Source organism: Streptomyces sp. NPDC050674 (assembly GCF_040654575.1).
Taxonomy (GTDB): Bacteria; Actinomycetota; Actinomycetes; order Streptomycetales; family Streptomycetaceae; genus Streptomyces.
On sequence record NZ_JBFAIG010000021.1, the window covers coordinates 56,634 to 113,643 of the forward strand.

General features: G+C 71.9%; 49 protein-coding genes and 2 pseudogenes (2 of these 51 only partly in view). 30 read left to right on the plus strand and 21 right to left on the minus strand.

Annotated elements, in window-relative coordinates; translation table 11 throughout:
• The 4 genes and pseudogenes from AB0I06_RS29185 to AB0I06_RS29200 all read left to right on the plus strand — a co-directional run.
• Positions 1-3,355: the 3' portion of an ABC transporter ATP-binding protein gene (locus tag AB0I06_RS29185; protein ID WP_363121820.1), read on the plus strand. The gene continues 365 nt to the left of window position 1, outside the view; the window shows 3,355 of its 3,720 coding nt (coding positions 366-3,720); its start codon lies beyond the left edge, outside the window; the stop codon is at positions 3,353-3,355.
• Positions 3,356-3,466: 111 nt separating this feature from the next.
• On the plus strand, positions 3,467-3,859 hold the full coding sequence (locus AB0I06_RS29190) for a hypothetical protein (protein ID WP_363121821.1): 393 nt from the start codon (positions 3,467-3,469) through the stop codon (positions 3,857-3,859).
• A gap of 55 nt (positions 3,860-3,914) precedes the next feature.
• Positions 3,915-4,231, plus strand: a pseudogene (locus tag AB0I06_RS29195) (Rid family hydrolase).
• Between the two features lie 94 nt (positions 4,232-4,325).
• Positions 4,326-5,753 (plus strand): S28 family serine protease, encoded by a 1,428-nt coding sequence (locus AB0I06_RS29200; RefSeq protein ID WP_363121822.1) that lies wholly within the window; start codon positions 4,326-4,328, stop codon positions 5,751-5,753.
• Positions 5,754-5,781: 28 nt separating this feature from the next.
• On the opposite strand, the gene AB0I06_RS29205 is transcribed toward AB0I06_RS29200, so the two are convergent.
• The 3 genes from AB0I06_RS29205 to AB0I06_RS29215 form a co-directional block, all read right to left on the minus strand.
• Entirely contained in the window at positions 5,782-6,417 is a 636-nt protein-coding gene (locus AB0I06_RS29205; RefSeq protein ID WP_363121823.1) for a hypothetical protein, read from the minus strand.
• Between the two features lie 113 nt (positions 6,418-6,530).
• Complete coding sequence (locus tag AB0I06_RS29210) at positions 6,531-8,363, minus strand: glycoside hydrolase family 3 N-terminal domain-containing protein (protein ID WP_363121824.1); 1,833 nt, start codon at positions 8,361-8,363, stop codon at positions 6,531-6,533.
• Between the two features lie 366 nt (positions 8,364-8,729).
• Positions 8,730-9,647 carry a LysR family transcriptional regulator gene (locus AB0I06_RS29215; protein WP_363121825.1) on the minus strand — a complete coding sequence of 306 codons (918 nt, stop codon included), beginning with the start codon at positions 9,645-9,647 and terminating at the stop codon, positions 8,730-8,732.
• Positions 9,648-9,797: 150 nt separating this feature from the next.
• On the opposite strand from AB0I06_RS29215, the gene AB0I06_RS29220 reads away from it, so the two are divergent.
• Positions 9,798-10,760: an EamA family transporter gene (locus tag AB0I06_RS29220; protein ID WP_363121826.1), complete on the plus strand. Its 963-nt coding sequence runs from the start codon at positions 9,798-9,800 to the stop codon at positions 10,758-10,760.
• Positions 10,761-10,935: 175 nt separating this feature from the next.
• Here the strand turns inward: AB0I06_RS29220 and AB0I06_RS29225 are convergent, their stop codons facing one another.
• Genes AB0I06_RS29225 through AB0I06_RS29235 form a run of 3 tightly spaced genes read right to left on the minus strand, consistent with a single transcriptional unit; the run spans position 10,936 to position 14,065 of the window.
• Entirely contained in the window at positions 10,936-11,733 is a 798-nt protein-coding gene (locus AB0I06_RS29225; RefSeq protein WP_363121881.1) for a sugar phosphate isomerase/epimerase family protein, read from the minus strand.
• Between the two features lie 32 nt (positions 11,734-11,765).
• A complete protein-coding gene (locus tag AB0I06_RS29230; protein ID WP_363121827.1) occupies positions 11,766-12,917 on the minus strand; it encodes a dihydrodipicolinate synthase family protein in 1,152 nt (383 codons plus the stop codon).
• Positions 12,914-14,065 (minus strand): Gfo/Idh/MocA family oxidoreductase, encoded by a 1,152-nt coding sequence (locus AB0I06_RS29235; RefSeq protein ID WP_363121828.1) that lies wholly within the window; start codon positions 14,063-14,065, stop codon positions 12,914-12,916. Before AB0I06_RS29235 ends, AB0I06_RS29230 begins: the two co-directional genes overlap by 4 nt.
• Before the next feature lie 322 nt (positions 14,066-14,387).
• On the opposite strand from AB0I06_RS29235, the gene AB0I06_RS29240 reads away from it, so the two are divergent.
• Positions 14,388-15,437 (plus strand): LacI family DNA-binding transcriptional regulator, encoded by a 1,050-nt coding sequence (locus AB0I06_RS29240; RefSeq protein ID WP_363121829.1) that lies wholly within the window; start codon positions 14,388-14,390, stop codon positions 15,435-15,437.
• A gap of 305 nt (positions 15,438-15,742) precedes the next feature.
• Here the strand turns inward: AB0I06_RS29240 and AB0I06_RS29245 are convergent, their stop codons facing one another.
• Positions 15,743-16,315 carry a dihydrofolate reductase family protein gene (locus AB0I06_RS29245; protein ID WP_363121830.1) on the minus strand — a complete coding sequence of 191 codons (573 nt, stop codon included), beginning with the start codon at positions 16,313-16,315 and terminating at the stop codon, positions 15,743-15,745.
• Between the two features lie 448 nt (positions 16,316-16,763).
• Between AB0I06_RS29245 and AB0I06_RS29250 the strand changes: the two genes are divergently transcribed.
• Positions 16,764-17,567, plus strand: a complete 804-nt coding sequence (locus AB0I06_RS29250; protein ID WP_363121831.1) for a sugar phosphate isomerase/epimerase family protein — start codon at positions 16,764-16,766, stop codon at positions 17,565-17,567.
• A gap of 4 nt (positions 17,568-17,571) precedes the next feature.
• Here AB0I06_RS29250 and AB0I06_RS29255 read toward each other — a convergent pair whose 3' ends face one another.
• The 3 genes from AB0I06_RS29255 to AB0I06_RS29265 form a co-directional block, all read right to left on the minus strand.
• Complete coding sequence (locus AB0I06_RS29255) at positions 17,572-18,759, minus strand: MFS transporter (protein ID WP_363121832.1); 1,188 nt, start codon at positions 18,757-18,759, stop codon at positions 17,572-17,574.
• A gap of 217 nt (positions 18,760-18,976) precedes the next feature.
• Positions 18,977-19,183: a DUF397 domain-containing protein gene (locus tag AB0I06_RS29260; protein ID WP_363121833.1), complete on the minus strand. Its 207-nt coding sequence runs from the start codon at positions 19,181-19,183 to the stop codon at positions 18,977-18,979.
• A complete protein-coding gene (locus AB0I06_RS29265; protein WP_363121882.1) occupies positions 19,173-19,994 on the minus strand; it encodes a helix-turn-helix transcriptional regulator in 822 nt (273 codons plus the stop codon). The genes AB0I06_RS29260 and AB0I06_RS29265 overlap by 11 nt, the downstream gene beginning before the upstream one ends.
• A 344-nt stretch (positions 19,995-20,338) precedes the next feature.
• Between AB0I06_RS29265 and AB0I06_RS29270 the strand changes: the two genes are divergently transcribed.
• A complete protein-coding gene (locus AB0I06_RS29270) occupies positions 20,339-20,647 on the plus strand; it encodes a hypothetical protein (RefSeq protein ID WP_363121834.1) in 309 nt (102 codons plus the stop codon).
• A gap of 11 nt (positions 20,648-20,658) precedes the next feature.
• Here AB0I06_RS29270 and AB0I06_RS29275 read toward each other — a convergent pair whose 3' ends face one another.
• Positions 20,659-21,255 (minus strand): CGNR zinc finger domain-containing protein, encoded by a 597-nt coding sequence (locus tag AB0I06_RS29275; protein ID WP_363121835.1) that lies wholly within the window; start codon positions 21,253-21,255, stop codon positions 20,659-20,661.
• An 86-nt stretch (positions 21,256-21,341) separates the two neighbouring features.
• Here AB0I06_RS29275 and AB0I06_RS29280 point away from each other — a divergent pair, with 86 nt between their 5' ends.
• Positions 21,342-22,142, plus strand: a complete 801-nt coding sequence (locus AB0I06_RS29280; protein ID WP_363121836.1) for an MBL fold metallo-hydrolase — start codon at positions 21,342-21,344, stop codon at positions 22,140-22,142.
• Positions 22,143-22,170: 28 nt separating this feature from the next.
• Here the strand turns inward: AB0I06_RS29280 and AB0I06_RS29285 are convergent, their stop codons facing one another.
• Both AB0I06_RS29285 and AB0I06_RS29290 read right to left on the minus strand, forming a co-directional pair.
• Positions 22,171-22,821 carry a dihydrofolate reductase family protein gene (locus AB0I06_RS29285; protein ID WP_363121837.1) on the minus strand — a complete coding sequence of 217 codons (651 nt, stop codon included), beginning with the start codon at positions 22,819-22,821 and terminating at the stop codon, positions 22,171-22,173.
• A gap of 86 nt (positions 22,822-22,907) precedes the next feature.
• Complete coding sequence (locus AB0I06_RS29290) at positions 22,908-23,273, minus strand: hypothetical protein (protein WP_363121838.1); 366 nt, start codon at positions 23,271-23,273, stop codon at positions 22,908-22,910.
• 207 nt (positions 23,274-23,480) lie between these two features.
• On the opposite strand from AB0I06_RS29290, the gene AB0I06_RS29295 reads away from it, so the two are divergent.
• The 5 genes from AB0I06_RS29295 (at position 23,481) to rbsD (ending at position 29,332) form a co-directional block, all read left to right on the plus strand.
• Positions 23,481-24,500 (plus strand): LacI family DNA-binding transcriptional regulator, encoded by a 1,020-nt coding sequence (locus tag AB0I06_RS29295; RefSeq protein ID WP_363121839.1) that lies wholly within the window; start codon positions 23,481-23,483, stop codon positions 24,498-24,500.
• Positions 24,497-26,029: a sugar ABC transporter ATP-binding protein gene (locus AB0I06_RS29300; RefSeq protein ID WP_363121840.1), complete on the plus strand. Its 1,533-nt coding sequence runs from the start codon at positions 24,497-24,499 to the stop codon at positions 26,027-26,029. The genes AB0I06_RS29295 and AB0I06_RS29300 overlap by 4 nt, the downstream gene beginning before the upstream one ends.
• A complete protein-coding gene (locus AB0I06_RS29305) occupies positions 26,019-27,968 on the plus strand; it encodes a substrate-binding domain-containing protein (RefSeq protein ID WP_363121841.1) in 1,950 nt (649 codons plus the stop codon). Before AB0I06_RS29300 ends, AB0I06_RS29305 begins: the two co-directional genes overlap by 11 nt.
• 75 nt (positions 27,969-28,043) lie before the next feature.
• Positions 28,044-28,946 (plus strand): ribokinase, encoded by a 903-nt coding sequence (locus tag AB0I06_RS29310; RefSeq protein WP_363121842.1) that lies wholly within the window; start codon positions 28,044-28,046, stop codon positions 28,944-28,946.
• The gene (rbsD, locus tag AB0I06_RS29315) at positions 28,943-29,332 is read left to right on the plus strand and encodes a D-ribose pyranase (RefSeq protein ID WP_363121843.1); all 390 of its coding nucleotides are present in this window, start codon (positions 28,943-28,945) and stop codon (positions 29,330-29,332) included. Before AB0I06_RS29310 ends, rbsD begins: the two co-directional genes overlap by 4 nt.
• Positions 29,333-29,573: 241 nt before the next feature.
• Here the strand turns inward: rbsD and AB0I06_RS29320 are convergent, their stop codons facing one another.
• The 4 genes from AB0I06_RS29320 to AB0I06_RS29335 all read right to left on the minus strand — a co-directional run bounded on the left by AB0I06_RS29320 (position 29,574) and on the right by AB0I06_RS29335 (position 31,439).
• Positions 29,574-30,119, minus strand: a complete 546-nt coding sequence (locus AB0I06_RS29320) for a GNAT family N-acetyltransferase (protein ID WP_363121844.1) — start codon at positions 30,117-30,119, stop codon at positions 29,574-29,576.
• Between the two features lie 15 nt (positions 30,120-30,134).
• Positions 30,135-30,821 carry an NAD(P)H-dependent oxidoreductase gene (locus tag AB0I06_RS29325; RefSeq protein ID WP_363121845.1) on the minus strand — a complete coding sequence of 229 codons (687 nt, stop codon included), beginning with the start codon at positions 30,819-30,821 and terminating at the stop codon, positions 30,135-30,137.
• 37 nt (positions 30,822-30,858) lie between these two features.
• Complete coding sequence (locus tag AB0I06_RS29330) at positions 30,859-31,191, minus strand: metalloregulator ArsR/SmtB family transcription factor (protein WP_363121846.1); 333 nt, start codon at positions 31,189-31,191, stop codon at positions 30,859-30,861.
• 77 nt (positions 31,192-31,268) lie between these two features.
• A complete protein-coding gene (locus AB0I06_RS29335) occupies positions 31,269-31,439 on the minus strand; it encodes a hypothetical protein (RefSeq protein ID WP_363121847.1) in 171 nt (56 codons plus the stop codon).
• A gap of 247 nt (positions 31,440-31,686) precedes the next feature.
• Between AB0I06_RS29335 and AB0I06_RS29340 the strand changes: the two genes are divergently transcribed.
• Together AB0I06_RS29340 and AB0I06_RS29345 are read left to right on the plus strand one after the other, a co-directional pair.
• Entirely contained in the window at positions 31,687-33,963 is a 2,277-nt protein-coding gene (locus AB0I06_RS29340) for an ATP-dependent RecD-like DNA helicase (RefSeq protein ID WP_363121848.1), read from the plus strand.
• 179 nt (positions 33,964-34,142) lie between these two features.
• Positions 34,143-35,432 (plus strand): citrate synthase, encoded by a 1,290-nt coding sequence (locus AB0I06_RS29345; RefSeq protein ID WP_363121849.1) that lies wholly within the window; start codon positions 34,143-34,145, stop codon positions 35,430-35,432.
• Between the two features lie 713 nt (positions 35,433-36,145).
• On the opposite strand, the gene AB0I06_RS29350 is transcribed toward AB0I06_RS29345, so the two are convergent.
• Positions 36,146-38,392 (minus strand): heavy metal translocating P-type ATPase, encoded by a 2,247-nt coding sequence (locus tag AB0I06_RS29350; protein WP_363121850.1) that lies wholly within the window; start codon positions 38,390-38,392, stop codon positions 36,146-36,148.
• Positions 38,393-38,532: 140 nt separating this feature from the next.
• Positions 38,533-38,772 (minus strand): heavy-metal-associated domain-containing protein, encoded by a 240-nt coding sequence (locus AB0I06_RS29355; RefSeq protein WP_363121851.1) that lies wholly within the window; start codon positions 38,770-38,772, stop codon positions 38,533-38,535.
• A gap of 258 nt (positions 38,773-39,030) precedes the next feature.
• Here AB0I06_RS29355 and AB0I06_RS29360 point away from each other — a divergent pair, with 258 nt between their 5' ends.
• Complete coding sequence (locus tag AB0I06_RS29360) at positions 39,031-40,074, plus strand: zinc-dependent alcohol dehydrogenase family protein (protein WP_363121852.1); 1,044 nt, start codon at positions 39,031-39,033, stop codon at positions 40,072-40,074.
• A 58-nt stretch (positions 40,075-40,132) separates the two neighbouring features.
• On the opposite strand, the gene AB0I06_RS29365 is transcribed toward AB0I06_RS29360, so the two are convergent.
• Positions 40,133-40,333 carry a MerR family transcriptional regulator gene (locus AB0I06_RS29365; protein ID WP_234847426.1) on the minus strand — a complete coding sequence of 67 codons (201 nt, stop codon included), beginning with the start codon at positions 40,331-40,333 and terminating at the stop codon, positions 40,133-40,135.
• A gap of 362 nt (positions 40,334-40,695) precedes the next feature.
• Here AB0I06_RS29365 and iolC point away from each other — a divergent pair, with 362 nt between their 5' ends.
• From iolC to AB0I06_RS29415, 10 genes and pseudogenes are all read left to right on the plus strand, one after another.
• Complete coding sequence (gene iolC / locus AB0I06_RS29370) at positions 40,696-41,646, plus strand: 5-dehydro-2-deoxygluconokinase (protein ID WP_363121853.1); 951 nt, start codon at positions 40,696-40,698, stop codon at positions 41,644-41,646.
• A complete protein-coding gene (locus tag AB0I06_RS29375; RefSeq protein ID WP_363121854.1) occupies positions 41,643-42,524 on the plus strand; it encodes a deoxyribose-phosphate aldolase in 882 nt (293 codons plus the stop codon). The genes iolC and AB0I06_RS29375 overlap by 4 nt, the downstream gene beginning before the upstream one ends.
• A 10-nt stretch (positions 42,525-42,534) precedes the next feature.
• A pseudogene (locus AB0I06_RS29380) lies at positions 42,535-42,825 on the plus strand (5-deoxy-glucuronate isomerase); the annotation flags it as partial.
• Positions 42,826-42,899: 74 nt separating this feature from the next.
• Entirely contained in the window at positions 42,900-44,786 is a 1,887-nt protein-coding gene (gene iolD, locus AB0I06_RS29385; RefSeq protein WP_363121855.1) for a 3D-(3,5/4)-trihydroxycyclohexane-1,2-dione acylhydrolase (decyclizing), read from the plus strand.
• A 14-nt stretch (positions 44,787-44,800) separates the two neighbouring features.
• A complete protein-coding gene (gene mmsA / locus AB0I06_RS29390) occupies positions 44,801-46,303 on the plus strand; it encodes a CoA-acylating methylmalonate-semialdehyde dehydrogenase (protein WP_363121856.1) in 1,503 nt (500 codons plus the stop codon).
• A gap of 192 nt (positions 46,304-46,495) precedes the next feature.
• A complete protein-coding gene (locus AB0I06_RS29395) occupies positions 46,496-47,899 on the plus strand; it encodes an APC family permease (RefSeq protein WP_363121857.1) in 1,404 nt (467 codons plus the stop codon).
• Positions 47,900-48,076: 177 nt separating this feature from the next.
• Complete coding sequence (locus AB0I06_RS29400) at positions 48,077-50,734, plus strand: CocE/NonD family hydrolase (protein ID WP_363121858.1); 2,658 nt, start codon at positions 48,077-48,079, stop codon at positions 50,732-50,734.
• Positions 50,731-51,597: an ABC transporter permease gene (locus tag AB0I06_RS29405; protein ID WP_363121859.1), complete on the plus strand. Its 867-nt coding sequence runs from the start codon at positions 50,731-50,733 to the stop codon at positions 51,595-51,597. The genes AB0I06_RS29400 and AB0I06_RS29405 overlap by 4 nt, the downstream gene beginning before the upstream one ends.
• 224 nt (positions 51,598-51,821) lie before the next feature.
• On the plus strand, positions 51,822-53,321 hold the full coding sequence (locus AB0I06_RS29410; protein WP_363121860.1) for a von Willebrand factor type A domain-containing protein: 1,500 nt from the start codon (positions 51,822-51,824) through the stop codon (positions 53,319-53,321).
• 96 nt (positions 53,322-53,417) lie between these two features.
• Positions 53,418-55,343 (plus strand): AMP-dependent synthetase/ligase, encoded by a 1,926-nt coding sequence (locus AB0I06_RS29415; RefSeq protein WP_363121861.1) that lies wholly within the window; start codon positions 53,418-53,420, stop codon positions 55,341-55,343.
• A gap of 63 nt (positions 55,344-55,406) precedes the next feature.
• Here the strand turns inward: AB0I06_RS29415 and AB0I06_RS29420 are convergent, their stop codons facing one another.
• A complete protein-coding gene (locus tag AB0I06_RS29420; protein ID WP_363121862.1) occupies positions 55,407-55,802 on the minus strand; it encodes a rodlin in 396 nt (131 codons plus the stop codon).
• Positions 55,803-56,046: 244 nt separating this feature from the next.
• On the opposite strand from AB0I06_RS29420, the gene AB0I06_RS29425 reads away from it, so the two are divergent.
• From AB0I06_RS29425 to AB0I06_RS29435, 3 genes are all read left to right on the plus strand, one after another.
• The gene (locus AB0I06_RS29425; RefSeq protein ID WP_363121863.1) at positions 56,047-56,442 is read left to right on the plus strand and encodes a rodlin; all 396 of its coding nucleotides are present in this window, start codon (positions 56,047-56,049) and stop codon (positions 56,440-56,442) included.
• A gap of 189 nt (positions 56,443-56,631) precedes the next feature.
• Positions 56,632-56,859 carry a chaplin gene (locus AB0I06_RS29430; protein ID WP_363121883.1) on the plus strand — a complete coding sequence of 76 codons (228 nt, stop codon included), beginning with the start codon at positions 56,632-56,634 and terminating at the stop codon, positions 56,857-56,859.
• Positions 56,860-56,966: 107 nt separating this feature from the next.
• A protein-coding gene (locus AB0I06_RS29435) for a chaplin (protein WP_363121864.1) crosses the window boundary here: on the plus strand, positions 56,967-57,010 show its beginning. 766 nt of this gene lie beyond the right edge of the window; the window shows 44 of its 810 coding nt (coding positions 1-44); the start codon lies at positions 56,967-56,969; the stop codon falls past the right edge of the window.

The following is a 57,010-nucleotide window of genomic DNA, read 5'->3' on the forward strand; positions in this document are numbered from 1 at the left end:
CACCAGCGATCTCCAGCTGATCCAGGGCCTGCTCTTCATGCTCCCGATGACCATCGGGAACTTCGCGCTGTTCCTGATCTCCCTGGTCGTCATGGCGTGGCTGTCCGTGCCGCTGACCCTGGTCGCCCTGGCCGTGGCGCCCGCCATCTGGTGGATCGCCAAGCGCAGCCGCACCCGTCTGCACCCCTCCACCTGGTACGCCCAGGCCCAGGCCGCCGCCGTCGCGGGCGTGGTCGACGGCGCCGTCAGCGGCGTACGCGTGGTGAAGGGCTTCGGGCAGGAGGAGCAGGAGACCGGCAAGCTCCGGGAGGTCGGCCGCAGGCTCTTCGCCGGCCGGCTGCGCACCATCCGTCTGAACTCGGTCTACACCCCGGCCCTCCAGGCCGTCCCCGCCCTCGGCCAGGTCGCGATGCTGGCCCTCGGCGGCTGGCTGGCGGTGCGCGGGCACATCACGCTCGGCACGTTCGTCGCGTTCTCCACCTACCTCGCCCAGCTGGTCGGCCCGGTCCGCATGCTCGCGGTGGTCCTCACCGTCGGCCAGCAGGCCCGTGCCGGCACGGAGCGCGTGCTCGAGCTGATCGACACCGAGCCGTCGATCGAGGACGGCCGCAAGGACCTGCCCGCCGACGCCCCCGCGACGGTCGAGTTCGACGACGTCTCCTTCGGCTACGACGACGACCGCCCGGTCCTCGACGGACTGTCCTTCGAGATCCGTCCCGGCGAGACCCTCGCCGTCGTCGGCTCCTCCGGCTCCGGCAAGTCCACGGTCTCCCTGCTGCTGCCGCGCTTCTACGACGTCACCCGCGGAGCCGTGCTCGTCGGCGGCCACGACGTGCGCGAGCTGAGCCTGCGGTCGCTGCGGGCGGCGATCGGTCTGGTCCCGGAGGACTCGTTCCTCTTCTCCGACACCGTCCGCAACAACATCGCCTACGGCCGCCCGGACGCCACCCAGGAGGAGATCGAGAAGGCGGCCCGGGCCGCCCAGGCGGACCGGTTCATCGCCGACCTGCCCGACGGCTACGACACCACCGTCGGCGAGCACGGCCTCACCCTGTCCGGCGGTCAGCGCCAGCGCGTCGCCCTGGCCCGCGCCATCCTCAGCGACCCGCGCCTGCTGGTCCTGGACGACGCCACCTCGGCCGTGGACGCCCGCGTCGAGCACGAGATCCACGAGGCCCTGAAGGGCGTCATGCGGGGCCGCACGACCCTGCTGATCGCCCACCGCCGCTCCACGCTGAACCTCGCCGACCGCATCGCCGTCCTGGACGGCGGCCGCCTCGCCGACATCGGCACCCACGAGGAACTCCAGCACCGCTCGGCCCTCTACCGGCGCCTGCTCACCGACCCGGACGAACTGGGCGCCGTCTCCCCGGGGCACGTCCAGCCCGCTTCCCCCCAGGAGGACACCTCCGTACGCGACGAGCTCGACGCCGAGTTCGACGCCGAGCGCGGGGTCACCCCGCGGCTGTGGAGCGGTGACCGCGAGCGCAAGGACACCGCGCTCGCCGAGAGCCCCGCCTCCCCCGAGCTGCTCGCCCAGGTCGAGGCGCTGCCCCCGGCCACCGACCTCCCGGACATCGACGAGGCGCGGGCGGTCCGGCCGGAGGACTCCTACGGTCTGCGCCGCCTGCTGCGCGGCTTCGGACTTCCGCTGCTGGTCAGCCTCGCCCTGGTCGCCACCGACGCGGGCATGGGCCTGCTGCTGCCCGTGCTGATCCGGCACGGCATCGACTCCGGCGTCACCCAGGCCGCTCTCGGCGCGGTGTGGGCGGCGGCCCTGCTGGGGCTGGGGACGGTCGCGGTGCAGTGGGCGGCCCAGGTCGGCGAGACCCGGATGACCGGCCGCACCGGCGAGCGCGTGCTGTACTCGCTCCGGCTCAAGATCTTCTCCCAGCTCCAGCGCCTCGGGCTCGACTACTACGAGCGGGAGCTGACCGGGCGGATCATGACCCGGATGACGACCGACGTCGACGCGCTGTCCACGTTCCTCCAGACGGGTCTGGTCACGGCCTTCGTCTCGGTCGTCACCTTCTTCGGCATCATGGTCGCGCTGCTGGTCCTCGACGTGCAGCTGGCGCTGGTCGTCTTCGCGACGCTGCCGCCGCTGATCATCGCCACGTACTTCTTCCGCCGGGCGAGCGTGAAGGCGTACGAGCTGGCCCGCGAGCGCGTGTCGGTCGTCAACGCCGACCTTCAGGAGTCGGTGTCCGGGCTGCGGATCGTGCAGGCCTTCCGGCGCGAGCGGGACGGCGGGCGGCGGTTCGCCGAGCGCAGCGCCGACTACCGCCAGGCCCGTATCCGGGGCCAGTGGCTGATCTCCGTGTACTTCCCGTTCGTGCAGTTCCTGTCGTCGGTGGCCGCCGCGGCCGTGCTGATCGTGGGCGGGGCCCGGGTCGACGACGGGACGCTGGCGATCGGGTCGCTGGTGGCCTACCTGCTCTACATCGACCTGTTCTTCGCGCCCGTGCAGCAGCTCTCCCAGGTCTTCGACGGCTACCAGCAGGCGACCGTCTCGCTGGGCCGCATCCAGGAGCTGCTGCGGGAGCCGACCTCGACGAAGTCCGCCGCCGAACCGGTCGAGGTCACCTCGTTGCGCGGTGAGATCGCCTTCGAGGACGTGCACTTCGCTTATGGCGATGACGAGGAAGCCCTGGGCGGGGTCGACCTGCGCATTCCCGCCGGGCAGACCGTCGCGTTCGTCGGCGAGACCGGCGCCGGCAAGTCCACCCTCGTCAAGCTCGTCGCCCGCTTCTACGACCCGACCGGGGGCCGTGTCACCGTCGACGGGACCGACCTGCGGGAGCTGGACCTCACCTCGTACCGGCACCGTCTCGGTGTCGTCCCGCAGGAGGCGTACCTCTTCCAGGGCACGGTCCGTGACGCCATCGCCTACGGCCGTCCCGACGCCACCGACGCCGAGGTCGAGGCGGCGGCCCGGGCGGTCGGCGCGCACGACATGATCGCCACCCTGGAGGGCGGCTACCTCCACGAGGTCGCCGAGCGGGGGCGCAACCTGTCCGCCGGGCAGCGCCAGCTGATCGCGCTGGCCCGCGCCGAGCTGGTCGACCCGGACGTGCTGCTGCTCGACGAGGCCACGGCCGCCCTCGACCTGGCCACGGAGGCCCAGGTCAACCAGGCCACCGACCGCATCGCGGGCCGCCGCACCACCCTGGTCGTCGCCCACCGCCTCACCACGGCCGCCCGCGCCGACCGGGTCGTCGTCATGGACCACGGCCGGGTCGCCGAGGACGGCACGCACGAGGAGCTGCTCGCCGGCGGCGGGCGGTACGCCGAGCTGTGGCGGACGTTCGTCGGCGCCGCCGAGCCGGAGGAGCCGGTCGGCGTGTCCCGCTGACACACCCCGTGCCGCGTCTTCGTGACGTCCGCGCAACCGTCCGACATACGTCATGCGTCCGTACTCGCGTACGACGATGGTCGCGGACGACGCGGTACGGGAGGACGACCAGTGGACAGTGGAGCGATACGCCGGCGGCTCGCGCTCGGGCTGACCGTGCTCACCGCCTCCGGGCTGCTCGCCGTCGCGGTGCCGGGCGAGGCGCAGGCCGCCACCACCGCGCTGTGCCCGGGGCGCAAGGTCCGCACCCTGCCCTTCTCCACCGGGACGGTGCTCGTCTACAAGCGCGGCGGCTACGTGTGCGCCGTGACCCTCCCGAAGTGGCGCGGCGCCAAGCGCACGATGTCCGTGAGCGTGCAGGCGCGGGGCAACCGGCCCGTCGTCGACGCGGGCCAGTACGCCCGTCACGCGGGCCCGGTCACCGTGCACGCCGGGCGCCGCTGCGTCTGGCTCAAGGGGCAGGTCGGCCGGGGGAAGCTCACCTCGGGCTGGATCATGTGCTGACGCACGACTCGACTCGGTGCGCGCGGAGAACACACCGACTTCGCTGCCGGACGTCATGGGTTCTCCGATGAAGGCATTCGGTTTCGGTATGCCGTGGGAGTCGCTGTACGGCTACAGTCAGGCCACCCAGGTCGGTGACACGGTCTACGTGTGGGCAGCTGTCCCATGACCGTGACGGCAACTTCGTGGGCGCAGGCGACTTCGAAGCGCAGATCCGCACCACGCTGGAGAATCTGGACGACAGCGCGCCTTCACGCCGAGTACTTCGGGGAGCACCGGCCCGCCAGCACGGTCATGGGTGTCTCCGACTTGGCATTGCCGGACCAACTCGTGGAGATCGGCGCGCTCGTGCGTCTCGACGCACACCCATAGGCAGGCGCACACAGGGTTTTCCCTATGTCCCCTGGTGCTCGGGGGAGTTGGTGGGCTAGCTTCCGGCGCACATCTGTCTCACAGGGGAGTGCGCATGCGCAAGGCGCTCAGATGGCTGCTGGCGCTCACGGTGCTCATAGGCACACTGGGCACGGCGGGAGCGGCCACCGCCGCCGACGCCGCCGGCACCACCGACATCAAGGAGAGGCTGCTCTCCATTCCGGGCATGAGCCTGGTCGAGGAGAAGCCGTACACCGGCTACCGCTTCTTCGTCCTGAACTACACGCAGCCGATCGACCACCACAAGCCCTCGAAGGGCACGTTCCAGCAGCGCATCACCGTGCTGCACAAGGACGTCTCGCGCCCGACGGTGTTCTTCACCAGCGGCTACAACGTCTCAACGACGCCCCGCCGCAGCGAGCCCACCCAGATCGTGGACGGCAACCAGGTCTCCCTGGAGTACCGCTACTTCACCCCGTCCCGGCCCGCCCCCGCCGACTGGTCCAAGCTGGACATCTGGCAGGCGGCCAGCGACCAGCACCGCGTCTTCAAGGCGCTGAAGGGCATCTACGGCAAGAAGTGGCTCTCCACGGGCGGTTCGAAGGGCGGCATGACCGCCACCTACTACGAGCGCTTCTACCCGCGTGACATGGACGGTGTCGTCGCCTACGTCGCCCCCAACGACGTGGTGAACAAGGAGGACTCGGCCTACGACCGCTTCTTCGCGGGCGTGGGCACCCCGGAGTGCCGTGCCCGGCTGAACGGCGTGCAGCGCGAGGCGCTGGTGCGCCGCGAGCTGCTGGAGAAGAAGTACGCGGCCTACGCGCAGGACAACGGCCTCACCTTCGAGACCATCGGCAGCCTGGACAAGGCCTTCGAGGCGACCGTCCTCGACTACGTGTGGGGCTTCTGGCAGTACAGCCTGCTGTCCGACTGCGACCAGATCCCGGCCGACGCCAAGAACGCCACCGACGAGGAGATCTGGGACTCCGTCGACACCATCTCCGGCTTCTCCGCCTACGCCGACCAGGGCCTGTCCACCTACACGCCGTACTACTACCAGGCCGGCACCCAGCTCGGCGCGCCGACCATCCGCTTCCCGCACATCGAGAAGCAGTACATCCGCTACGGCTACCAGCCGCCGCGCAACTTCGTCCCCCGGGACATCCCCATGAAGTTCCAGCCGTCGGCGATGCGGGACGTGGACACCTGGGTCCGCCACAACGCCCGGCACATGCTGTTCGTCTACGGCCAGAACGACCCGTGGGGCGCGGAGCCGTTCCGCGTCGGCAAGGGCGCGAAGGACTCCTACGTCATGACCGCCCCCGGCATGAACCACGGCGCCAACGTCGCGGGTCTCGTGCCCGAGCAGAAGGCCCTGGCCACCGCCCGCATCCTCGACTGGGCCGGTGTCGCCCCCGGCGCGGTGCAGGCGAACCCGCAGGCGGCCAAGCCGCTGGCGAAGTTCGACGCGAAGCTCGACAAGCGGGACGTCCAGCGCGAGATGACGCTGCGTCCGTAAGGGACGTCGCCCGTCGCGCCCGGCCGTCTCACAGCGGCCGGGCGCACCCCACGGGCCGGACCCCGCCCAGCCGGACGTACAGGGCCGTCGGGGCCGGGCAGTCGGACCGGCGGGTGACCGCCCGGGTCACCTTGTACTGGGGCCGGTGCTCGCCCTCGCCGTCGCAGGCGGTCTCACGGACCTGCCCGTCGCCGGAGCCGTAGACGCAGTCGCCGACGATCGTGCGGGGGCCGCCCCCGCCGCCCGGGTCGCCGGGGTGCGGCGGCTGGAGGTTGCGCATGCAGGCGTAGCCCTGCGGCACCGCCCCGTCGCCGTCCTCGTCGGCTCCGGGCCGCTGCTCGCTGATGTGGAGCACGAAGTCGGTGGTCGCCGGGCAGCGCGGCCCGTCCCGCACCGTGCCGTCGTGCCGTGCCACGACCCGGGCCGCCGCCCGTTCACCGGCGCACGGCACCTCGGTGAAGCTCGTCGTCCCGAAGGAACTGCACTCGCCTACCGCGAGGAACACCGCCCCGTACCCGGACGGGTGGGCCGGTGCCGGCGACACCGTGGCGGTCCTGGCGGCCCCGGCCTCGGCCACGCCTCCCGACGGGCTCTGGCATCCCGTCAGCAGTGCGCAGAGCACCGACAGCGCCCCGACCACCCCCGCACCACTTCTCTCACGCATCGCCGACCCCCCGAGTGTGCCCGCCCAGCGTGACCCGCCGTAGCGGGCGCACGCCAGGCACATGGGAGGGTTTGCGCACCTTGGGGGTGGTGCGCCCGGTCCGTGGCGTACGTCTAATACGACAGTCCGTAGCCGATGGGGTACAGCACCTGCTCCGGATCATCCGCCCGCTGCACCGCGACCGGCAGCCTCCCGCGTGGCTTGATCCGTCCGGCGATCACCCGTGCGGCGGCCCGCAGTTCGACGTCGGTCCAGGAGTAGGCGGCCAGACAGGCCGGTACGGACGGCAGGTGGGCCACGTCGTACGGGTTGCGGACCGCCACCGCCACGACCGGCCTCCCCGTGGCCACGAGCTGTTCCACCAGCGCCTTCTGGCTGCTGCTCGCCGTGACGTTGTAGGTGGCGGCCACCACCGCGTCCGCGTCCCGCGCCGCCGCGACGGCCTTGGCGATGGTCGCCGCAGAGGGCGCGGTGCCGGTGGACAGGGCGGTGGCGGTGAAGCCCAGCCCGGTCAGCGCGCCGGCGAGCACGCCCGTGGGCGGGCCTGTCGTGCCGGTCGGCGAGGCCGGATCCGCCCCGACCACCAGCACCCTGGGGTACCGGCGCCGCGACAGGGGCAGCAGGCGCCGCTCGTTGACCAGCAGGGTGGTCGTCCGCCCGGCGATCCGGTCGGCCGCCGCCCGATGCGCCCGGGTGCCCACGGTCCGGTCGACCCCGCCCTGTGTGACGTACGGCGAACGGAAAAGCCCCAGCTCGGCCTTCAGCCGCAGCACCCGCAGGATCGATTCGTCGAGCCGGGCCTCGGTGAGCTCCCCCTCGCGCACGGCGGTCAGCACGGCGTTCCACGCCAGGTCGAGGTCGGGCGGGTTGAGCAGCTGGTCCACGCCCGCCTTCAGCGCGAGCACCGGCACCCGGGCGTCGCCGTACTTGGTCCGCACGCCCTCCATGCCGAGGGAGTCGGTGACCACGACCCCGTCGTAGCCGAGGCGTTCGCGCAGGATGCCGGTGAGGATCGGGCGCGACAGGGTCGCCGGGTCGCCGGAGCCGTCGAGGGCCGGGACCATCAGGTGCGCGGTCATGACCGAGTCGATGCCGGCGGCGATCGCGGCCCGGAACGGCGGCGCGTCCAGCCGCTCCCACAGCTCCCGGCTGTGCGTGATGGTGGGGAAGCCGGTGTGGCTGTCGACGTTGGTGTCCCCGTGCCCGGGGAAGTGCTTGGCGGTGGCGGCGACCCCGGACCCCTGGTACCCGGCCACCTCGGCGGCCACCAGCGCGGACACCGCCCGCGGGTCGGCCCCGAAGGACCGTACGCCGATGACCGGGTTGGCCGGGTTGACGTTGACGTCGGCCACGGGGGAGTAGTCCTGCCGGATCCCCATGGCCCGCAGCTCGGCGCCCGCGATCCGGCCGAGGGTGCGGGCGTCGGACCGCGACCCGCCCGCCCCGACGGCCATGGCGCCCGGGAACAGCGTCGCCGGCCTGCCCACCCGGGCGACGATCCCGTGCTCCTGGTCGGTGGAGATGAGCACGGGCAGCCCGCGCGGCAGCCCGAGGGAGGCCCTCTGGATGCCGTCGGACAGCTCGGCGATCTGGTGCGGCTCGCGGGTGTTGTGGGCCCACGCGAAGTAGATGATGCCGCCGACCCGGTACTTCGCCAGCAGTTCGGCGGCCGTGCGGACCCCGATCTCCTTGAGGTTGGCGTCGATGTCGGCCTGGTCGGGGGCGGTGGCGGAGTGGCCGTAGACCCGCATCACGAAGAGCTGGCCGACCTTCTCCTCGAGCGTCATGCGGGAGATGAGGGCCCGCAGCCGGCCGTCGTCCTGGGCGGCGTGCGCGGGCCCGGCGGCCGCGAGGGCGGCGGTGGCGGTGGCGGCGGTGGCGGCGAGGAGGGTGCGTCTGGAGGGCTGTGCGGTGTTTCCCGTGCTTGCCGTGCCGGTGTCGTGCACGTGCGCTCCTTCCGGAGGTGATCCGCTGGGATCCGCTGAAGGAAACTTCCAGGAGGTCAGCAATATCCGGGAAGTTTCTGCCGGTCAAGGGAGCGCGCGGTCCTGACCGCCCGGGGGCCGCCATCGGCGCGTAGGAGGGGGGTGCGCCGATGGCGGCGGGGCCGCCGGCCGCGGTACGGCGGAGAGGGTGGTCAGCGATCGCAGCCAGTGGCGAGGGCCGACACCGCACCGTGGTGACTCTCCGGCGGCCTGCGATTGGACGCGGACGGTCCGCCTCGGGTTCCCGGCTCGGCGCGTGATTCCGCAAGTCGGTACGCGTGGTGCGCCGTGCGTTCAACGGTTCGGATGAGCCGCCGCGCCGGGCGTTCAGCGGGGCGGATGAGCCGCCGCGCCGGGCCACTGCTCACCGAGCACGCGTACGGTCTCCGCGATGGCCGGACGCCGGGCCGCCCCCGTGCGCCACAGCGCGTACAGCCGCCGCACCGGCATCGGGTCGAGCGGCACCTCCACCACCCCGGCGGGCAGCGGCCCGCGCCCCAGCCGGGGAATGAGCGCGACGCCGAGCCCGGCCGCGACCAGGGCGACGAGGGTGGGGTTCTCGTCGGCCTGGTGGACGAGGTCCGGCTCGTGCCCGGCCGCGCGCAGCGTCCGCAGCAGCCAGTCGTGGCAGACCCGCCCCGGGGGCTGGCAGATCCACCGTTCACCGCCCAGCTCCTCCCGCCGTACGCCCGACCGCCCGGCGAAGGGGTGCCCCTCGGGGACGAGCAGATCGCACAGGTCGTCGCCGATGACCGCCTGCTCCAGGCCCGGCGGGGCGGGCAGCGGCGCGATGTCCCAGTCGTGGGCGACGGCGAGGTCGACGGCGCCCTTCGCCACCAGGTCGACGGACAGATGCGGGTCGACCTCGCAGAGCCGGGCGTCCAGAGCGGGATGGCGGCGGCCCAGCTCGGCCAGCACGCCCGGCATCAGCCCGCGCGCCGCCGAAGCGAACGCGGCGACGGTCAGCCGCCCGGCCGGCCGCCCCCGCCGCTCCTCCAGCTCGGTCTCCGCGCGCTCCACGATGGCCAGCAACTCCTGTGCGGCCGCGACCAGTTGGAGGGCCTCGTCGGTGAGCCGGACACCCCGCCCCTCCCGCTCCAGCAGCACGGTCCTGGTCTCCCGCTCCAGCTTGGCGATCTGCTGGGACACCGCGGAGGGCGTGTACCCGAGCGCGAGGGCGGCGGCGCCGACGGTGCCGTGCACGGAGACGGCGTGCAGGGCACGAAGCCGCTGGAGGTCGAGCACGGGGTGCTCCTTTCTGCCGGGCGGGTCGCCCATCTGCCGAGCGGGTCGCCCTGGGGTGTGCTCGGCGATGCCTTCGCTTAGCGATGCTTCATCCAACCATGCAGCGATCATCGCTGGTGCTTCACGGTCGTGGGGCGCGATGCTCACGGCATGCGCCCGTCACACCTCGCTCTCGCCGTCCTGGTCGCCGCCGTCTGGGGCGTCAACTTCACGGTCATCGAGATCGGCCTCGGCCACTTCCCGCCCTTGCTCTTCTCCGCCCTGCGCTTCCTCGCGGCGGCGCTCCCGGCGGTGTTCCTCGTGGGCCGCCCGAAGGTGGCGTGGAAGTGGATCGTGGCGGTCGGCCTGGTCCTCGGCGTGGCCAAGTTCGGCCTGCTCTTCGTCGGCATGGACGCGGGCATGCCGGCGGGCCTGTCCTCCCTGGTGCTGCAGATCCAGGCGGTGTTCACCGCGGCGATCGCCGCCCTGACCCTGGGCGAACGGCCCTCCCGCGTCCGTCTGCTGGGCATGCTGATCGCCCTGGCCGGCATCGCCGTGGCGGCCGTGGACGAGGGCGCCTCGGGTCCGCTCGGCGCGTTCGCCCTGGTGATCGGGGCGGCGGCCTGCTGGGGCGCGTCGAACGTCCTCACCCGCAAGGCGGCCCCGCCCGACGCGCTGAACTTCATGGTCTGGGTCAGCACGGTCCCGGTGCTCCCGCTGCTGGCCCTCTCCCTCCTCACCGAGGGCCCCGCACGCGATCTGGCCGCCCTGCGCGCCCTGGACTGGCAGGGCGCGGGCACGGTCGTCTACGTCGCCTGGATCACCACGGTCTTCGGCTTCGGCGCGTGGGGTTTCCTCCTGCGCCACCACCCCGCCTCCACGGTGGCGCCCTTCTCGCTCCTCGTCCCGGTCTTCGGCATGTCCTCGGCCTTCCTGTTCCTGGACGAACCGGTGAGCCCGCTGCGGTGGTGCGCGGCGGCGCTGCTGGTGGGCGGGGTGGCGCTGACGTCTCTGCCCCGGCGCCGCACCGCCCCGCCGGTGCCCTCCGCCCCGCCGGTGGCCTCCGCCCCGCCGGTAGCCACCGGTCCGACGGCCACTGCCACGGCGCCTCGACCGGCATACCGGGCGGGCTGACGTGTATCGCTGTCCGGTGGTTCCGTGGTGCTGCGCACGCGCGTGCCGGTCGTCCCGGACCCGCGACCGTCACCCGGCCAGGGCATGCGCGTGCGGCGGCCGCACGGCCAGGACATGCCGCTGCCCCGCCCCACCTGGCAGGCGGGGCGGGGCAGCGGCCCGGTGCGAGGACGGCTCAGCGGGTGTGTTCGGCGAACCTCGCAGCCGTCTCGGCCAGGACCTCCAGGCCGTCCCGGGCCCACAGACCGTCGTTGAACAGCTCCACCTCGATGGCGCCGGTGTAACCGGCCGCCTCGACATACCCCTGCCACTCCCGCATGTCGATCGACCCGTCGCCGATCTGGCCGCGGCCGGTGAGGACGCCCTGAGGGAGGGGCGTCGTCCAGTCGGCGAGCTGGAAGGTGTGGATGCGGCCGCCCGCGCCCGCCCGGGCGATCTGCGCGGGAGCGGTGTCGTCCCACCAGATGTGGTACGTGTCGACCGCGACGCCGACCTGGTGCGCCGGGAAGCGCTCGGCGAGGTCCAGGGCCTGGGCCAGGGTCGACACCACACAGCGGTCCGAGGCGTACATGGGGTGCAGCGGCTCGATGGCCAGACGCACGCCGTGCCGCTCCGCGTAGGGGCCCAGTTCCGCCAGGGCGTCCGCGATGCGCTCCCGGGCGCCGCGCAGGTCCTTGGAGCCGGCCGGGAGCCCGCCCGAGACCAGGACCAGGGTGTCCGTGCCCAGGGTCGCCGCCTCGTCGATCGCGCGGCGGTTGTCGGCCAGGGCCTCCGCCCGCTCCCGCGGGTCGATCGCGGTGAAGAAGCCGCCCCGGCACAGCGTCGTCACCGTGAGGCCCGCCTCCCGGACCAGCTTGGCCGTGGCCTCCAGGCCGTGCGCCTGCACCGGCTCGCGCCAGAGCCCGACGTTGCGGACGCCCAACCGGGCGCAGCCGTCCACCAGTTCCGGCAGGGACAGCTGCTTCACCGTCATCTGGTTGATGGAGAAGCGTTCCGGCGCGCCGCTCACTGGTTCACCCCGTACACGCTCAGCAGCGTCTTCATCCGTTCCTCGGCCAGCTTCGGGTCCGGGAACAGCCCCAGCCCGTCGGCCAGTTCGTACGCCGTCGCGAAGTGCGGCAGCGAGCGGGCCGACTGCAGGCCGCCGACCATCGTGAAGTGCTCCTGGTGGCCCGCCAGCCAGGCCAGGAAGACCACGCCCGTCTTGTAGAAGCGGGTCGGCGTCTGGAACAGGTGGCGCGACAGCCCGACGGTGGGGTCCAGCAGGGCGCGGAAGCCCGGCACGTCGCCGGTGTCCAGGACCCGGACCGCCTGCGCCGCCAGCGGGCCCAGCGGGTCGAAGATGCCGAGCAGCGCGTGGCTGAAGCCCTGCTCGTCGCCCGCGATCAGCTCGGGGTAGTTGAAGTCGTCGCCCGTGTAGCAGCGCACGCCCTGCGGGAGCCGGCGGCGGATGTCGATCTCGCGCCGGGCGTCCAGCAGGGAGACCTTGATGCCGTCGACCTTGTCGGGGTGGGCGGCGATGACCTCGAGGAAGGTGTCCGTCGCCGTGTCCAGGTCGGACGAGCCCCAGTAGCCCTCCAGCGCCGGGTCGAACATCGGGCCCAGCCAGTGCAGGACCACCGGCTCGGTCGCCTGGCGCAGCAGATGGCCGTAGACCTCCAGGTAGTCCTCGGGCCCGGAGGCCGCCGCGGCCAGCGCCCTCGACGCCATCAGGATGGCCTGCGCGCCGGACTCCTCGACGACCGCGAGCTGCTCCTCGTAGGCCGCGCGGACCTCCGCGAGCGACCCGGAGGCGATCTGGTCGGTGCCCACACCGCAGGCGATGCGGCCGCCGACCGCCTTGGCCTCGGCCGCCGAGCGCCGGATCAGTTCCGCCGCGCACGCCCAGTCCAGACCCATGCCGCGCTGGGCGGTGTCCATGGCCTCGGCGACGCCCAGCCCGTGGGACCACAGGTGGCGGCGGAAGGCGAGGGTGGCGTCCCAGTCGACGGCGGCGGGCGAGTCGGGGGAGACGTCCGCGAACGGGTCGGCGACGACGTGCGCCGCCGAGAAGACCGTGCGGGAGGTGAAGGGGGTGCCGGGGGTGACGGCCAGGGGCTCGGTGCGGGGCTCATAGGTCCGCAACGCCCCGTCGGCACCGGGGAGTCGGATGGTCACAGCGAGATCTCCGGCACGTCGAGACGGCGGCCCTGGGCCGAGGAGGCGAGGCCCAGCTCGGCGAGCTGCACACCGCGGGCACCGGCCAGCAGGTCCCAGTGGTAGGGGGCGTCGGCGTAGACGTGCTTGAGGAACAGCTCCCACTGGGCCTTGAAGCCGTTGTCGAACTCGGTGTTGTCCGGGACCTCCTGCCACTGGTCGCGGAAGACCTCGGTGGCGGGGATGTCCGGGTTCCAGACCGGCTTGGGGGTGGCGCTGCGGTGCTGGACGCGGCAGTTGCGCAGGCCCGCGACCGCGGAGCCCTCCGTGCCGTCCACCTGGAACTCCACCAGCTCGTCGCGGTTGACGCGCACGGCCCAGGAGGAGTTGATCTGTGCGATCGCGCCGCCCTCCAGCTCGAAGATGCCGTAGGCGGCGTCGTCGGCGGTGGCGTCGTAGGGCTTGTCGTTCTCGTCCCAGCGCTGCGGGATGTGGGTGGCGGTGAGGGCCTGGACGGACTTCACGCGGCCGAACAGCTCGTGCAGCACGTACTCCCAGTGCGGGAACATGTCGACGACGATGCCGCCGCCGTCCTCGGCCCGGTAGTTCCAGGAGGGGCGCTGGGCGGTCTGCCAGTCGCCCTCGAAGACCCAGTAGCCGAATTCGCCGCGCACGGAGAGGATCCGGCCGAAGAAGCCGCCGTCGATCAGGCGCTTGAGCTTCAGCAGGCCCGGCAGGAAGAGCTTGTCCTGGACGACGCCGTGCTTGATGCCGGCCTCGTTCGCCAGCCGGGCGAGCTCCAGGGCGCCGTCGAGACCGGTGGCGGTGGGCTTCTCGGTGTAGAGGTGCTTGCCGGCCGCGATGGCCTTCTTCAGCGCCTCCTCGCGGGCGGAGGTGACCTGCGCGTCGAAGTAGATGTCCACCGTCTCGTCGGCGAGGACCGCGTCCACGTCCGTCGACCAGTGCTCCAGCCCGTGCTGCTCGGCCATCGCCTTCAGCGCGTGCTCACGGCGGCCGACCAGGATCGGCTCGGGCCACAGCACGGTGCCGTCACCGAGGTCGAGGCCGCCCTGCTCGCGGAGGGCGAGGATGGAGCGGACCAGGTGCTGGCGGTAACCCATGCGCCCGGTCACACCGTTCATTGCGATACGCACCGTTTTGCGTGTCACGTCGTTCCCTTCGTACGCGGTCGTCGCGCCGCGTACGCCCCACCCTGCACAGGCGACCCGGGGAACCGGCCGCGGACTGGTGAAGCTGACAGCAAGCGCTTTCTATACAGGGAGAAGCTAGCCTCTGAACCGCGGTCCGGACAAGACCGTGACCAGGACGAGTTGTTCGAGGGGGCGAACAACCCGGGGGCGGGGGCTTAAGGTCTGCTCGGAACCATGGCCATGGGTCCGGCGGTCCACCTGCTGATCCGCCCGGAACCATGGCCAGTGGTCTGGGTGTGTACGAGGGCGGAGACGAGATGCGCGACCGGAGGACGACGAGATGACGGTGACCCTGGCGGACGTGGCGGCCCGCGCGCAGGTCTCGCCCGCGACGGTGTCGCGCGTGCTGAACGGGAACTACCCCGTGGCGGCCTCCACCCGCGAGCGGGTGCTGAAGGCCGTGGACGAGCTGGACTACGTGCTCAACGGACCCGCGAGCGCCCTGGCCGCCGCCACCTCCGACCTGGTCGGAATCCTGGTGAACGACATCGCCGACCCGTTCTTCGGGATCATGGCGAGCGCGATCCAGGCCGAGATCGGCGGACCGGGCGGCCGTGCGGGCGGGGAGAGACTGGCGGTGGTCTGCAACACGGGCGGCTCCCCGGAGCGGGAGCTGACGTACCTCACGCTGCTGCAACGGCAGCGCGCGGCGGCGGTGGTGCTGACCGGCGGGGCGATCGAGGACGCGGCGCACCAGGCGGCCATGGACGCGAAGGTGCGGAAGCTGGTGGACGCCGGGACCCGGGTCGTCCTGTGCGGCCGCCCCCCGGCGCCGGACACCGGGGCGATCGCGCTGACCTTCGACAACCGCGGCGGCGGGCAGGAGCTGACCGAGCACCTCATCGGGCTCGGGCACCGGCGGCTCGGCTACATCGCCGGCCCCGAGGAGCGGACCACCACGCGGCACCGCCTCGAAGGGCACCGGGCCGCGCTGGCCGCGCACGGCATCGAGGAGGACCCCCGGTGGACGGTGCACGGGCGCTACGACCGGCGGTCCGGCTACGAGGCGACGCTGGAGCTGCTGCGGCGTGACCCGTCCCTGACGGCGGTCGTCGCGGCGAACGACTCCGTCGCGCTGGGCGCGTGCGCCGCGCTGCGCGACTCGAACCTGCGGATCCCGGAGGACGTGTCGGTCGCGGGCTTCGACGATCTGCCGTTCAGCATCGACGCGGTGCCGTCCCTGACGACGGTGCGGCTGCCGCTGGCGGAGGCGGGGGCCCGGGCGGGCCGCATCGCGATGGGCCGTGAGGAGGCGCCGCCCGGGGGGATCGCCTCGGCACGGGGGGAGTTGATGGTGCGGGGGTCTTCCGGGGTGCCGCGGACTTCCTGACGGCCGGAGCCTGAGGGCGGGCGGGTGCGAAGGCCCTGCCGGCCGCGTGCCCCCGTGCTCCTTGCCCCCGCTTCGGGCCGGGCACCTCGTTCGCCTGCGATCCCGTGTCCGCTGGTCGGGCCCGTCCGGTCGGTCGCGTGCGGGGCGCGATGGCGGGGGCGGTGCGGAGGTCTTGTCGGCCGGGTTTCCCGGTGCCCGTGCTTCGGCTCGGGCACCTCGTTCTCCTGTGATCCCGTGTTCGCTGGGCAGGCCCGTCCCGTGGGTCGCGTGGGGGGCGCGACGGCGGGACCGGTGCGGGGACCGGGTCAGCGAACGACGTCGAAGACGTTCTTCTGCAACCCGTTGGCGTAGGCCTCGTGCTCGACGAGCCGCAGCTTCTGGGTGTCCTTGTCCGTGGCGCTGAAGAGCCGCTTGCCCGCTCCGAGCAGGAGCGGGAAGACGAGCAGGTGGTAGCGGTCGATCAGGCCGGCGTCCGAGAGGGCCTGGTTCAGGGAGGCGCTGCCGTGGATGATGATCGGGCCGCCCTCGGTCTCCTTCAGCGCGGCGACGTCGTCGAGCGAGCGCAGGATCGTCGTCTCGCCCCAGTTCGACACCAGGTCGTCCTCGGTGAGGGTGGTGGAGACGACGTACTTCGGCATCACCTTGTAGTCGGCGAAGTCCTCCATGTCGGGCCACACCGCGCTGAACGCCTCGTAGCTGGTGCGGCCCAGCATCATCGCGGTGGCCTCCTTCTGCTCCCGGCCCTTGATCTCGAAGGCCTCGGGGAGGAACTCGACGTTCTTGAAGGTCCACCCGGAGTTCCGGTAACCGGGCTCGCCGCCCGGGGCCTCCACGACGCCGTCGAGCGAGATGAAAGCGGTGCTGATCAGAGTGCGCATCGTGGGTTCCTCGGTATCTCGTGTCGGGTTCTCGGCGGATTCCGTCGGTGCACGCTTGCACACCGCGGGCGGCTGCGTGCACGAACACCTCTTCCGACTGCGCGATACGGCAAAACTCATCGGCCGTCGCCTGCCCGGGCGGCGCGCCACCGCGGCGTCGCACTCACCACGCCGGGCCGGGAGGCCGCCGCCCTGCCCGGCGAGCGGGCCCGCGAAGCGGTCGGCGCGATGTCGGACACCGTCCACAGCCGAGGACCGGACCGCGACGGGCCGAGGCGCCGCGGACGGTCCGGACGACCCTGGGCGACGGCCGGCCCCGCGCCCCGAGGACGTGACGGGCCCGTGCGGGACGAGGGACTCACCGGCCAGGGCCGGTGACCGGATCTTCACGCAACACCCGGGGGACGGAGGGGAGTCGCAGGCGGCGTGCCGGGTAGATTCCGTCCGTATGAAGCTGGCGTTCTCCACCCTCGGTGTCCCTGGCCTGCCCCTGACCGACGTCCTGCGCCTCGCGACCACGCACGGCTACCACGGCGTGGAACTGCGCACCCACCCCGAGGAACCGGTCCACACCGGCCTCGGCCCCGCCGAACGGGCGGACGTCGCGGCCGAGTTCAAGGGCGCGGGCGTAGAGCTCCTCGGCCTGGCGGGCTACGCACGGGTCGCCGCGCCGGGCGACGACGAGCCCGTCCTGGCCGAGATCCGTGCCCTCCTCGACCTGGCCCGTGACCTGGGAGCCCCGTACGTCCGGGTCTTCCCCGGCGGCGACCTCGACGTCCAGACCCCCGAGGAGGCCGACGCGACGGCCGCCCGGCGTCTGGGCACGGCCGCCGAACACGCCAACGACCTGGGCGTGCGCATCCTCCTGGAAACCCACGACTCGCACCGAACCGCCGCCGACGCGATGCGGATCCTCGGCCTCGTCGGCCACCGCCAGGTCGGCGCCCTCTGGGACGTGATGCACACCTGGCTCGGCGGCGAACAGCCCTCCGAGACCTACGCGGCGCTCGCCCCCCACCTCGGCTACGTGCAGGTCAAGGACATCGCCTCTCCCGACGACACGACCCCCCTGGCCCTCGGTCAGGGCGCCCTGCCGCTGGCCGAATGCGTCGAGGTCCTCTCCCGCCACGGCTGGGACGGCTGGCTCTGCTGGGAGTACGAGAAGCGCTGGTACGAGGAGGCGGCGCCGCTGCCGGACCTCCTGGAGCAGGGGCGTGAGCACCTGAGCAGGCTGCTGAACGACTCGGCCTGACACGTCAGCCCCGGGCGGAGCGGGCGGCCCCGGTCGCCAGGACCATCAGCAGCGCGACGCACCCGCCGAGCAGCATGACCGCGGACGGCGAGGTGCGGTCCAGGGCGACACCCCCGAGGAGCGCGCCGGTCGAGATGGTGGCCTGGAAAGAGGCGGTGAACAGGACCGACGCCGCTTCCGGGGCGTCCGGGGCCGCCCGGGAGAACCAGGTCTGCGAGGCGACCGGTACGGCGCCGTAGGCGATGCCCCACACGATCAGCAGCGTCACCGCGCCCGCCTCTCCGCGGCCCAGGGCCGGGAGCAATAGGGTCGCCGCGGCGATCCCGCCGCCCGCGAGACCGAAGACGGCGCGCGGGCTGCGGGCCGCCCGGGTCCCGCCCAGCCAGTTCCCGGCGATGCCCGCGGCGCCGTAGAGCAGCAGGAAGGCGGTGACCGTGCCGCCGTCGGCGTGGGTGACCTGCTCCAGGAACGGCGTGACGTAGGTGTAGGTGCCGAAGTGGGCCAGGACCACGAGGAACGTCAGCAGCAGCGCGAGGCGGGTGCCGGTGGTCCTCAGGAGCCCGCCGAGGACGCCCAGGCGGGTGGCCCGGACCGGGGGCAGCGGCGGCACGAACCGGAGCAGCAGGAACAGGACGCCTGCGGTGAAGAGGCCCATGACGGTGAAGGCCGTACGCCATCCCGCGAGGTCCCCGATGAGCGTCCCCGCCGGAACGCCGAGGACGGACCCCAGCGGAACGCCGGAGAAGATCACGGCCGTCGCCCGCCGGGCCGACTCCGGTGGCACCAGCCGGTCCGCGAGACCGGCTCCGATCGACCAGAAGCCGCCGATCGTGACGCCGACCATGACCCGGGAGACCAGGACGAGCCAGTAGTCGGAGGCCGCGGCGGCCAGGAAGTTCGCCAGGGCCAGCAGGAGCATGCACAGACAGAGCATCAGACGGCGGTCGAGGCGAGCCGTGGCCGAGGTGACCAGGGGAGCGGCGACCGCAGCCAGGAAGCCGGGCATGGTCATCATCAGCCCGGCCGTCCCGTCCGAGACGGTGAAGTCGCCCCCGATGGAGGTCAGCAGACCGATCGGCAGGATCTCGGTGGTGACGATGGCGAAGATCCCGAGCGCCACGGAGACCACGGTGGCCCACCCCGCGCGGGGTGAGAGGGGGGCGTCGACCGAAGCGGGGGTGGGTGCTGGCATGGCGATCCGTCCTGTGGGAGGCAGCGCGTTCCGCTCACTCCAGCAGGCGCCCCCGTGGCCGGCTGGCAGGTCTGCGACGGCACCCGTGCCGGTCACGGGTGAGGTCGCATTCCCGCCGGTGAGGAACCGGCGTCAGGGACCGGTTGGCCGACTACATCGAGGCGGCCGAACGCGCGGGTGGTGAGAGCTACCCGCCCTTGAGTCTCACGCTGCCTGCTCAGCCGTTGATGTGCCCGTCCTTGACGGCGGCGACGAACGCCGCCCAGCCGCTTCGCGAGAAGACCAGGGCGGGGCCGTGGGCGGTCTTGCTGTCCCGCACGGGGATGTCGGGGTGGCCGGGGGCGACTTCGAGGCACTCGCCCTGATCCCCGCCGCTGTAACTGGACTTGCACCAACCTGTGAGGGCGAGGTGCTCACTCATCATGCGCGTGTTCCTTCGCTGCCGCCCTGACGAGGGCCAGTGACTCCTGCTGCGACAACGCGTCGCTCAGGGCCAGAGCGTAAGCGGTCTGACAGGCACTCACCAGAGCTGGCTCGTCCATCAAGTTGCCGGTCTGGAAGCCCTCGACGTAGGCCACCGGGGCCGAGTCCGCGAAGGTCATGAGTGTGAGCAGGCTCTGCATGAGTGCGTGCGCCCCCACGTCGTAGGGAAGCACATGCAGACGCAACCGTCCCGATTCGGCCAGGTCGGCGACTTTGTGCAACTGCTCCGCCATGACCCGCGGTCCTCCGACGCGACGGCGGAGGACCGCCTCGTCGAGCAGGGTCCAGACGACGGGCTGAGCAGGCCCGTCGAGGATGCGGCGGCGTTGCGTTCGAATGACAACGAGCTCGTCAAGTTTTTCGGCCGTGTGGTTCGGACGGTAGGACCGGAACAAGGCGCGGGCGTAGTCGTCGGTCTGAAGCACTCCGGGAATCAGGGAAAGCGCGAACTGCTGAATGTGGGTTGCCAGTTGCTCCAGCTCGGCCACCGCCGCGAAATGATCGGTGTAGTGCGACTCCAGATCCTCCAGCCACCGCGCGAAGAACCCGTCCGTCCCCAGGGCTCGGTCGATCCGCTGCGCGTCATCCGGCTTGGGAAGGCGTCTGCCTGCCTCGAAATGACTGATCAGCGTGGGCGAGCACACCACCTGGTCGCCCAGTTCCTCCTGGGTGAGGCGGGCGGCGGTCCGCCTCAGCCGCATCTCCTCCCCGTACTTCTGGCGCGGTGTTCGAAGCATGCGATGTTCGTCCATCAGCCAACTCCCCTTCTTGACAACCGCGATGTCAAGCTCCACCCCCTGGCAGCGTAGCGAGGCCCGGCCCCACTCTGTGAGTGATTCACCACAGAACGCAGTCACCGCAGGTGAGAAGGCAGGCAGACGCACGTGGTAGACCTCATCGCCCGGCTCTTGGAGCCGTTCCTCCGCTTCCTCTTCCCTCCCCGGGGAAGGCGACGGCGATCGACGGCGCCACCCCCGCGCCGCCCGTACGCGCGCCCGTACGCCTGCCCGGCGGCATGCCGTCGCCCCGACGAACGCCCGCTGCGCGGGGAGGACAACCGACTGGTGCGCCCTTATCTGTCGGCGGAGGCGCACGCATGACCGGCGCGGCACGCGACCACACGGCGGTCGGGAGGCTGTTGCCCTGGACCGGTGCCGACGGCCAGCCCTGCTACCTCCTGGGCGACGGAACCGGCTACGTCTCACGGCTCGCCGACGAGATCGAGGACGTGCAGATCGACATGGCGGACCGCCTGCTCGCGCACGCCGCCGAACTCCTCGCGGAGCGGCGGGTGACGAGCGCGGAGCTGCACTACCTGGCCCGGCGGCTCAGCGAGTCGCTACGGGACGTCAAAAGGGTCGCGGAGAGCAGAGGGGGGCGGCTCGCCCCTCCGACCCGGCCCTGACCGGGGCGGAGTCAGCGCCCCCCGGTGCGGCGCGCGTACGCCCTGGCCGCGCGGGCGCGGTCGCCGCAGCGGGTGGAGCACCACTGGCGGCGGCCGTGGCGGAGCAGGAAGCGATTGCAGGGCGGGGAGCCGCACGCGGTGAGGCGCTCGGCGTCGGGAGACGTGAGCAGGTCGGCCGCGTCGGCGGCGAGGGTGGCCACGGCGAGGTCGACGATCGCGGTGGTGGGGTGGGGGGCGGCGGTGCGGTAGGGGCCGGTCTTGTCGTCCCATCGCAGCAGGGGGGCCGTGGGGACCCTGGTCATCGCGTCGTTGAGGGCGTCCACCGCGGCGGGCAGGGCGGGTACGCCGTCGGCCCGGGCGGCGAACAGCGACCTGATCTGTTCGCGCAGCGACCGCAGCTGGGCCGCGCACATCTCCCGCATGCCGGCGTCGACCGGGGCGAGGCCCCGCTCGGTCAGCCAGTGGTTCGCCTGTGCGGGGGTGCCCAGGAGGTCGAGGGTGCGCCCGCCGGGCAGTGCCGTCGCGCTGTTGGCCAGGGCCAGGGAGGGGTGTTCCTCCTCGCCCTGTACGGGCGGCGGGGCGGGTTGTTCGATCACGGACTCCTCCATGCTTCTCATGGTACGGCTTGCCCTCATCCGTGAGAAGCAGCTACGGTCTTCTCACGGTTCAATCGCTTCCATCCGTGAGGTGTTCCATGTCTTCCACGCCCGTGACGACCGACTTCCCCGTCCGTGTCCTGGGTGGCCCGACCGCCCTGTTCGAGTACGGCGGTCTGCGCTTCCTGACCGACCCGACCTTCGACGCCCCCGGCGACTACCCCCGGCCCGGGGGCCCGCTCCTGACCAAAACCGCACCCGCCGCCGCCGCGCCCGCCGACCTCGGCAACGTCGACGTAGTGCTGCTCTCCCACGACGAGCACGCCGACAACCTCGACACCTCGGGCCGGGCCCTGCTCGCCGGCATACCCCTGACCCTGACCACACCCGGCGGCGGCAAGCGTCTGGGCGAAAGCCTGGGGGAGAGGGCCAGGGGCCTGGCCGACTGGGAATCCGTCGAGCTGGAGCGCCCCGGCGGCGGCACGGTCACCGTGACCGGCGTCCCCGCCCTGCACGGCCCCGGTCCGCGTGAGCAGGTCGAGGCGTTCACCGGCCAGGTCGTCGGCTTCGTCCTGACCGGCGAGGGCATGCCCACCGTCTACGTCAGCGGTGACAACGCCTCCCTCGACGCGGTCCGCGAGATCGCCGGCCGCTTCGGCCCCGTCGACACCGCCGTGCTCTTCGCCGGCGCCCCCCGCTTCCCCGTCCTCTTCGACAACCGTGTTCTGGTCCTGGACAGCGCCATGGCCGCCGAGGCCGCGCGGATCCTCGGCGCCCGCCGCGTGGTCCCCGTGCACTACGACAGCTGGGCCCACTTCACCGAGGGCCGCGACGAACTGGCGGCCGCCTTCACCGCCGCCGGGCTCGCCGACCGTCTGGACTGGGGCGGGCGCGACTGACCGGGGCGCGCGCCCGGACCGGTGGGTGTCACTTGCGCCAGAAGAGGTGATGGATCACCGCGCCGCCAGGGCTCGGCACGATGTCGCAGTGGAACCGGTCGAACAGTTCCTCGGGGGACTCCCACAGCCGTGAGCCGGACCCGAGCACCACACCGGGCGAGACCGCCACGTGCAGCGTGTCCACCAGGTCGGCGTCCAGGAACTGCCGGATGGTCGCCGCCCCGCCGCCGAGCCGTACGTCCTTGCCCCCGGCCGCCTTGCGCGCCTGGGCGAGGACCTCGGCCGGATCCCCGCCGACGAAGTGGAACGTCGTGTCGGACAGGGTGAACGAGGGGCGCTCGTGGTGGGTCATGACGAACACCGGCGTGTGGAACGGGGGTTCGTCGCCCCACCAGCCCTGCCACTCGTGGTCCTGCCAAGGGCCGCGGTGCGGGCTGAACTTGTTGCGTCCCATGATCTCGGCGCCGATGTTGTGGTGGAAGTCCCGCGTCAGGTAGTCGTCGAGACCGCGGCTGCCCCCGGGGGCGGTGCGGTTCGGCCAGCTCGCCGTGGCCCCGGCCCAGGCGAACATCGTGCCGGGGTCGGCATGGCCGAACGGCCGCTCCAGGCTCTGGCCCTCACCGGCACCGAATCCGTCACTCGAGACGTTGAAGTTCTGCACGCGCAGCAGCTGGGTCACGGTGTTCCTCCTGTGGTCGATGCGAGGAAGACCGCCCGGGCCGGCGAAACTCATCGGTCCGGGCACGGCGCATCAGGAGACCCGGCTCATCCGGCCTGCGCCGTCACGTGGTCGATCACCCGCTGGAAGTCCTCGCTCGGCGAGAACTCCACCAGCTCGCTGTCCTCCAGCGCCATCGGCACATGGCCGGGGCCCCAGTAGTACGCCTGTCCCGCCTCGTACTCCTCCTCGCCCGCGGCCGTGCGCATCCTGATCCGGCCCTTGAGCAGATAGCCCCAGTGCGGGCACTGGCACGCGTCGTCGGGCAGGCCCTTGAGGGCCGGGCCCATGTCCGTGCCCCGGGGCAGGGTGATGTAGCCGACCGACAGGCCGCCGCCGATGGGCTTGATGCGCAGCTCCACTCCATCGCCTTCGAGGGCGACGGGTACGTCGTTCCGGGTCGCCGCCGTCATGGCTCCTCCACTCGCCGGGAAACCGACCTTCTCCTTCCAGCCTGAACCGACGGGGGACCGCCCGCGACATCACGATCCGGTCAAGAGGTACCGCCGGGGGCTTGATTCGCCGCCGTGTAATCGATTCCATGCTCCCGTCGATGTAATCGATTCCACGAGCGCTCATCCGGCGCTCCCACGACTGATCCACAAGGAGGTGGAGCGGCGGTGGCCAGCATCAAGGACGTCGCTGCCGAGGCCGGCGTATCCGTCGCCACGGTCTCGCGCGTCCTGAACGACCATCCGTCGGTCAGCGCGGACGCACGCACCCGCGTGCTGGCCGCCGTCGAGACCCTGGGCTACCGCCCGAACGCCGTCGCCCGCTCCCTGCGCACCGACCAGACCCACACCCTCGGCCTGGTCATCAGCGACGTGCTCAACCCCTACTTCACCGAGCTGGCCCGCTCCGTCGAGGAGGAGGCACGCGCGCTCGGCTACAGCGTGATCATCGGCAACGCCGACGAGCGGCCGGACCTCCAGGACCACCACGTGCGCACCCTGCTGGACCGCCGGATCGACGGCCTGCTCGTCTCCCCGACGGACGGCGGTTCCCCGCTGATGCTGGACGCCGCGCGGGCCGGGACGCCGATGGTGTTCGTGGACCGCTGGATCCCGGGCGTGGACGTGCCGGTGGTGCGGGCGGACGGGCTCAGCGCCGTACGGGACCTCGTGGCGCATCTGCACGGCCTCGGGCACAGGCGGCTCGCCATCATCGCGGGCCCGGCGGCGACCACCACCGGCCGCGAACGCGTGGAGGCCTTCCGGGAGGCGCTCGGCGCATACGGACTTGCACTGCCCGACGCCTACACAGGGCAGGGCGACTTCCAGGCCGAGAGCGGGCGCCGGGTCACCGAGGGCTTCCTCGACCTGGCCGAACCGCCCGAGGTCGTCTTCGCCGCCGACAACCTGATGGCGCTCGGCGCGCTGGACGCCGTACGCGCCCGTGGCCTGCGCGTCCCGGACGACCTCGCGCTGGCCGCGTTCGACGACATCCGGTGGTTCGTGCACACCGATCCGCCGATCACCGCGATCGCCCAGCCCACGGGCGAGCTGGGCCGGGCCGCCGTGCGGGCCCTGGTCGACCGGATCGAGGGGCGGCCCGGCGAGTCCGTCACCCTCCCCGCCCGTCTCGTCGTACGCCGCTCGTGCGGCGAGAACCCCACCCCAGTGCAAAGGAGCACGACGTGAGCAACGCGGACGAGTTGCTGCGCATCGAGGGCATACGGAAGACCTTCCCGGGTGTGGTCGCGCTGGACGGCGTCGACTTCGATCTGCGCCGGGGCGAGGTGCACGTGCTGCTCGGTGAGAACGGCGCGGGCAAGAGCACCCTCATCAAGATGCTCTCCGGTGCCTACACGCCCGACGCCGGGCGGATCCTGGTCGGCGGCGAGGAGACCCGCATCCAGGGTGCGCAGGACTCCGAGCGGCTCGGGATCGCCACCATCTACCAGGAGTTCAACCTGGTCCCGGATCTGACGGTCGCCGAGAACATCTTCCTGGGCCGCCAGCCGCGCCGTCTGGGGATGATCGACCGCAAGCGGATGGAGGCCGACGCCGAGGTCCTGCTGAAGCGGGTCGGCGTGGACGTCTCGCCCCGTGCCCGGGTCCGCGAACTCGGCATCGCCCGGTTGCAGATGGTCGAGATCGCCAAGGCGCTCAGCCTGGACGCCCGCGTGCTGATCATGGACGAGCCGACCGCCGTGCTCACCTCCGAGGAGGTGGAGAGGCTCTTCGCGATCGTGCGCGCGCTGCGCGAGGAGGGCGTCGGGATCGTCTTCATCACCCACCACCTGGAGGAGATCGCCGCACTCGGCGACCGGGTGACGGTGATCCGGGACGGCAGGAGCGTCGGGCACGTCCCCGCCTCCACCCCCGAGGACGAGCTCGTCCGGCTCATGGTCGGACGCTCCATCGAGCAGCAGTACCCGCGCGAACGCGCCGACCGGGGCGCCGCGCTGCTCACCGTCGAGGGACTCACCCGGGACGGCGTCTTCCACGACGTCGGCTTCGAGGTGCACGCCGGTGAGGTCGTCGGCATCGCCGGACTCGTCGGCGCCGGGCGCACCGAGGTCGTCCGGGCGGTCTTCGGGGCCGACGCGTACGACAAGGGCACCGTCAAGGTGTCCGGTACCCCGATCGCCAAGTACGACGTCAACGCGGCGATGACCGCCGGGATCGGACTCGTCCCCGAGGACCGCAAGGGCCAGGGCCTGGTGCTGGACGCCTCCGTCGAGGAGAACCTCGGCCTGGTGACCCTGCGGTCGGCCACGCGCGGCGGGCTCGTGGACCTCAAGGGGCAGCGCGAGGCCGCCGAACGGATCGCGCAGCAGCTCGGCGTGCGGATGGCCGGGCTCGGCCAGCACGTGCGCACCCTCTCCGGCGGCAACCAGCAGAAGGTCGTCATCGGCAAGTGGCTGCTCGCCGACACCAAGGTGCTGATCCTCGACGAGCCCACGCGCGGCATCGACGTCGGCGCCAAGGTCGAGATCTACCAGCTGATCAACGAACTCACCGCCGCCGGCGCGGCCGTGCTGATGATCTCCAGCGACCTTCCCGAGGTGCTCGGCATGAGCGACCGGGTGCTGGTGATGGCCCAGGGCCGGATCGCCGGTGAGCTCTCCGCCGACGAGGCGACCCAGGACGCCGTGATGGCCCTCGCCGTCAGCACCCCTACGACCACGACCACGAACGGAACGGAGGCCCCCGGTGGCCACTGACACGCTCAAGAGCACGACGGGCGCGGGTGGCGCCTCGGGGGGCCTGCGCCGCCTCCTGCTCGACAACGGCGCGCTCACCGCGCTCATCGTCCTCGTCATCGCCATGTCCGTGCTGTCCGGCGACTTCCTGACGGCGGACAACCTCCTCAACGTCGGCGTCCAGGCGGCCGTGACGGCCATCCTCGCCTTCGGCGTGACGTTCGTGATCGTCTCGGCGGGCATCGACCTGTCGGTCGGCTCGGTCGCGGCGCTGTCCGCCACGGTCCTCGCCTGGAGCGCCACCTCGGCGGGCGTCCCGGTCTTCCTCGCCGTGCTGCTCGCCATAGCGACGGGCATCGTCTGCGGCCTGGTCAACGGCATCCTGATCTCCTACGGCAAGCTGCCGCCGTTCATCGCCACGCTGGCCATGCTGTCCGTGGCCCGCGGCCTGTCCCTCGTCATCTCCGAGGGCTCCCCGATCGCCTTCCCCGACTCGGTCTCCCACCTCGGCGACACCCTCGGCGGCTGGCTGCCGGTGCCGGTCCTGGTCATGGTCGTCATGGGCCTGATCGCCGCGTTCGTGCTCGGCCGGACGTACATCGGCCGCTCCATGTACGCGATCGGCGGCAACGAGGAGGCCGCGCGGCTGTCCGGCCTGCGCGTGAAGAAGCAGAAGCTCGCCATCTACGCCTTCTCGGGCGTCTTCGCCGCCGTCGCCGGTGTCGTGCTGGCCGCCCGGCTGTCCTCCGCGCAGCCCCAGGCCGCCGACGGCTACGAGCTGGACGCGATCGCCGCCGTCGTCATCGGCGGCGCCTCCCTCGCGGGCGGCACCGGCAAGGCCTCCGGCACGCTCATCGGCGCGCTGATCCTCGCCGTGCTGCGCAACGGGCTGAACCTGCTGAACGTCTCGGCGTTCTGGCAGCAGGTCGTCATCGGTGTCGTCATCGCGCTGGCGGTGCTGTTCGACACGCTGCGGCGCAAGGCGGGGGCGACCCCGGTGGCCGGTGCTTCGCAGGGAGGCAGGGGCAGGCAGGCGGCGACGTACGGGCTCGCGGCCGTGGTCACCGTCGCGATCGTCGGCGCCACCTCGTTCCTGCACAACGGCTCCTCCGCCACCGACAAGCCGAAGATGGGCCTGTCGCTGTCCACCCTCAACAACCCCTTCTTCGTGCAGATCCGGGCCGGCGCCCAGGCGGAGGCGAAGAAGCGGGGCGTGGACCTGACCGTCACCGACGCCCAGAACGACGCCTCCCAGCAGGCCAACCAGCTCCAGAACTTCACCAGTTCCGGCCTCGGCGCGATCATCGTGAACCCGGTGGACTCGGACGCCGCGAGCAACTCCGTCAAGGCCGCCGACCAGGCGAAGATCCCGGTCATCGCGGTCGACCGGGGCGTGAACAAGGCGTCGGTGGACGCCCTGGTCGCCTCCGACAACGTCGCCGGCGGTGAACTCGCCGCCAAGACCATCGCCGACAAGCTGGGCGGCAAGGGCAAGATCGTGATCCTCCAGGGCCAGGCCGGTACCTCCGCCGCCCGGGAGCGCGCGCAGGGCTTCGCCAACGGACTCAAGGCCTTCCCGGGCATCCGGGTCGTGGCCCAGCAGCCCGCCGACTTCGACCGCACCAAGGGCCTCGATGTCATGTCGAACCTGCTCCAGGCCCACCCGGACGTCCAGGGCGTCATCGCCGCCAACGACGAGATGGCGCTCGGCGCGATCAAGGCGCTGGGCTCCAAGGCCGGAAAGTCGGTCTCGGTCGTGGGCTTCGACGGCACGCCGGACGGACTGAAGGCGGTCGAGGGCGGCACGCTGTACGCGTCCGTCGCGCAGCAGCCGTCCCAGCTCGGCAGGATCGCCGTGGACAACGCCCTGCGTGCCCTGAAGGGCGAGAAGGTCGAGGAGACGGTGAAGGTGCCGGTGAAGGTGGTCACCAAGGAGAACGTGGCCGGCTTCAGCGGCTGACATCGGGGAACGGCGGGCGGTCGCACACGGTGTGCGGGACCGCCCGCCCATGTCACTCACGTGGGGAGACAACTCATGTACGACTACGACCTCCTGGTCGTGGGGTCGGCCAACGCCGACCTGGTGATCGGGGTGGAGCGCCGGCCCGGTGCCGGAGAGACCGTGCTCGGCTCCGACCTGGCCGTCCACCCGGGCGGCAAGGGCGCGAACCAGGCGGTCGCCGCCGCCCGGCTCGGCGCCCGCACGGCCCTGCTGGCCCGGGTCGGCGACGACGCGCACGGCCGGCTGCTGCTGGACTCGCAGCGCGCGGCCGGCGTCGACACGGTGGGTGTCCTGGTGGGCGGCGCGCCGACCGGGGTCGCGCTGATCACGGTCGACCCGTCCGGGGACAACAGCATCGTCGTCTCGCCCGGCGCCAACGGCCGCCTGACGCCCGAGGACGTCAGGGCGGCCGGGTGCCTCTTCCAGGGGTCCCGGGTGGTGTCGGCGCAGCTGGAGATCCCGCTGGAGACGGTGGTGGAGGTCGTACGGAGCCTGGCGCCGGGGAGCCGTTTCGTGCTGAACCCCTCGCCGCCGCGCCCCCTGCCGCAGGAGGTGCTGGCGGCCTGCGACCCGCTGATCGTGAACGAGCACGAGGCGAAGGTGATCCTGGGTGACTCCGCCGTCGGGGACACCCCCGAGGACTGGGCGCGGATCCTTCTCGCCAAGGGCCCGAGGTCGGTGGTGGTGACGCTGGGCGCGCAGGGCGCGCTGGTGGCGTCGTCGGAGGGTGTCTCGCGCGTGCCCGCGGTGAAGGTGGAGGCGGTGGACACCACGGGTGCGGGCGACTCCTTCACGGCCGCGCTGGCCTGCCGGCTGGGCGCGGGCGAGTCGCTCGCGCGGGCGGCGGCGTACGCGGCCCGGGTGGGTGCCGCGACCGTGACGAAGCAGGGCGCCCAGGCGTCCTTCCCGACCGCGGCGGAGGTCGCCGGTTCATGAAGAAGACCGGGATACTCAACCGCCACCTCGCCGGTGCGCTGGCTGAACTCGGCCACGGTGACGGGGTGCTGGTGTGCGACGCGGGCATGCCGATCCCCGACGGTCCCCGGGTGGTGGACCTGGCGTTCCGGGCTGGCGTGCCGTCGTTCGCCGAGGTGCTGGACGGGGTGCTGGCGGAGCTGGTGGTCGAGGGGGCGACGGCGGCGCGCGAGCTGCGGGAGGCCAACCCGCAGGCCTCGGCGCTGCTGGAAGGGCACTTCCCGGGGCTGGACCTCGTCCCGCACGAGCGGCTCAAGGAGCTGTCGGCGGGGGCCCGGCTGGTCGTCCGCACGGGCGAGGCACGGCCGTACGCGAACGTCCTGCTGAGGTGCGGCGTCTTCTTCTGACAGCCCCGAAGGGCCTTCGGACGGCCCCGAACGGTTTCGAAGGGGCCCGGTCCGTCGACCGGGCCCCCTCGGCTTTTCCCCTCCCGTCAGGAACCCCCGCGATCCCCCCGGATCCCCCTCCAGAAGTCCTGACGCCTAGTACGACCCGCTGAGGGCGGAAAGGGTTGCACGACGGGGCAAGAAATTCCTGCCGGATTATCGCGGGCCCGCCGCCAGGGCGGCTTCGGCCCTGCGCGACCCCCTACCGAGGCCGGTCGCGCAACGGGCCGGATCCGGCGGGGAGTCGGTTTCGGCAGGCGGTGAGCACGCGGGTGACACCACCGTCGTCCTCCTCGATGTCGCGCACGTGCTCGAACCCGAGGCGCCCGAGCAGACGCAGCGAGGCCTCGTTCTCCGCCGCGACGGTGGCGTGCACCTCGCGGAGCCCGAGCGTCTCGAAGCCGTACGCCACGAGCGCCCCGGCGAGTTCCGTGCCCAGTCCGCCTCCCCACGCCGCGGGGTCCAGCGCGTAGACGATCTCGTGCCCGTCCACCGCGTCGGTCCGCTTGATCTCCGCGTGCCCGACCAGGCGCCCGGCCTGCCGGACGGCCCACACGTCGAACAGGTCCCGGGCGTAGACCTTGCTGAAGATCCGCCCGAACAGGGCCCGGTCGTCCGCCTCGGAGGAGGGCCCGTCGCCCATCCACCGGGACACCCTCGTGTCCTGGAACAGGGCGACGAAGGCGTCCTCGTCGTCCGGGCTGTAGGGGGTCAGGAGCAGGCGTGGGGTGCGCAGGGGCGGGGGCATGGAGGCGGACGGTAGTCAGGCGGTGGCCCCGTCGGCAACCGGCTTTCGTGTCGCCCGGGCGACGGCCTGACCGGCCGCCTCCAGCGCCGCGGCCCGTTCCTCGTCGCTCATGCGGGCCGGTCCGTAGGTGATGACCGGGCCGAGGACCTCGAAGCCGACGAACTCCAGCATTCCGCGGTGGATGTGGAACAGGAAGTCGTCCATCGGGCCGAACGCGCCACCGGGCCGGAACGACTCGCTTGGCCCGCCGGTCGTGAACAGCAGCATCGCGCGCTTGCCGGCGAGTGCCGCCTCGCCGAAGAGCCCGTGGGCACCGCCGAAGACCCCGCCCATCACGAAGACCCGGTCCACCCAGCCCTTGAGGACGGCGGGCAGCGAGAACCACCACAGGGGGAAGGACAGCACGAGCAGATCGGCGGCGAGCAACCGGTCGAGATGGTCTTGGACGGTCGCGTCGAGCGTCCCCTCGCCGACCGCGCGCAGCTGCTCGGCCTGCGGCTTGAACACGCCGTCCACCGGGGCGAACTCCTCCCGGGCCAGCACCGGAGCCCAGCCTTCGGCGTAGAGATCCAGGACGTCGACCCGGTACCCGGCCCGGCCGAGGGAATCGGCCGCGGCCCTCATCTGGGCGGAGCAGAACGACAGGGGCTCGGGGTGCGCGTGGACGATCAGGGCGCGGGGCATGGCATCGAAGGTCGGCATGAGGGGGATCATATCGACGTATCGCGATGCGTCAATGTCAGAGAGTGGTGCCGATCGCCTGCGCCAAGCGCGTCAGCCGCTCCTCGTCGCGCCGGTAGTGGGTCCATTTGCCGATCCGGGTGGGCCTGACGAGCCCCGCCCGTTCGAGCGTGCTCATATAGCTGGACACCGTCGACTGGGCGAGTCCCGCCTTCGCCTGGATGTGCGTGACGCACACGCCGACCGACCGGCGGTCCGCGATCGGCTCGTAGGCGCCGAAGTGCGCCTCGGGATCCTTCAGCCACTGCATGATCTGCAATCGGGCGGGGTTGCCGAGGGCCTTGAACATCTCGATCAGATCGTCCGGATCGAGTTCCGCCGTCGCGGTCATGCGCCGCCCTTTCACTCACCAGTCGGACGCACCACGTTATCTCGATATGGGAATCCGCTGCGCTCCGGCCCGCGGCCTCAGCGCCGCAGGCTGTAGCTCACCATCGACGCTCCCACCACCGACCCGAACGCCGGCAGCAGCAGCTGGGTGAAGGCCTCCCAGCCCCACACGATGCCCGCGCACACCGCCGCGAGGTTGATGGCCAGGGACATGATCCACAGGGCGACGCTCTGGGCCTGGGGTGACATCGTTCCTCGCCGTCATTCGGGGCCGTCGGGAATGGCCGGCCCCGTTGTGATGAACCCCTGAATTCTTCCACGGTAAAGGATCGAAAAAGGCTCGACCCGGATGCTTGAACTGTAAAGCTTCGACTTTTCTTGTGAATCCGCGGTGAAAAGTGAGCCCTCGTGCGCATACTGAACGGTCGCTTTTGGGGGAGGGGTGGGCCGCGGATCGCCCCGCTGCGCCGTCACAGGCGGACGGTACCGTCGGATCATGACCGATCAGGCGGGGGCCGCCCAGGCGGGCGAGCGGCGACCGGCGACGCTGGAGGGCGTGCTGGAGCGCATCACGTACGCCAACGAGGGAAACGGTTACACGGTCGCCCGGGTCGACACCGGCAGAGGCGGCGGCGACCTCCTCACGGTCGTCGGCGCGCTGCTCGGCGCCCAGGTCGGCGAGTCCCTGCGCATGGAGGGCCGCTGGGGCTCCCACCCGCAGTACGGCAAGCAGTTCCACGTGGAGAACTACACGACGGTCCTGCCGGCCACCGTCCAGGGCATCCGCCGCTATCTCGGCTCGGGCCTCGTCAAAGGCATCGGCCCGGTCTTCGCCGACCGGATCACCCAGCACTTCGGCATGGACACCCTGAAGATCATCGAGGAGGAGCCCAAACGCCTCATCGAGGTCCCCGGGCTCGGCCCCAAGCGCACCATGAAGATCGCCGACGCCTGGGAGGAGCAGAAGGCGATCAAGGAGGTCATGCTCTTCCTCCAGACGGTCGAGGTCTCCACCTCCATCGCCGTGCGCATCTACAAGAAGTACGGCGATGCCTCCATCTCGGTCGTGAAGAACCAGCCGTACCGGCTCGCCTCCGACGTCTGGGGCATCGGCTTCCTGACCGCCGACAAGATCGCCCGGTCCGTCGGCATCCCGCACGACAGCCCCGAGCGCGTCAAGGCGGGTTTGCAGTACGCGCTGTCCCAGTCCACCGACCAGGGGCACTGCTTCCTCCCGGAGGAGCAGCTGATCAAGGACGCGGTCAAGCTCCTCCAGGTCGACACCGGCCTGGTCATCGAGTGCCTGGCCGAACTGGCCGAACCAGCGGAGGGCGGCGAGGACCCCGGCGTCGTACGGGAGAAGGTGCCGGGCCCCGACGGGGAGCCCGTCACCGCGATCTACCTCGTGCCCTTCCACCGCGCCGAACTCTCCCTCTCCGCCCAGCTGCTGCGCCTCCTGCGCACCGGCGAGGACCGCATGCCGGGCTTTCGGGCCGTGGCCTGGGACAAGGCGCTGGGCTGGCTCAAGGGACGCACGGGCACCGATCTCGCGCCCGAGCAGGAGGCCGCCGTCAAGCTGGCGCTGACCGAGAAGGTCGCCGTCCTGACCGGCGGGCCCGGCTGCGGCAAGTCCTTCACGGTCCGCTCGATCGTGGAACTGGCCCGGGCCAGGAAGGCGAAGGTCGTGCTCGCCGCCCCCACGGGCCGGGCCGCCAAGCGCCTGTCCGAGCTCACGGGCGCCGAGGCCTCCACGGTCCACCGCCTGCTGGAGCTCAAGCCCGGCGGCGACGCGGCCTACGACCGGGAGCGCCCGCTGGACGCCGACCTGGTGGTGGTCGACGAGGCGTCCATGCTGGACCTGCTCCTCGCCAACAAGCTGGTGAAGGCGGTCCCGCCGGGAGCGCACCTGCTCTTCGTCGGGGACGTCGACCAGCTGCCCAGCGTCGGCGCGGGCGAGGTCCTGCGGGACCTCCTCGCCGACGGCGGCCCGATCCCCGCCGTCCGCCTCACCCGCGTCTTCCGGCAGGCCCAGCAGTCCGGCGTGGTGACGAACGCGCACCGGATCAACGCCGGACTGCACCCGGTCACGGACGGCATGAAGGACTTCTTCCTCTTCGTCGAGGACGACACCGAGGCCGTCGGACGCCTCACCGTCGACGTGGCCGCCCGCCGCGTTCCGGCCAAGTTCGGGCTGGACCCGCGCCGGGACGTCCAGGTCCTCGCCCCGATGCACCGCGGCCCGGCCGGCGCGGGCACCCTCAACGGCCTGCTGCAACAGGCCGTCACCCCCGGCCGTCCCGACCTGCCGGAGAAGAGGTTCGGCGGACGGGTGTTCCGCGTCGGCGACAAGGTCACCCAGATTCGCAACAATTACGAGAAGGGCGAGAACGGCGTCTTCAACGGCACCGTCGGCGTCGTCACCTCGCTCGACCCGGTCGACCAGCGGCTGACGGTGCTCACGGACGAGGACGAGGAGGTGCCGTACGAGTTCGACGAACTCGACGAGCTGGCCCACGCGTACGCCGTGACGATCCACCGCTCCCAGGGCAGCGAGTACCCGGCGGTCGTCATCCCGGTCACCACGGGCGCCTGGATGATGCTCCAGCGCAACCTGCTCTACACGGCGGTCACCCGGGCCAAGCAGCTGGTCGTCCTCGTCGGTTCACGCAAGGCGATCGGCCAGGCCGTGCGCACGGTTTCGGCGGGCCGGCGGTGCACGGCACTCGACTTCCGGCTCGGTTCAACGAAAAATGATCGATCAAATGAGTCGTGAAGGTCACAAGGCACTTCCGGAAGGGGATCACAGGGGGCAGGATGAGCAAGTTGACGGCACTCAGTGCCGTCGATAGGCCCGATGGTCGACCCCGAGTGCACTCTCCTGAGCCAAGTGGGGGATGGTAGAGACAGTCAGGGCAACCTCGAAGATGAGGCACAACGTCGGTGAGGGAAGACGTGAGCGACAACTCTGTAGTACTGCGGTACGGCGACGGCGAGTACACCTACCCGGTGATCGACAGCACCGTCGGTGACAAGGGCTTCGACATCGGAAAGCTCCGCGCCCAGACCGGTCTGGTGACGCTGGACAGCGGCTACGGCAACACGGCCGCGTACAAATCCGCCGTCACGTACCTGGACGGCGAAGCGGGCATCCTGCGGTACCGCGGCTACCCGATCGAACAGCTGGCCGAGCGCTCCACCTTCCTGGAGGTCGCCTACCTGCTGATCAACGGCGAGCTGCCGACGGTCGACGAGCTCTCGACGTTCAAGAACGACATCACGCAGCACACCCTGCTGCACGAGGACGTCAAGAACTTCTACAAGGGCTTCCCGCGCGACGCCCACCCGATGGCCATGCTGTCCTCGGTCGTCTCGGCGCTGTCCACGTTCTACCAGGACAGCCACAACCCGTTCGACGAGCGCCAGCGCAACCTCTCGACGATCCGGCTGCTCGCCAAGCTTCCGACGATCGCCGCGTACGCGTACAAGAAGTCGATCGGTCACCCGTTCGTCTACCCGCGCAACGACCTCGGCTACGTCGAGAACTTCCTCCGCATGACCTTCTCGGTCCCCGCGCAGGAGTACGACCTGGACCCGACCGTGGTCTCCGCGCTCGACAAGCTGCTGATCCTGCACGCGGACCACGAGCAGAACTGCTCGACCTCCACGGTCCGCCTGGTCGGCTCCTCGCAGGCGAACATGTTCGCCTCGATCTCCGCCGGCATCAACGCCCTGTGGGGCCCGCTGCACGGTGGCGCCAACCAGTCCGTGCTGGAGATGCTGGAGGGCATCCGCGACTCCGGCGGCGACGTCGACTCCTTCATCCGCAAGGTGAAGAACAAGGAGGACGGCGTCCGCCTGATGGGCTTCGGCCACCGGGTCTACAAGAACTTCGACCCGCGCGCCAAGATCATCAAGGCCGCCGCGCACGACGTGCTGTCCGCCCTCGGCAAGTCCGACGAGCTGCTGGACATCGCGCTGAAGCTGGAGGAGCACGCGCTCTCCGACGACTACTTCGTCTCGCGCAGCCTCTACCCGAACGTCGACTTCTACACCGGCCTGATCTACCGGGCCATGGGCTTCCCGACCGAGATGTTCACGGTCCTGTTCGCCCTCGGCCGGCTGCCGGGCTGGATCGCCCAGTGGCACGAGATGATCAAGGAGCCGGGCTCCCGCATCGGCCGCCCGCGCCAGATCTACACCGGCGTGGTCGAGCGCGACTTCGTTCCCGTCGAGGAGCGCTGAGGCCGCCGCCCAGGAGCCCTGAGGCGCGGTACCGCGAGAGCCCCCGCATCCGGTTGCCGGATGCGGGGGCTCTCGCGTGATTCCCGACGTACTTCGTGGATCACCGACGGGTCTCGGACGATCCCTCACGTAATTTCTTACGCAATGAAGAAGGCGCCCCGGCGTCGGTCCCCCCACGGGCCGACGTCCAGGGCGCCTTCCCAGTCCCGGTACGGATTCCCCCCACGGGATCCGGCCGGGCGTCTGTGAGGACAGCGCCTGAATCGCTGTTGAGCAGAACGAGCGAAAATCGCCGTACTGCTGTGGTGTGCGCTCTGCCGGGACAGCGCACGCCCGGGAGGGCCGCTCAAAGCTTCCCGGCGTACGTGCCCCGGCAACGCTCCCCCAAGCTCTCAGCTTCGTTCGAGCAGGGAGGTACCCCCAACTGGAGAAGTCCCCCAAGACATCTCCAGATGCCAGGTGGCGCCCCCCAAGACGCTGCCTGACATCGTCAACTTAGACCTTCGAACCCCTTCGATGGTTACGTTCACATCACTGTGATCTGCGTCTCTTGCGTATGTCCGTTAGCTGCGCAAGAGCCCGGATATAGCGGTTCGAGACCCAAGCGTAAGGATGCTGCGCGAGCCTTGTGAAGAGCTTATGTGAGCCGGGCCCGGGACTCCAGAGGGGCTCAAATCACGTTCGCCGTGAACTTGGGTCGAATTCGGGCGAGTTCACCGGAATGTCCGCAGCCGCAGACTGTTCGTGACGACGAAGACCGACGAGAAGGCCATCGCGGCCCCGGCGATCATCGGATTGAGCAGACCGGCGGCGGCCAGCGGCAGCGCGGCCACGTTGTAGCCGAAGGCCCACAGCAGGTTGCCCTTGATCGTGGCCAGCGTCCGCCGGGAGAGCCGGATGGCGTCCGCCGCGACCCGCAGATCACCGCGGACCAGCGTCAGGTCGCCCGCCTCGATCGCCGCGTCGGTGCCGGTGCCCAGGGCCAGGCCCAGATCGGCGGTGGCGAGGGCCGCCGCGTCGTTGACGCCGTCGCCCACCATGGCGACGACCCGCCCCTCGGCCTGGAGCCGCCGTACCGCGTCGACCTTGTCCTCGGGCAGGACCTCGGCCACGACCTTCTCGATCCCCACGGCCGCGGCCACCGTCTCGGCCACCGCGCGGTTGTCCCCGGTCAGGAGCACCGGTGTGAGCCCCAGCGCGCGCAGGTCGCGCACGGCCTCGGCGCTGGTCTCCTTGACCGTGTCCGCGACGGCCAGCACGGCCCGCGCCCTCCCGTCCCAGCCGGCCACGACGGCCGTGTGCCCGGCCCGCTCGGCCTCGTCCCGCGCGCGGGCCAGCTCCGGCGGCACGTCGTCGAAGAGCCGCCCCACGGCGACCTCACGGCCCTCCACACGGCCGCGTACGCCCCGCCCGGGGACGTTCTCGAACCCTTCGACGTCCGGGAGCCGCCCGGCCCTCTCCTCGGCGCCCAGGGCGATCGCCCGGGCGACGGGGTGCTCGGAGGCGTGCTCGACGGCGCCCGCGAGCCGCAGCACCTCCTTCTCGTCGGCGCCCTCGGCGAGACGGACCTCCTGGAGGGTCATCCGGCCGGTGGTGACGGTGCCCGTCTTGTCCAGGACGACGGTGTCGACCCGGCGGGTGGACTCCAGCACCTCCGGGCCCTTGATCAGGATGCCGAGCTGGGCGCCGCGGCCCGTGCCGACCATCAGCGCGGTCGGGGTGGCCAGACCCAGCGCGCACGGGCAGGCGATGATCAGCACCGCGACGCCCGCGGTGAACGCGGCGACCCCGTCGCCCGTCAGTCCGAGCCAGGCCCCGGCCGTGGCGACGGCGATCAGCAGCACCGCCGGCACGAAGACCCCGGAGATCCGGTCGGCGAGCCGCTGTACCTCGGCCTTGCCGTTCTGCGCGTCCTCCACCAGCTTCGCCATCCGCGCGAGCCGGGTGTCGGCGCCGACCCGGGTGGCCTCGACGACCAGCCGCCCGCCCGCGTTGACCGTCGCGCCGGTGACCGCGTCCCCGGGCACCACGTCCACCGGCACCGACTCACCCGTCAGCATCGAGGCGTCCACGGCACAGACGCCCTCGACGACCGTGCCGTCGGTGGCGATCTTCTCGCCGGGCCGTACGACGAACCGGTCGCCGACGGCCAGGCGCCGCGCCGGGATCCGCACCTCGCGTCCGTCCCGCAGCACGGCCACGTCCTTGGCGCCCAGTTCCATCAGCGCCCTGAGCGCCGCGCCCGCACGGCGCTTGGAACGGGCCTCCAGGTAGCGGCCCAGCAGGATGAAGGCGGTGACCCCGGAGGCGACCTCCAGGTAGATCGAGGAGGCGCCGTCCCCGCGCGAGACGGTGAGCTCGAAGGGGTGCCGCATGCCCGGCATGCCCGCCTCGCCGAGGAACAGCGCCCACAGGGACCAGCCGAACGCCGCCAGGGTGCCCAGGGAGACCAGCGTGTCCATGGTGGCGGCGCCGTGCCGGGCGTTCGTCCAGGCCGCCCGGTGGAAGGGCAGCCCGCCCCAGACCACGACCGGCGCGGCGAGGGTGAGCGAGAGCCACTGCCAGTTGTCGAACTGGAGCGCGGGGACCATCGCCAGAAGGATCACCGGCACGGCGAGGACCGCGGAGACGGTCAGGCGACTGCGCAGGGCCGACAGCTCGGGGTCCTGGTCCTCGGCCCCGGCGGGGGAGTCCTCCTCGCGCGGGGGCGCCGGTTCCTCGGCGGTGTACCCGGTCTTCACCACGGTGGCGATCAGGTCGGCGACCTCGGTGCCCTCAGGGCAGGTGATCCGGGCCTTCTCCGTCGCGTAGTTCACCGTGGCGGTGACGCCGTCCATGCGGTTCAGCTTCTTCTCGACCCGGGCCGCGCAGGACGCGCAGGTCATCCCGCCGATGAGCAGCTCGACCTCGGTGAGGGCCGGCTCGCGGCCGGCCGGCGCATGGGCGGTGGTGCTGGTCATGTCCTCACTCCAGGAGATGCGTTGAGCCCGCACAGCGCGACGGGCCGTACGGGCCGGGGCGGCGGCGTACGGCCCGTACACGGGTACGAGTGCCAGGACCGGCGCGTTCCAGACCCGGCCGGCCGGCGGGCTCGGGAGGCTCAGGCCCGGCCGGCCAGTTCGAAACCGGCCTCGTCGACGGCGGCGCGCACGGCCTCGTCGTCGAGCGGGGCCGCCGAGACGACGGTGACCTCGCCGGTCTTGGCGACGGCCGTCACGGACGTCACGCCGGAGAGCTGGGAGATCTCCCCGGAGACCGCGCCCTCGCAGTGTCCGCAGCTCATGCCGCTCACCTTGAAGACGGTGGTGACGGGGCCCGTGGTGTCGGTCTGGGCGGTCATGTCGTTACTCCTCGTCGAGGCATGTGGGGCTGTGGGGTCCCTTGGGGATCCGCACCTCCCACTGTACCCCTAGGGGGTATCGGTTCGGGAAGCCGGCCACCGACGCGGCGCTCGGGTCGGCACGCCCTGCGGCGCACGCTAGCGTTCCCCCAGGTGTACGCCGGGCAGGCCCCAACGCGCCGGAACGCGCCGGGGGTGCACGCACGCTCCGCGCTCACCGGAGCCCGGGCGCGACACGACCGAGAGGCGGGTGGACCCATGCGGGCCGTGGTGTTCGAGCGGTACGGGGAGACGGCCGAGGTGCGGGACGTCCCCGGCCCGGAGCCCGCCGAGCACGGGGTGGTCGTGCGGGTCGAGGCCACGGGCCTGTGCCGCAGCGACTGGCACGGCTGGCAGGGCCACGACCCGGACATCACGCTGCCGCACGTGCCCGGGCACGAACTGGCCGGGGTCGTCGAGGCCGTCGGGGCCCGGGTGACCGGATGGCGGCCGGGCGACCGGGTCACCGTGCCGTTCGTCTGCGCGTGCGGCGGCTGCCCGGCCTGCGCGGCGGGCGACCATCAGGTCTGCGAGCGTCAGACCCAGCCCGGCTTCACCCACTGGGGCTCCTTCGCCCAGTACGTGGCGCTGGACCACGCCGACGTCAACCTCGTGGCGCTGCCCGGGGAGCTGTCCTTCGCGACGGCGGCCTCACTCGGCTGCCGGTTCGCCACCGCGTACCGGGCGGTGGTGCAGCGCGGCCGGGTCGCGGCGGGGGAGTGGGTGGCGGTGCACGGCTGCGGCGGGGCCGGGCTCTCGGCCGTGATGATCGCGGCCGCGTCGGGCGCCCGGGTCGTGGCGGTCGACGTGTCGCCCGCGGCCCTCGACCTCGCGCGACGGTTCGGCGCGGCGCGGTGCGTCGACGCGACGGGCGGGGCGGACACCGCGGCGGCGGTCCGCGAGCTGACCGGCGGCGGCGCCCACCTCTCCCTCGACGCCCTCGGCTCGCCCGGCACCTGTGCCGCCTCCGTGAACGGCCTGCGCCGCCGCGGCCGGCACGTCCAGATCGGGCTGCTGCCCTCACCGGCCGGCACGACCCCCGTGCCGATGGCCCGGGCGATCGCCCTGGAGCTCGAACTCCTCGGCAGTCACGGCATGGCCGCGCACGGCTACCCGCCGATGCTGGAGCTGGTCCGCAGCGGTGTCCTGCGCCCCGACCTGCTGGTGACGTCCACGATCACGCTGGACGAGGTCCCGTCCGCGCTGGCGGCGATGGGGACGGCGCCGGGAGCGGGAGTGACGGTCGCCGAGCCGTGGAGCTGAGGCGCCCGGCCGTGCCCCGCGCGAGGGCGGGGCACCGGACCGGCGCGGGGCGGCGGGGTCAGTCCGCTCTTCGGCCGCGGTTGCCGGGCCGGGAGGCGACCCAGGCCCGGACCGTGTCGGCGTACCAGTAGGGCTTGCCGCCCTCGACATGGTCGGGCGGGGGCAGCAGCCCGTGCTTGCGGTAGGACCGGACGGTGTCCGGCTGCACCCTGATGTGTGCCGCGATCTCCTTGTAGGACCAGAGCCTTCGGTCGGTCATGACGTGCACCTCCCCGCGCGCACCGCGGCGGCGGCCGTGGACGGCCGTCCGGGGGAGCCGGGCGCTGCGCTGGCGATCAACAAGCCTGTGCCCGGTCAACGACACCCCCCGGGACGGGGCAGGGCCTGTGCGCCGGGTGTGACGGAAGACCCGCGTACGCGCGACATGTGTGACGAGAGGGAGGCGTTTGTGACACAGCCGGGGCAAAGCGCCGCGCCCGGCCGTCGGCGGGGCGCCTTGACTCGGAGGGGAGGCGGGAAAGCGCTGTCCTCAATCTCGTCCGAATGTCCGGACAAAACATTGACAGGGCCTTCCCGAGGGGGCTACAAAGCCGGGGAGAGCCGAGCACCGAGGGGACACCGATGCCGTACGACCTGATCACCATGGGGCGGATCGGAGTGGATCTGTATCCGCTCCAGACCGGCGTCCCGTTGCCGCAGGTCACCTCCTTCGGCAAGTTCCTCGGCGGTTCGGCGAGCAACGTCGCGGTCGCCGCGGCCCGACTGGGACGGCGCACCGCGGTGATCACCCGTACCGGCGACGACCCCTTCGGCGTCTACCTCCACCAGGCCCTGAGGGACTTCGGCGTCGACGACCGCTGGGTCACCCCGGTCCCCGGCCTGCCCACCCCGGTCACCTTCTGCGAGGTCTTCCCGCCGGACGACTTCCCGCTGTACTTCTACCGGCAGCCCAAGGCCCCCGACCTGGAGATCGACGCCCACGACCTCGACCTGGACGCCGTCCGCGACGCCCGCGTCTTCTGGGTCACGGGCACCGGCCTGAGCGAGGAGCCCAGCCGCACGGCGACCCTCGCCGCCCTCGCCCACCGCGGCAAGGCCGGCACCACGGTCTTCGACCTCGACTGGCGCCCCATGTTCTGGAAGGACCCGGACGCGGCCCGCCCCTTCTACACCGAGGCCCTGCGCCACACCACCGTCGCCGTCGGCAACCTCGACGAGGTGGAGGTCGCCACCGGCGTGCGCGAGCCCCACGCCGCCGCCCGCGCCCTCCTGGACGCCGGTGTCGAGCTGGCCGTCGTCAAGCAGGGCCCCAAGGGCGTCCTCGCGGTGAACAGGGCCGGCGAGAGCGCCGAGGTCCCGCCGCTGCCGGTGGACGTCCTCAACGGCCTCGGGGCCGGCGACGCCTTCGGCGGCTGCCTCGTCCACGGTCTGCTGGCCGGCTGGGACCTGGAGAAGACCATGCGGCACGCCAACGCCGCCGGTGCCATCGTCGCCTCCCGTCTGGAGTGCTCCTCCGCGATGCCCACCCCGGACGAGATCGAGGCGGCCGTCACCGCGGGGGCCGTCCAGTGACCGTCGACGTCGCGGAACTCGTCCGCCTGCGCAGCCACCGCCCGGAGGCGATCGCCGAGGCCGCCGCCCGCCGCCCCCGCCGGCCGCTGCTGAACGACACCGGCCGCCTGATGATCGTCGCCGCCGACCACCCGGCCCGGGGCGCCCTCGGTGTCGGCGGCCGCGCCATGGCCATGGCCAACCGCGCCGACCTCCTCGAACGCCTCTGCCTGGCCCTGTCCCGCCCGGGCGTCGACGGAGTCCTCGCCACCGCCGACATCCTCGACGACCTGCTGCTGCTCGGCGCCCTCGACGGCAAGGTCGTCCTGGGTTCCATGAACCGCGGCGGCCTCCAGGGCGCGCGCTTCGAACTCGACGACCGCTTCACCGGCCACCGTCCCGAGGACATCGAGCGCCTGGGCTTCGACGCGGGCAAGCTGCTGCTGCGCATCGACTACGACGACCCGGGCTCCCTGACCACCCTGGAGTCGACCGCCCGGGCCGTCGACGCCATGGCCGCCCGCAGACTCCCCGTCTTCGTCGAGCCGTTCCTCAGCCGCCGCGACGGGACGGGCCGGCTGCGCAACGACCTCTCCGCCGAGGCCGTCACCAAGTCGATCGCCATCGCCTCCGGCCTCGGCGGCACGTCCGCCTACACCTGGCTGAAGGTGCCGGTCACCGACAACCCCGACGACATGGCCGAGGTCATGGCGGCCTCCACGCTGCCCGCCGTGCTGCTCGGCGGCGAGGTGGGCGACGATCAGGACGAGGCCTACGAGAAGTGGCGCGGCGCCCTCCAACTGCCCACCGTGTGCGGGCTGGTCGTGGGACGTTCGCTGCTGTACCCGGCGGACGGCGACGTGGCCGCCGCCGTGGACACCGCCGTCGGACTGCTGTGAGGGCCGTGGCATGACCGGTGAGCTGTACGTCCCCGCGGGCACCACCGCCGACGCGAACCACGTCCCGGACATCGCCCCCGAGCGGGCCGGCCGGACGCCCAGCAGCCTGCGCGAGAAGTTCCCCCTCCCGGGAGGACGGAGCGTGCGCGGGTCGGTCACCGACCTCGCGCACACGCCCGTCGACGCCCGGGCCCAGATCGCCTCCGGCGCGGGAGGCCGCTTTGCTTTGGCAGGAGCGAAGTGCGAGCGACAACTCCCCGCCCGCTACGGCCCCGCGCCGGAGGTCCCCGTCGGCGAACGCCCTCGCGTGAGGGCGCGGCCGGCGTTCTCACGGTTGTCCGTTCCTCAGACGCCGCTTCCCACGGAGGGGTACCGATGACCGCGCAGACGACCAGGCTGACGGTGGCCCAGGCCCTCGTCCGCTTCCTCGCCGCCCAGTACACCGAACGCGACGGCCTGCGGCAGCGGCTCATCGGAGCCACCTGGGGCATCTTCGGCCACGGCAACGTCGCCGGCATCGGCCAGGCACTCCTGGAGCACAGCGCGCGGATGCCCTACCACCAGGGCCGCAACGAGCAGGCCATGGTGCACGCGGCGGTGGGCTACGCCCGCCAGTCCAACCGCCTCTCCACGCACGCCGTCACGACCTCCATCGGCCCCGGCGCCACCAACCTCGTCACCGGCGCCGCCCTCGCGACCGTCAACCACCTGCCGGTGCTGCTCCTGCCGGGTGACATCTTCGCCGGCCGCCCCGCCGACCCGGTCCTCCAGCAGCTCGAAGTGCCGTACGCGGGCGATGTGTCGGTCAACGACTGCCTGCGCCCGGTGTCGAGGTACTTCGACCGGATCACCCGGCCCGAGGCCCTGATCCCCTCCGCGCTGAACGCGATGCGGGTGCTCACCGACCCCGTCGAGACCGGCGCCGTCACCCTCGCCCTGCCCCAGGACGTGCAGGCCGAGGCGTACGACTGGCCGGAGGAGTTCTTCGCCGAGCGCGTGTGGACCGTACGGCGTCCCGGGGCCGATCCGACGGAAGTGGCCGCGGCCGTGCGGGCGATCCGGGCGGCGAAGCGGCCGCTGGTCGTCGCGGGCGGCGGTGTCCACCACAGCCGGGCGGAGCGGGCACTCGCCGAGTTCGCCGAGACCACCGGCATCCCCGTCGCCTCCACCCAGGCCGGCAAGGGCTCCCTGTGCCACGACCACCCCCAGGACGTCGGCGGCATCGGCCACACCGGCACGGCCACCGCGGACGAACTGGCCCGCACCGCCGACCTGGTGATCGGCGTCGGCACCCGCTACACCGACTTCACCACCGCCTCCGGCACGCTCTTCTCGAACCCCGGGGTCCGGTTCCTCAACCTCAACATCGCGCCCTTCGACGGCCACAAGCTCGCCGGGCAGCCGCTGATCGCGGACGCCCGCAGCGGTCTTGAGGAGCTGACCGAGAGGCTGGAGATGCACAGCCACCGGGTCACGCCGTCGTACGTCACCGAGTACACCGAGGACAAGGAGCGCTGGGAGCAGCGCGTCGACGCCTGCTACGAGGTGGACGAGCCCGACATCCGCCCGACCCAGCCGCAGATCCTCGGCGCCCTCGACGAGATCGTCGACGCGTCGGACATCCTCATCAACGCCGCCGGTTCCCTCCCCGGCGACCTGCACAAACTGTGGCGGACCCGGTCACGGGACCAGTACCACCTCGAGTACGGCTACTCCTGCATGGGCTACGAGATCCCGGCCGCCATCGGCGTGAAGCTGGCCGCCCCGGACCGGCCGGTGTGGGCGCTGGTCGGCGACGGCACCTATCTGATGATGCCGACGGAGATCGTGACGGCCGTGCAGGAGGGCGTCGCGATCAAGGTCCTGATCATCCAGAACCACGGCTACGCCTCCATCGGCGGCCTGTCCGAGTCGGTCGGCGGCGAGCGGTTCGGCACCGCCTACCGCTACCCGTCCGAGGACGGCTCGTACACCGGGCCGCCGCTGCCCGTGGACCTCGCGGCCAACGCGGCCAGCCTCGGCATGCGCGTGCTGCGCGCCAAGAGCGTGCGGGACCTGCGGGAGGCCCTCGCCGAGGCCCGGGCGGCCGACACTCCCACATGTGTCTACGTCGAGACCCGAACGGCAGACACAGTGTCGGGCGCGCCTCCGGCGCAGGCCTGGTGGGATGTACCCGTGGCCGAGACCGCGACACGGCCGTCCGCGGTCAAGGCACGTGAGCTGTACGAACGGCACGTCTCCACCCGACGCCGCCATCTGTGAAGGAGTTCCCGGCCATGACGAAGATCGTCAACCACTGGATCGGCGGCAAGACCGTCGAAGGCGCCTCGGGCACGCACGGGCCGGTGACCAACCCGGCGACCGGCGAGGTGACGACGAAGGTCGCGTTCGCCTCGGTCGAGGAGGTGGACGCGGCGGTCGCCGCCGCCAAGGAGGCCTACCTGACCTGGGGCCAGTCCTCGCTGGCCCAGCGCACCTCGATCCTGTTCACGTTCCGCGCGCTGCTGGACGCCAACCGGGACGCCATCGCCGAGCTGATCACCGCCGAGCACGGCAAGGTCCACTCCGACGCCCTCGGCGAGGTCGCGCGCGGCCTGGAGATCGTCGACCTGGCCTGCGGCATCAGCGTGCAGCTGAAGGGCGAGCTGTCCACGCAGGTCGCCAGCCGCGTCGACGTGTCCTCGATCCGCCAGCCGCTCGGTGTCGTCGCGGGCATCACCCCGTTCAACTTCCCGGCGATGGTGCCGATGTGGATGTTCCCCCTCGCCATCGCGTGCGGCAACACCTTCGTGCTGAAGCCGTCCGAGAAGGACCCGTCGGCGTCCCTCAAGATCGCCGAGCTGCTCGCCGAGGCGGGTCTGCCCGACGGCGTCTTCAACGTCGTCCACGGCGACAAGGTGGCTGTCGACCGCCTCCTGGAGCACCCGGACGTCAAGGCCGTCTCGTTCGTCGGCTCCACCCCGATCGCCCGCTACATCCACACCACCGCCTCCGCCAACGGCAAGCGTGTCCAGGCCCTCGGCGGCGCCAAGAACCACATGCTGGTGCTGCCGGACGCCGACCTGGACGCGGCGGCCGACGCCGCCGTCTCGGCCGCCTACGGCTCCGCCGGTGAGCGCTGCATGGCCATCTCCGCCGTCGTCGCCGTCGGCGCGATCGGCGACGAACTCGTGGAGAAGATCCGCGAGCGCGCCGAGAAGATCAAGATCGGCCCGGGCGACGACCCGGCCTCCGAGATGGGCCCGCTCATCACCAAGGTCCACCGCGACAAGGTGGCGTCCTACGTCGAGGGCGCGGCGGCCGAGGGCTGCGAGGTGGTCCTGGACGGCACCGGGTACACGGTCGACGGCTTCGAGGACGGCCACTGGATCGGCATCTCGCTGCTGGACAAGGTGCCCACGTCCGCCAAGGCGTACCAGGACGAGATCTTCGGCCCGGTCCTGTGCGTGCTGCGCGCGGAGACCTACGAGGAGGCCCTGGACCTGATCAACGCCTCGCCGTTCGGCAACGGCACCGCGATCTTCACCCGGGACGGCGGCGCGGCCCGCCGCTTCCAGCTGGAGGTCGAGGCCGGCATGGTCGGCGTGAACGTCCCGATCCCGGTCCCCGTCGGCTACCACTCCTTCGGCGGCTGGAAGGACTCGCTCTTCGGCGACCACCACATCTACGGCAACGACGGCACGCACTTCTACACGCGCGGCAAGGTCGTCACCACCCGCTGGCCCGACCCGGCCGACGCCCCGGCGGGCGTGGACCTGGGCTTCCCGCGCAACCACTGAGGTTTTTTCTCCGGGGGCGCCTGCGGTAACCGCAGGCGCCCCCGTCCCTTTCCCCGCCCACCACTTGTGCTCAAAAGGGCAGTCGGAGCGCTTCTCTGCTGCGGATTTCGTAGGCAAACACCCATTGACGTGTTGCTTTTCGTCGGTGTTCGATGCTCGGCACGTTCACCGCCGAGCCGAGGGAACCGCCGCATGACCGATACGCTCCGCCCCGTCGAGACCGCCGTCGCGCAGGCGCCGGAGAGTCGTCCCGGGAAGCTCAAGCGCTCCATCGGAGTGGTCGGCGGCACCCTCCTGACCCTTTCCTGCGTGACCCCCGCCTCCACCCTCTTCGTGGTGGTCCCCGACCTGTTCGGCTCACTCGGCACCGCCACCGCCCTCACCATCGCCATCGGCTCGCTGCTCTGCGTCGCCGTCGCGTTCTGCTACTCGGAGCTGGGCACCCTCATCCCCAGCGCCGGCGGCGAGTACGCCATGGTCTCGACGATGGCCGGGCGGCTCGCGGGCTGGCTGGTGTTCGTCCTCTCCCTGCTGGTGGTGATGATCGTCCCGCCGGTCATCGCCATGGGCACGGCCGACTACCTCGCCCCGCTCGTGCACCTCGACCCGTCCTGGACCGGCGCCTCGGTCATGCTCCTCGCGACCCTGGCCGGGCTGCTCGACCTGCGCGCCAACGCCTGGATCACGGGCGTCTTCCTGGTCCTGGAGGTCATCGCCGCGGCCGTGGTGGCGGTCCTGGGCTTCGCCCACGCCGAGCGCGGCGCAGGCAGCCTGGTCTCGATGCAGGTGGCGGGCCCCAGCGGCGCCCCGGACGCCGTCACCGCCCTCCTGGTGGTCTCCGGCCTGGCCATCGCCCTGTTCGTCACCCAGGGCTTCTCCACCGCCGTCTACCTCTCCGAGGAACTGGAGAACCCCCGCCGCTCGGTGGCCCGCACGGTCCTCGCCACACTGGCCATCTCCACCGTGATCATCCTCGTCCCGGTCGCGGCCATCACCCTGGGCGCCCCGGACCTCGCCGCCCTGACCGGCGGGGACATCTCCGCCATGGTCACCGCCTGGTCCAACTCCGCCGTCGGCACGTTCGTCAGCCTCTGCGTGGCCCTGGCGATCATCAACGCGGGCATCGTCATGGTCATCCAGAACTCCCGCGTGCTGTTCGCCTCGTCCCGCGACAAGGCCTGGCCCGAGCCCGTCAACGCCCTCTTCTCCCGCCTCGGCCGCTTCGGCTCGCCCTGGGTCTCCACGCTCGCGGTGGGCATCCCCGGCGCGGCCCTGTGCTTCGTGAACCTCGACACCCTCTACGGCGTCACCGGCGTCTCGGTGACGGGCATGTACCTGCTGGTCGCGATCGCCGCGCTGCTGTCCCGGCGCGGAGCCCACCGGCACACCCAGGCCTGGCGCATGCCGCTGTGGCCCGCGGCCCCGCTCCTCCTGATCGTGGTCCTGCTCTACATCCTGATCCAGCAGGACCCGGCGTACCTGCTGTGGACGGGCGGCATCACAGCGGCAGCGACCCTGTACTGGGCCCTCTACCTCCGCCCGCGCAGGGAAACACGCTGGCTGGTCTCGGTACCGGAGGACGAACAGGCCCTTTAGGGGCGCGGGGAACTGCGCGACCAGCCACCACGCACCCGGCAACGCACAGCCCTCGCCGAGCTCGAAGCCGTACACCACCCGCAGTACGCCGCAGACTCCGTGTACACCCCTGGAAGGCGCCGCACTTCGGTCTCCGGTCGACAACTCATCGACAGGTTCACCCCGTACCGTTGACGCATGGATCTTCGACTGCCCGGACTCCGCGGGCTGACCCGGCGACCCCGGCGCCTCATGGCCGCCGGGGCCGCTGTCGTCGTGCTCGCCGGAGCGGGCACATGGACCGCCGTCGCGGACGACGACGCACCCCCGGTCCACCGCGAAGACCGGACCCTGCCCACCGGCGACGGCATCCGCGTCGACACCTCGTTCTTCACCTCCGAAGGAGACGGCCGCCGCCCCGCCGTCCTGCTCGGACACGGCTTCGGCGGCACCAAGAACGACGTACGACAGCAGGCCGAGAGCCTCGCCCGGGACGGCTACGCGGTCCTGACCTGGTCGGCCCGCGGCTTCGGCACGTCGAACGGAAAGATCGGGCTGAACGACCCCAAGGGCGAGGTCGCCGACGTCTCGAAGCTCATCGACTGGCTGGCGAAGCAGCCCCAGGTCGAGCTCGACCGCAAGGGCGATCCCCGCGTCGGCATGGCCGGCGGCTCCTACGGCGGCGCCATCGCCCTGCTCACCGCCGGGCACGACAAGCGCGTGGATGCCATCGCCCCGGCGATCACCTACTGGAACCTCGCCGACGCCCTCTTCCCGAACGGCGTGTTCAAGAAGCTCTGGGCCGGCATCTTCGTCAACTCCGGCGGCGGCTGCGAGAAGTTCGAACCCGCGCTCTGCCGCATGTACGAGCGGGTCGCCGAGTCGGGCAAGCCGGACGCGCGGGCGCGCGAGCTGCTGGAGGAGCGTTCGCCGTCCGCGGTCGGCGAGAACATCAAGGTGCCGACCCTGCTGATGCAGGGCCAGTCCGACTCCCTCTTCCCGCTCGGCCAGGCCGACCAGGCAGCCAGGACGATCCGCGCCAACGGCGCCCCCGTCGACGTCGACTGGATCGCCGGCGGCCACGACGGCGGCGACATGGAGACCGGCCGCGTCCAGGCCCGCGTGAAGAACTGGTTCGACCGCTACCTCAAGGACGACAAGGGCGCCGGCACCGGCCCCGCCTTCCGCGTCACCCGCACCCTCGGCACGGGGTCCGGCGACGGCGAACCCCGCCTGACCGCAGTGACCTCGGACCGCTACCCGGGCCTCGAGGCCAAGCAGCGCTCCCTCGCCCTGGCCGGCCGCGAGCAGAGCTTCGACAACCCGCCCGGCGCCAGCCCGCCCGGTGTCTCCGCCCTGCCCGGCCTCGGCGGCGCCGGCGGTCTCGGCCAGCTGTCCACCCTCGGCATCGGCGTCTCCCTCGACTTCCCCGGCCAGTACGCCGCGTTCGAGTCGGCGCCGCAGCGCGAGGACCTCCAGATCACCGGCTCGCCCACGGTGACCGTCCATGTGAAGTCCACCAGCGACGACGCCGTGCTCTTCGCCAAGCTCTACGACGTCGGCCCGGGCGGCGGCACCCGGCAGGTGCTGCCCTCCCAGCTCGTGACGCCCCTCAGGGTCGAGGGCGCCAAGGCAGGCAAGGACGTCCGCATCACGCTCCCGGCGATCGACCACGAGATCGACGACGGGCACCGGCTGCGCCTGGTCCTCGCCTCCACGGACCTCGGCTACGCCTCCCCGACGGCCCCGGCGACGTACACCGTCTCCCTCAAGGGCGACCTGAACGTCCCCTCCGCGCTCGGGCAGCGCGACGACGGGGCCGGGCTGCCCGCGTGGGTGTGGTGGCTGCCGCTCGCCGGTGCCGCCGTCGCCCTGGCACTGCTCCTCACCGGCCGTCGCCGCACGGCCGCCCCCGCCCCGCCGGACCCCGCGCTGACCGAGGTCCCCCTTCAGATCACCGACCTGACCAAGCGCTACGCCAAGGCGTCGGACCGGTACGCCGTCAAGGACCTCTCCTTCCGCGTGGAACAGGGCCAGGTCCTCGGCCTGCTCGGCCCCAACGGCGCCGGGAAGACGACCACCCTGCGCATGCTGATGGGTCTGATCAGGCCCGACGGCGGCGAGATCCGCGTCTTCGGCCACGCCATCGGCCCCGGCGCACCGGTCCTGTCCCGGGTCGGCGCCTTCGTCGAGGGCGCGGGCTTCCTGCCGCACCTGTCCGGCCGCGAGAACCTGGAGCTGTACTGGCGCGCCACCGGCCGCCCGCCCGAGGACGCGCACCTGGAGGAGGCCCTGGAGATCGCGGGCCTGGGCGACGCCCTCGCCCGCGCGGTGCGCACCTACTCCCAGGGCATGCGCCAGCGCCTGGCCATCGCCCAGGCCATGCTCGGCCTGCCGGACCTGCTCATCCTCGACGAGCCCACCAACGGCCTGGACCCGCCCCAGATCCGCGAGATGCGCGAGGTGATGATCCGCTACGCCGCCGCCGGACGCACGGTCATCGTCTCCAGCCACCTCCTCGCGGAGGTCGAGCAGACCTGCACCCACCTGGTCGTGATGGACCACGGCCGGCTCGTCCAGGCGGGCCCGGTCGCGGACATCGTCGGCTCGGGCGACACCCTCCTCGTGGGCACGGCCGCGCCCGTGGACGAACCCGTCCTGGAGAAGGTCACCGCCCTGCCCGGCGTCGCCTCCGCCGTGCGCGCCGATGAGGGCCTCCTCGTGCGGCTCGACGCCGACGGCACCCCGCAGCGCCTGGTCGCCGACCTCGTGCGGCTGGACGTGGCGGTCACGTCGGTCGGCCCGCACCGCCGCCTGGAGGACGCCTTCCTCACCCTGATCGGAGCCGAAGCATGAGCACGCTCGCCGAGCCGCCCGCCGAGGTCGCCGACGGCTACCGCGCGGGCCGCACCCTGCCCTTGCGCGTCGAGCTGGTCCGCCAGCTCAAGCGGCGCCGCACGCAGGTCATGGCCGGCGTCCTGGTCGCCCTGCCGGTCATCCTGCTCATCGCCTTCCAGGTCGGCGGCGACCCGGGCGGCAACAACAACCGCATCAACCTCATGGACACGGCCACCGCGTCCGGGGCCAACTTCGCCGCGGTCAACCTCTTCTCCGCGGCCGGCTTCCTGCTCGTCATCCCCGTCGCCCTGTTCTGCGGCGACACCGTCGCCTCGGAGGCGAGCTGGTCCTCCCTGCGCTACCTGCTCGCGGCCCCCGTGCCCCGGGCCCGGCTGCTGTGGTCCAAGCTCGTCGTCGGACTGACCCTGAGCCTGGCCGCGATGGTCCTGCTCCCGGTCGTCGCCCTCGCCGTCGGCACGGCCGCCTACGGCTGGGGCCCGCTCGAACTGCCCACCGGCGGCAGCCTGTCCACCGGCACGGCGGCCCAGCGGCTGCTGATCGTCGTTGCCTACATCATGGTGTCCCAACTGGTCACCGCCGCCCTGGCGTTCTGGCTGTCCACCCGCACGGACGCCCCGCTCGGCGCGGTCGGCGGCGCGGTGTTCCTCACCATCATCGGCAGCGTCCTCGACGAGGTGACGGCCCTCGGCGACTGGCGCCACTTCCTGCCCGCGCACTGGCAGTACGCCTGGCTCGACGCCGTCCGGCCGCGGCTGGAGTGGACGGACATGATCCAGGGCACCTCGATCTCCGTGACCTACGCGCTGGTGCTGTTCGCCCTGGCCTTCCGCGGTTTCGCCCGCAAGGACGTCGTCTCCTAGGGCCTGTCGTTTGGATCAGGTCGGCCGGGAGTGACTGCGCCCCGCGACGCCGGCATGATCCAAACGACAGGCCCTAGGTCAACGGAGGGTCACCTCCCGGTCTCGAAGGCCGGTCCCGTGGCCGCTTCGAGACGCATCCGCAACGCCCCGTACCGCACGTTGTGGCCCCCCGCGCCGTCACAGTCGCAAGAAGCCGACGCCGACGGACGCGGAGGGTACGGACGATGGAGCGGTTCCGGACACGAACAGCGCTGCTCGCGCTCATGGCGGCGAGCGGCCTGCTGCTCGGCGCGTGCGGCGGGGGCGCCGACACCGGCGAGAGCAGCAAGGCAGCCGACCGCCACGGCTACGACGGGGGCCGCCACGCACCCGCCGACAGCCAGGAAGCCGACGAGCGGGACGACCGCCGGGAGGATGCCGGCCACCTCTCCACCTTCGCCCTCGACGTCGACACCGCCTCCTACGACTACGCCCGCCGCGCCCTCGCCGACGGCCGGCTGCCCGACCCCTCGACGGTCCGCCCCGAGGAGTTCGTCAACAGCTTCCGCCAGGACTACGAACGTCCCGGCGGCGACGGCTTCTCGGTCACCGTCGACGGCGCCCGCACCGGCGAGGAGGACTGGTCGCTGGTCCGCGTCGGCCTCGCCACCCGCACCGCCGGGCACAACGGCGAACGCCCGCCCGCAGCCCTCACTTTCGTCATCGACGTCTCCGGCTCGATGGCCGAACCGGGCCGCCTGGACCTCGCCCGGGAATCCCTCACGGTGATGACGGACCGGCTGCGCGACGACGACTCGATCGCGCTGGTCACCTTCAGCGACGAGGCCGAGACCGTCCTGCCCATGACCCGGCTGGGCGGCAACCGCGACGAGATCCGGGACGCCGTCGACGACCTGGACGTACAGGACTCCACCAACCTCGGCGCGGGCGTCGAGACCGGCTACGGGACGGCCGTCGAAGGCCTGCGCGTGGGCGCCACCAACCGGGTCGTCCTCATCTCCGACGCCCTGGCCAACACCGGCGACACCGACGCGGAGACGATCCTGGAGCGGATCGCCGGTGAACGCCGCGAGCACGGCATCACCCTCTTCGGCGTCGGCGTCGGCAGCGACTACGGCGACGCCCTGATGGAGCAGCTGGCCGACAAGGGCGACGGCCACACCGCCTACGTGTCCGACTCCCGCGAGGCCCGCAAGGTCTTCTCCGAGCAGCTCCCGCGCCATGTCGACCTCACCGCCCGCGACGCCAAGGCCCAGGTCGCCTTCGACCCCGAGACCGTCGAGGAGTTCCGTCTCGTCGGCTACGACAACCGCCGGGTCGACGACGAGGACTTCCGCGACGACCGCGTCGACGGCGGCGAGGTCGGTCCGGGCCACACCGTCACCGCTCTCTACGCCGTGCGCACCAGGGCAGGCGCCCGGGGGCATCTCGCCACCGCCACGGTCCGCTGGCTCGACCCCCGCACCCGCGCCCCGCACGAGGAGACCGGCGACCTGGAGGCCGACGCCCTCGGCGACTCGGTCTGGAGCACCGGCCGCGGCCTGCGGACCACTGCCACGGCCGCCTACTTCGCCGACGCCCTCGGCCACCACGAGCCGTCCCTGCCCGACGCCCCGGGGCTGCACGAACTCGCCGAGCTTGCCCACGATTTGGCGGACCGCACGGAGAGCGAGGAGCTGCGCACGCTCGCCGAGGCGATCGACGCCGCGAAGCGCCTGACGTGACCCCGGCCCATTGACCTATGCTTACTTCTGAGTAAGTTGACTCTGGAGTAAGTAAGTACGGCAGCACGTCAGCCTCATCCGCGACCGGGAGCCGTCATGGGCGTACGCAAGGATCTGCAACGGGCGAAACAGCGCACCGGCCTGGCGATCCGCACGAAGGCCGAGACCGTCAGGGACGAGCGGGGCGTCGTCCGCGAGGCCCGCGTGGCTCCCCTCGCACCCCGCCCGGCGACCGGCAGCATCGCCGACATCCCGTACACCAACGCGGCCGAGGCCCCCGACGCCGTGGTCCTGCGCCGCGAACGGCACGGCGCCTGGCAGCCCGTCACGGCGGCGGCCTTCGCCCGCGAGGTCACCGCCGTGGCCAAGGGCCTGATCGCGGCCGGCCTCGAACCGGGCGGCCGCGTGGCGGTGATGTCCCGCACCCGCTACGAGTGGACGGTCCTGGACTTCGCGATCTGGTCCGCAGGCGGCCAGACCGTCCCGGTCTACGCCACCTCCTCCGCCGACCAGGTGGAGTGGATCGTCCGCGACTCGGGCGCCCGGTACGTCGTCACGGAGACCGCGGAGAACGCCGGCACGGTCCTGACCGGCACGGCCGGCCACCCCGAACCCCCGCGCGTCTGGCAGCTCGACTGCGGCGCCCTCGACGATCTCACCGCCCTGGGCCGCGACCTCACCGACGAGGAGGTCACCAAGCGCCGCACCGCGCTGACCCCCGACACGACGGCGACCCTGTGCTACACCTCCGGCACCACCGGCCGCCCCAAGGGCTGCGTCCTCACCCACGCCAACCTGCACGCCGAGGCCGGCAACACGGTCGAGCTGCTGCACCCCCTGTTCAAGGAGGTCACCGGCGAGACCGCCTCGACGCTCCTCTTCCTCCCGCTCGCCCACATCCTCGGCCGCACCCTCCAGATCGCCTGCCTGATGGCCCGGATCGAGATCGGCCACTTCCCGAGCATCAAACCCGGTGAACTGCGCCCGGCCCTTCGGGCGTTCCGGCCGACCTTCCTGGTCGGGGTGCCGTACCTCTTCGAGAAGATCCACGACACCGGCCGCGCCACCGCCGAGAAGCTGGGCCGCGGCGCCTCCTTCGAGCGCGCCCACCGCATCGCCGTCCGCTTCGGCGCGGCCCACATGGACCGGTTCCTGGGCAGGGGCAAGGGCCCCGGCCCCGCCCTGCGCGCCGCGCACGCGCTGTACGACCTGCTGGTCTACCGCCGCATCCGCAAGGAACTGGGCGGCCGCATGCGCTACGCCATCAGCGGCGGCAGCCCCCTCGACCGCGACCTCAACCTCTTCTTCTACGCGGCCGGCATCCTGATCTACGAGGGCTACGGCCTCACCGAGACGACCGCCGCCGCCACCATCGTCCCGCCCCTGGCCCCCCGCCCCGGCACGGTCGGCCTGCCGGTCCCCGGCACCACCGTCCGCATCGCCGACGACGGCGAGGTCCTCATCAAGGGCGGCATCGTCTTCGGCGCCTACTGGAACAACCCGGAGGCGACCGGGGAGGTCCTGGACGACGGCTGGTTCGCCACCGGCGACCTGGGCTCACTCGACGAGGACGGGTACCTCACCATCACCGGCCGCAAGAAGGACATCCTCGTCACCACCGGCGGCAAGAACGTCTCCCCGGCCGTCCTGGAGGACCGGCTGCGCAGCCGCCCGCCGGTCGGCCAGTGCCTCGTCGTCGGCGACAACCGCCCCTATGTCGCCGCCCTGATCACCCTCGACCCCGAGGCCCTCGCCCACTGGCTCGCGGTCCGCGAACTCCCCGCCGACACCCCGCTGTCCGAGCTCGTGCACGACGAACGCCTGCGCGCCTACGTCCAGAAGGCCGTGGACCACGCCAACGAGGCCGTCTCGCGCGCCGAGTCGATCCGCGCCTTCACCCTCGTCGAGGGCGAGTTCACCGAGGAGAACGGGCTGCTGACCCCGTCCCTGAAGGTCAAGCGCCAGGCGGCGAGGGCCGCGTACGCGGACGCCGTCGAAGCGCTGTACGCGGCCAGGGGCTGAACACCACGAGGGCGGGCCGCCGGGCAACCGCCCGGCGACCCGCCCCCTTTCGGCGCGGGTGCGTCAGCCGCCGTTCGCCGACAGGACCGACACGTCCTCCAGCAGGTGCGCCAGCGCACCGTCGCGCTTGGCGTTGGTGGAGTTCTCCGCACACTGCTGCTGCTGGTGGTCCGACAGGATCGGGATGTCCTGGATCGGGATACCGATGAGCGCGCCGACCCCGATGGGCAGGTCGTTCACGGCGATGCACGGCTTGTTGAAGGAGCCCTGGATCAGCGCCATCTGCGGGCTCATGTTGCCGTACGTCGAGGAGTTGCCGAAGCTCTGCATGGCCCCGTTGCCGTTCACGGCCGTGGGCCCGCTGTCGTCGCCGGCAGCCAGGGCCTGCGGTGCCGCGGCGGCGGAGGCTCCCATGACGGAAGCGGCGATCGCCGCGGTGGCAATAACCTTCTTGATCACTGACCAGTCCTTTCTGAGGAAACCCCGTCCTCCGGAGCGCTCTGGTCAACTGCCCGGACGGTGCATGGTTTCTCCTCATCACTCTGTCAGCCCATGCCAGGACAGTTTGTGTGTTCTTCGTTCCCGGTGATTATCAGGGCTTTTCGGCGCTGCGGGCCAACCGGGTGAACACCCGCAACCATTCATCCGGAGCCCGGTTGATGAGGCCGTAGGACATGCGTCGCTACGAGGAAAGGAACGCGAAGTGCTCAAGAAGGCAATGGTCGCCGCGGCAGCCGCCGCTTCTGTCATCGGAATGTCGGTGGCGGCTGCTCCCCAGGCTCTTGCCGTCGGGGACGACTCGGGACCGTCTGTCGCCAACGGCAACGGCGCCTCGTCGTCGTTCGGCAACTCGGCGACCAAGGGCGACATGAGCCCCCAGCTCTCGCTGGTCGACGGTACGCTCAACAAGCCCTGTCTCGCCGTTCAGGACCTCGACGTCGGCGTTGCGCTTCTCATCGGCGTGGTGGTCCAGGACATCCCGGTCCTGTCGGACCACGTCCAGCAGCAGTGCGCGGACAACTCCACGAACACCAAGCGGGACGGTGCGCTCAACCACATCCTGGAGGACCTGTCGGTCCTGTCGGCGAACGGCGACTGAGCCGTACTGTACGCAGCCCGGGCGGCCCGCTGAATTCTCGGCGGGCCGCCCGGCCGTACCTTGTCCAGTTTTCGTGGGGCAATCGAGTGAATTACCCCGCCCTCTACGTTGTTCAGTTTCTTCAACTGTCAATTCCTCGTTTGCAGGCTGCAGGTCATGGTGGGCATGACCGCAGAGAAGGGAAAGTTCATGAAGAAGAGCGCTGCCGTCTTCGCCGGCGCGATCATGGCTCTGGGCATGGCCAGCCCGGCCATCGCCGACGCCGGTGCCAAGGGTGCCGCTGTCGGTTCCCCGGGTGTCCTCTCGGGCAACGTGGTCCAGATTCCCGTGCACATCCCGATCAACGTGTGCGGCAACACCGTGGACATCATCGCCGCCCTGAACCCGGCGTTCGGCAACGAGTGCGAGAACGACTGACGCGGTAACGCGCACGCGGCGTCCGCTGCGACTTGGCCGGCCCCGGGACAACGGCGTTCGTTCCGGGGCCGGCTTTTCCCACTTCCACGAGCAGGAGGACTACGAGATTGCGACAGACCCTGAGCAGGGGAATGGTCGCGGCCGCGGCTGC

Coding starts and splice junctions, on each gene's coding strand:
- AB0I06_RS29200 (WP_363121822.1), top strand. CDS start 4,326: ATGCGCAAGGCGCTCAGATGGCTGCTGGCGCTCACGGTGCTCATAGGC.
- AB0I06_RS29205 (WP_363121823.1), bottom strand. CDS start 6,417: ATGCGTGAGAGAAGTGGTGCGGGGGTGGTCGGGGCGCTGTCGGTGCTC.
- AB0I06_RS29220 (WP_363121826.1), top strand. CDS start 9,798: ATGCGCCCGTCACACCTCGCTCTCGCCGTCCTGGTCGCCGCCGTCTGG.
- AB0I06_RS29225 (WP_363121881.1), bottom strand. CDS start 11,733: ATGACGGTGAAGCAGCTGTCCCTGCCGGAACTGGTGGACGGCTGCGCC.
- AB0I06_RS29240 (WP_363121829.1), top strand. CDS start 14,388: ATGACGGTGACCCTGGCGGACGTGGCGGCCCGCGCGCAGGTCTCGCCC.
- AB0I06_RS29245 (WP_363121830.1), bottom strand. CDS start 16,315: ATGCGCACTCTGATCAGCACCGCTTTCATCTCGCTCGACGGCGTCGTG.
- AB0I06_RS29250 (WP_363121831.1), top strand. CDS start 16,764: ATGAAGCTGGCGTTCTCCACCCTCGGTGTCCCTGGCCTGCCCCTGACC.
- AB0I06_RS29255 (WP_363121832.1), bottom strand. CDS start 18,759: ATGCCAGCACCCACCCCCGCTTCGGTCGACGCCCCCCTCTCACCCCGC.
- AB0I06_RS29260 (WP_363121833.1), bottom strand. CDS start 19,183: ATGATGAGTGAGCACCTCGCCCTCACAGGTTGGTGCAAGTCCAGTTAC.
- AB0I06_RS29265 (WP_363121882.1), bottom strand. CDS start 19,994: ATGGACGAACATCGCATGCTTCGAACACCGCGCCAGAAGTACGGGGAG.
- AB0I06_RS29270 (WP_363121834.1), top strand. CDS start 20,339: ATGACCGGCGCGGCACGCGACCACACGGCGGTCGGGAGGCTGTTGCCC.
- AB0I06_RS29275 (WP_363121835.1), bottom strand. CDS start 21,255: ATGGAGGAGTCCGTGATCGAACAACCCGCCCCGCCGCCCGTACAGGGC.
- AB0I06_RS29280 (WP_363121836.1), top strand. CDS start 21,342: ATGTCTTCCACGCCCGTGACGACCGACTTCCCCGTCCGTGTCCTGGGT.
- AB0I06_RS29290 (WP_363121838.1), bottom strand. CDS start 23,273: ATGACGGCGGCGACCCGGAACGACGTACCCGTCGCCCTCGAAGGCGAT.
- AB0I06_RS29310 (WP_363121842.1), top strand. CDS start 28,044: ATGTACGACTACGACCTCCTGGTCGTGGGGTCGGCCAACGCCGACCTG.
- rbsD (WP_363121843.1), top strand. CDS start 28,943: ATGAAGAAGACCGGGATACTCAACCGCCACCTCGCCGGTGCGCTGGCT.
- AB0I06_RS29320 (WP_363121844.1), bottom strand. CDS start 30,119: ATGCCCCCGCCCCTGCGCACCCCACGCCTGCTCCTGACCCCCTACAGC.
- AB0I06_RS29325 (WP_363121845.1), bottom strand. CDS start 30,821: ATGCCGACCTTCGATGCCATGCCCCGCGCCCTGATCGTCCACGCGCAC.
- AB0I06_RS29330 (WP_363121846.1), bottom strand. CDS start 31,191: ATGACCGCGACGGCGGAACTCGATCCGGACGATCTGATCGAGATGTTC.
- AB0I06_RS29335 (WP_363121847.1), bottom strand. CDS start 31,439: ATGTCACCCCAGGCCCAGAGCGTCGCCCTGTGGATCATGTCCCTGGCC.
- AB0I06_RS29340 (WP_363121848.1), top strand. CDS start 31,687: ATGACCGATCAGGCGGGGGCCGCCCAGGCGGGCGAGCGGCGACCGGCG.
- AB0I06_RS29350 (WP_363121850.1), bottom strand. CDS start 38,392: ATGACCAGCACCACCGCCCATGCGCCGGCCGGCCGCGAGCCGGCCCTC.
- AB0I06_RS29355 (WP_363121851.1), bottom strand. CDS start 38,772: ATGACCGCCCAGACCGACACCACGGGCCCCGTCACCACCGTCTTCAAG.
- AB0I06_RS29360 (WP_363121852.1), top strand. CDS start 39,031: ATGCGGGCCGTGGTGTTCGAGCGGTACGGGGAGACGGCCGAGGTGCGG.
- AB0I06_RS29365 (WP_234847426.1), bottom strand. CDS start 40,333: ATGACCGACCGAAGGCTCTGGTCCTACAAGGAGATCGCGGCACACATC.
- iolC (WP_363121853.1), top strand. CDS start 40,696: ATGCCGTACGACCTGATCACCATGGGGCGGATCGGAGTGGATCTGTAT.
- iolD (WP_363121855.1), top strand. CDS start 42,900: ATGACCGCGCAGACGACCAGGCTGACGGTGGCCCAGGCCCTCGTCCGC.
- mmsA (WP_363121856.1), top strand. CDS start 44,801: ATGACGAAGATCGTCAACCACTGGATCGGCGGCAAGACCGTCGAAGGC.
- AB0I06_RS29395 (WP_363121857.1), top strand. CDS start 46,496: ATGACCGATACGCTCCGCCCCGTCGAGACCGCCGTCGCGCAGGCGCCG.
- AB0I06_RS29400 (WP_363121858.1), top strand. CDS start 48,077: ATGGATCTTCGACTGCCCGGACTCCGCGGGCTGACCCGGCGACCCCGG.
- AB0I06_RS29405 (WP_363121859.1), top strand. CDS start 50,731: ATGAGCACGCTCGCCGAGCCGCCCGCCGAGGTCGCCGACGGCTACCGC.
- AB0I06_RS29410 (WP_363121860.1), top strand. CDS start 51,822: ATGGAGCGGTTCCGGACACGAACAGCGCTGCTCGCGCTCATGGCGGCG.
- AB0I06_RS29415 (WP_363121861.1), top strand. CDS start 53,418: ATGGGCGTACGCAAGGATCTGCAACGGGCGAAACAGCGCACCGGCCTG.
- AB0I06_RS29430 (WP_363121883.1), top strand. CDS start 56,632: ATGAAGAAGAGCGCTGCCGTCTTCGCCGGCGCGATCATGGCTCTGGGC.